The sequence below is a fragment of the Nocardia sp. FBN12 genome (assembly GCF_054031145.1).
Window position 1 is genome coordinate 787196 of the sequence record NZ_CM132926.1, and the last position, 56438, is coordinate 843633.

At 67.0% G+C, this 56438-nt stretch carries 54 protein-coding genes (2 of these 54 running past the window's edge); 25 read left to right on the forward strand and 29 right to left on the reverse strand.

The features are described from left to right. The 7 genes in view from brxC to ACWZHB_RS04080 are tightly spaced (at most 42 nt apart) and all read left to right on the forward strand, a layout consistent with a single transcriptional unit that may run on beyond the window. Window positions 1–270 carry the 3' end of a BREX system P-loop protein BrxC gene (gene brxC / locus ACWZHB_RS04050; RefSeq protein ID WP_427906580.1) on the forward strand. 3243 nt of this gene lie to the left of the window's left edge, so the window shows 270 of its 3513 coding nt (coding positions 3244–3513); its start codon lies off the left edge, out of view; its stop codon occupies window positions 268–270. Between the two features lie 38 nt (window positions 271–308). After that, window positions 309–3848, forward strand: a complete 3540-nt coding sequence (gene pglX, locus ACWZHB_RS04055) for a BREX-1 system adenine-specific DNA-methyltransferase PglX (protein WP_427906581.1) — start codon at window positions 309–311, stop codon at window positions 3846–3848. Continuing rightward, complete coding sequence (rhuM, locus tag ACWZHB_RS04060) at window positions 3841–4680, forward strand: RhuM family protein (protein ID WP_427906582.1); 840 nt, start codon at window positions 3841–3843, stop codon at window positions 4678–4680. The genes pglX and rhuM overlap by 8 nt, the downstream gene beginning before the upstream one ends. Continuing rightward, window positions 4673–7177, forward strand: coding sequence for a BREX-1 system phosphatase PglZ type A (gene pglZ, locus ACWZHB_RS04065; protein ID WP_427906583.1), 2505 nt, complete (start codon window positions 4673–4675; stop codon window positions 7175–7177). The genes rhuM and pglZ overlap by 8 nt, the downstream gene beginning before the upstream one ends. Continuing rightward, on the forward strand, window positions 7177–9324 hold the full coding sequence (gene brxL, locus ACWZHB_RS04070) for a BREX system Lon protease-like protein BrxL (protein ID WP_427906584.1): 2148 nt from the start codon (window positions 7177–7179) through the stop codon (window positions 9322–9324). Before pglZ ends, brxL begins: the two co-directional genes overlap by 1 nt. A gap of 42 nt (window positions 9325–9366) precedes the next feature. Continuing rightward, entirely contained in the window at window positions 9367–9654 is a 288-nt protein-coding gene (locus ACWZHB_RS04075) for a TIGR02679 domain-containing protein (RefSeq protein ID WP_427906585.1), read from the forward strand. Further along, entirely contained in the window at window positions 9654–10103 is a 450-nt protein-coding gene (locus tag ACWZHB_RS04080) for a TIGR02679 domain-containing protein (RefSeq protein WP_427906586.1), read from the forward strand. Before ACWZHB_RS04075 ends, ACWZHB_RS04080 begins: the two co-directional genes overlap by 1 nt. Here the strand turns inward: ACWZHB_RS04080 and ACWZHB_RS04085 are convergent. Genes ACWZHB_RS04085 through ACWZHB_RS04095 form a run of 3 tightly spaced genes read right to left on the reverse strand, consistent with a single transcriptional unit; the run spans window position 10089 to window position 11931 of the window. Then, window positions 10089–10448 carry a hypothetical protein gene (locus ACWZHB_RS04085; RefSeq protein ID WP_427906587.1) on the reverse strand — a complete coding sequence of 120 codons (360 nt, stop codon included), beginning with the start codon at window positions 10446–10448 and terminating at the stop codon, window positions 10089–10091. The genes ACWZHB_RS04080 and ACWZHB_RS04085 overlap by 15 nt on opposite strands. A gap of 29 nt (window positions 10449–10477) precedes the next feature. Then, a complete protein-coding gene (locus tag ACWZHB_RS04090; RefSeq protein ID WP_427906588.1) occupies window positions 10478–11719 on the reverse strand; it encodes a hypothetical protein in 1242 nt (413 codons plus the stop codon). After that, a complete protein-coding gene (locus ACWZHB_RS04095) occupies window positions 11716–11931 on the reverse strand; it encodes a hypothetical protein (protein WP_427906589.1) in 216 nt (71 codons plus the stop codon). Before ACWZHB_RS04095 ends, ACWZHB_RS04090 begins: the two co-directional genes overlap by 4 nt. A 481-nt stretch (window positions 11932–12412) precedes the next feature. On the opposite strand from ACWZHB_RS04095, the gene ACWZHB_RS04100 reads away from it, so the two are divergent. Continuing rightward, a complete protein-coding gene (locus ACWZHB_RS04100) occupies window positions 12413–13039 on the forward strand; it encodes a hypothetical protein (RefSeq protein ID WP_427906590.1) in 627 nt (208 codons plus the stop codon). Here ACWZHB_RS04100 and ACWZHB_RS04105 read toward each other — a convergent pair. Beyond that, window positions 12982–13983 (reverse strand): sigma-70 family RNA polymerase sigma factor, encoded by a 1002-nt coding sequence (locus ACWZHB_RS04105; RefSeq protein WP_427906591.1) that lies wholly within the window; start codon window positions 13981–13983, stop codon window positions 12982–12984. The two genes, ACWZHB_RS04100 and ACWZHB_RS04105, sit on opposite strands and share 58 nt — an antisense overlap. A gap of 144 nt (window positions 13984–14127) precedes the next feature. Here ACWZHB_RS04105 and ACWZHB_RS04110 point away from each other — a divergent pair, with 144 nt between their 5' ends. The 3 genes from ACWZHB_RS04110 to ACWZHB_RS04120 all read left to right on the forward strand — a co-directional run bounded on the left by ACWZHB_RS04110 (window position 14128) and on the right by ACWZHB_RS04120 (window position 17059). Further along, window positions 14128–15555, forward strand: a complete 1428-nt coding sequence (locus tag ACWZHB_RS04110; protein ID WP_427906592.1) for a DHA2 family efflux MFS transporter permease subunit — start codon at window positions 14128–14130, stop codon at window positions 15553–15555. Between the two features lie 156 nt (window positions 15556–15711). Continuing rightward, window positions 15712–16446, forward strand: a complete 735-nt coding sequence (locus tag ACWZHB_RS04115; protein WP_427906593.1) for a glucose 1-dehydrogenase — start codon at window positions 15712–15714, stop codon at window positions 16444–16446. A gap of 79 nt (window positions 16447–16525) precedes the next feature. Next, a complete protein-coding gene (locus ACWZHB_RS04120; protein WP_427906594.1) occupies window positions 16526–17059 on the forward strand; it encodes a hypothetical protein in 534 nt (177 codons plus the stop codon). 47 nt (window positions 17060–17106) lie between these two features. Here the strand turns inward: ACWZHB_RS04120 and ppnP are convergent, their stop codons facing one another. The 6 genes from ppnP to sucB form a co-directional block, all read right to left on the reverse strand. After that, window positions 17107–17418, reverse strand: a complete 312-nt coding sequence (gene ppnP / locus ACWZHB_RS04125) for a pyrimidine/purine nucleoside phosphorylase (protein WP_427906595.1) — start codon at window positions 17416–17418, stop codon at window positions 17107–17109. 38 nt (window positions 17419–17456) lie between these two features. Beyond that, window positions 17457–18479 (reverse strand): lipoyl synthase, encoded by a 1023-nt coding sequence (gene lipA / locus ACWZHB_RS04130; RefSeq protein ID WP_427906596.1) that lies wholly within the window; start codon window positions 18477–18479, stop codon window positions 17457–17459. Then, complete coding sequence (lipB, locus tag ACWZHB_RS04135) at window positions 18476–19225, reverse strand: lipoyl(octanoyl) transferase LipB (RefSeq protein ID WP_427906597.1); 750 nt, start codon at window positions 19223–19225, stop codon at window positions 18476–18478. The genes lipA and lipB overlap by 4 nt, the downstream gene beginning before the upstream one ends. A gap of 113 nt (window positions 19226–19338) precedes the next feature. Beyond that, window positions 19339–19842: a GNAT family N-acetyltransferase gene (locus ACWZHB_RS04140; RefSeq protein ID WP_427906598.1), complete on the reverse strand. Its 504-nt coding sequence runs from the start codon at window positions 19840–19842 to the stop codon at window positions 19339–19341. A gap of 4 nt (window positions 19843–19846) precedes the next feature. Beyond that, window positions 19847–20740, reverse strand: a complete 894-nt coding sequence (locus ACWZHB_RS04145) for a TIGR01777 family oxidoreductase (protein WP_427906599.1) — start codon at window positions 20738–20740, stop codon at window positions 19847–19849. A 12-nt stretch (window positions 20741–20752) separates the two neighbouring features. Further along, complete coding sequence (sucB, locus tag ACWZHB_RS04150) at window positions 20753–22489, reverse strand: 2-oxoglutarate dehydrogenase, E2 component, dihydrolipoamide succinyltransferase (RefSeq protein ID WP_427906600.1); 1737 nt, start codon at window positions 22487–22489, stop codon at window positions 20753–20755. A 233-nt stretch (window positions 22490–22722) separates the two neighbouring features. Between sucB and ACWZHB_RS04155 the strand changes: the two genes are divergently transcribed. Further along, window positions 22723–23073, forward strand: coding sequence for an oxidoreductase (locus ACWZHB_RS04155; RefSeq protein ID WP_427906601.1), 351 nt, complete (start codon window positions 22723–22725; stop codon window positions 23071–23073). Here ACWZHB_RS04155 and ACWZHB_RS04160 read toward each other — a convergent pair whose 3' ends face one another. After that, entirely contained in the window at window positions 23074–24582 is a 1509-nt protein-coding gene (locus ACWZHB_RS04160; RefSeq protein ID WP_427906602.1) for a leucyl aminopeptidase, read from the reverse strand. A gap of 137 nt (window positions 24583–24719) precedes the next feature. On the opposite strand from ACWZHB_RS04160, the gene ACWZHB_RS04165 reads away from it, so the two are divergent. The 6 genes from ACWZHB_RS04165 to ACWZHB_RS04190 all read left to right on the forward strand — a co-directional run bounded on the left by ACWZHB_RS04165 (window position 24720) and on the right by ACWZHB_RS04190 (window position 31905). Next, on the forward strand, window positions 24720–25505 hold the full coding sequence (locus ACWZHB_RS04165; RefSeq protein ID WP_427906603.1) for a hypothetical protein: 786 nt from the start codon (window positions 24720–24722) through the stop codon (window positions 25503–25505). Next, on the forward strand, window positions 25502–26587 hold the full coding sequence (locus ACWZHB_RS04170) for a hypothetical protein (RefSeq protein WP_427906604.1): 1086 nt from the start codon (window positions 25502–25504) through the stop codon (window positions 26585–26587). Before ACWZHB_RS04165 ends, ACWZHB_RS04170 begins: the two co-directional genes overlap by 4 nt. Beyond that, on the forward strand, window positions 26584–28065 hold the full coding sequence (locus tag ACWZHB_RS04175) for a hypothetical protein (protein WP_427906605.1): 1482 nt from the start codon (window positions 26584–26586) through the stop codon (window positions 28063–28065). Before ACWZHB_RS04170 ends, ACWZHB_RS04175 begins: the two co-directional genes overlap by 4 nt. Beyond that, window positions 28062–29372 carry an AAA domain-containing protein gene (locus ACWZHB_RS04180; RefSeq protein WP_427906606.1) on the forward strand — a complete coding sequence of 437 codons (1311 nt, stop codon included), beginning with the start codon at window positions 28062–28064 and terminating at the stop codon, window positions 29370–29372. Before ACWZHB_RS04175 ends, ACWZHB_RS04180 begins: the two co-directional genes overlap by 4 nt. 182 nt (window positions 29373–29554) lie before the next feature. Beyond that, a complete protein-coding gene (locus ACWZHB_RS04185; protein WP_427906607.1) occupies window positions 29555–31534 on the forward strand; it encodes a sensor histidine kinase in 1980 nt (659 codons plus the stop codon). Beyond that, window positions 31531–31905, forward strand: a complete 375-nt coding sequence (locus ACWZHB_RS04190) for a DUF742 domain-containing protein (RefSeq protein ID WP_427906608.1) — start codon at window positions 31531–31533, stop codon at window positions 31903–31905. The genes ACWZHB_RS04185 and ACWZHB_RS04190 overlap by 4 nt, the downstream gene beginning before the upstream one ends. Here ACWZHB_RS04190 and ACWZHB_RS04195 read toward each other — a convergent pair. From ACWZHB_RS04195 to ACWZHB_RS04210, 4 genes are all read right to left on the reverse strand, one after another. Beyond that, the gene (locus ACWZHB_RS04195; protein WP_427906609.1) at window positions 31902–33359 is read right to left on the reverse strand and encodes an MFS transporter; all 1458 of its coding nucleotides are present in this window, start codon (window positions 33357–33359) and stop codon (window positions 31902–31904) included. The genes ACWZHB_RS04190 and ACWZHB_RS04195 overlap by 4 nt on opposite strands. Window positions 33360–33490: 131 nt before the next feature. Continuing rightward, entirely contained in the window at window positions 33491–33958 is a 468-nt protein-coding gene (locus ACWZHB_RS04200; RefSeq protein ID WP_427906610.1) for a MarR family winged helix-turn-helix transcriptional regulator, read from the reverse strand. Between the two features lie 164 nt (window positions 33959–34122). Beyond that, entirely contained in the window at window positions 34123–36078 is a 1956-nt protein-coding gene (locus ACWZHB_RS04205) for a GMC family oxidoreductase (RefSeq protein WP_427906611.1), read from the reverse strand. A gap of 108 nt (window positions 36079–36186) precedes the next feature. Then, window positions 36187–36660, reverse strand: a complete 474-nt coding sequence (locus tag ACWZHB_RS04210; protein WP_427906612.1) for a carboxypeptidase-like regulatory domain-containing protein — start codon at window positions 36658–36660, stop codon at window positions 36187–36189. A gap of 171 nt (window positions 36661–36831) precedes the next feature. Here ACWZHB_RS04210 and msrA point away from each other — a divergent pair, with 171 nt between their 5' ends. Both msrA and ACWZHB_RS04220 read left to right on the forward strand, forming a co-directional pair. After that, entirely contained in the window at window positions 36832–37347 is a 516-nt protein-coding gene (gene msrA, locus ACWZHB_RS04215) for a peptide-methionine (S)-S-oxide reductase MsrA (RefSeq protein ID WP_427906613.1), read from the forward strand. Between the two features lie 134 nt (window positions 37348–37481). Continuing rightward, window positions 37482–38498: a DUF2189 domain-containing protein gene (locus ACWZHB_RS04220; protein WP_427906614.1), complete on the forward strand. Its 1017-nt coding sequence runs from the start codon at window positions 37482–37484 to the stop codon at window positions 38496–38498. Between the two features lie 53 nt (window positions 38499–38551). Here the strand turns inward: ACWZHB_RS04220 and ACWZHB_RS04225 are convergent, their stop codons facing one another. After that, window positions 38552–38800 (reverse strand): hypothetical protein, encoded by a 249-nt coding sequence (locus ACWZHB_RS04225; protein WP_427906615.1) that lies wholly within the window; start codon window positions 38798–38800, stop codon window positions 38552–38554. Window positions 38801–38915: 115 nt separating this feature from the next. Here ACWZHB_RS04225 and ACWZHB_RS04230 point away from each other — a divergent pair, with 115 nt between their 5' ends. Beyond that, a complete protein-coding gene (locus ACWZHB_RS04230; protein ID WP_427906616.1) occupies window positions 38916–39950 on the forward strand; it encodes a glycoside hydrolase family 18 protein in 1035 nt (344 codons plus the stop codon). Between the two features lie 24 nt (window positions 39951–39974). Here ACWZHB_RS04230 and ACWZHB_RS04235 read toward each other — a convergent pair whose 3' ends face one another. Both ACWZHB_RS04235 and ACWZHB_RS04240 read right to left on the reverse strand, forming a co-directional pair. Next, the gene (locus tag ACWZHB_RS04235; protein WP_427906617.1) at window positions 39975–40631 is read right to left on the reverse strand and encodes a nucleotidyltransferase domain-containing protein; all 657 of its coding nucleotides are present in this window, start codon (window positions 40629–40631) and stop codon (window positions 39975–39977) included. 105 nt (window positions 40632–40736) lie between these two features. Further along, window positions 40737–41612 (reverse strand): pentapeptide repeat-containing protein, encoded by an 876-nt coding sequence (locus tag ACWZHB_RS04240; RefSeq protein WP_427906618.1) that lies wholly within the window; start codon window positions 41610–41612, stop codon window positions 40737–40739. Between the two features lie 46 nt (window positions 41613–41658). On the opposite strand from ACWZHB_RS04240, the gene ACWZHB_RS04245 reads away from it, so the two are divergent. Continuing rightward, entirely contained in the window at window positions 41659–43632 is a 1974-nt protein-coding gene (locus tag ACWZHB_RS04245; RefSeq protein ID WP_427906619.1) for a hypothetical protein, read from the forward strand. 24 nt (window positions 43633–43656) lie between these two features. Here the strand turns inward: ACWZHB_RS04245 and ACWZHB_RS04250 are convergent, their stop codons facing one another. The 4 genes from ACWZHB_RS04250 to ACWZHB_RS04265 form a co-directional block, all read right to left on the reverse strand. Beyond that, window positions 43657–44937 (reverse strand): hypothetical protein, encoded by a 1281-nt coding sequence (locus tag ACWZHB_RS04250; protein ID WP_427906620.1) that lies wholly within the window; start codon window positions 44935–44937, stop codon window positions 43657–43659. Then, window positions 44912–45361: a hypothetical protein gene (locus tag ACWZHB_RS04255; RefSeq protein WP_427906621.1), complete on the reverse strand. Its 450-nt coding sequence runs from the start codon at window positions 45359–45361 to the stop codon at window positions 44912–44914. Before ACWZHB_RS04255 ends, ACWZHB_RS04250 begins: the two co-directional genes overlap by 26 nt. 27 nt (window positions 45362–45388) lie before the next feature. Beyond that, on the reverse strand, window positions 45389–47023 hold the full coding sequence (locus tag ACWZHB_RS04260) for a bifunctional phosphatase PAP2/diacylglycerol kinase family protein (RefSeq protein WP_427906622.1): 1635 nt from the start codon (window positions 47021–47023) through the stop codon (window positions 45389–45391). Between the two features lie 139 nt (window positions 47024–47162). Next, complete coding sequence (locus tag ACWZHB_RS04265) at window positions 47163–47381, reverse strand: hypothetical protein (RefSeq protein ID WP_427906623.1); 219 nt, start codon at window positions 47379–47381, stop codon at window positions 47163–47165. A gap of 112 nt (window positions 47382–47493) precedes the next feature. Here ACWZHB_RS04265 and gcvT point away from each other — a divergent pair, with 112 nt between their 5' ends. Together gcvT and ACWZHB_RS04275 are read left to right on the forward strand one after the other, a co-directional pair. Next, entirely contained in the window at window positions 47494–48594 is a 1101-nt protein-coding gene (gene gcvT, locus ACWZHB_RS04270) for a glycine cleavage system aminomethyltransferase GcvT (RefSeq protein ID WP_427906624.1), read from the forward strand. 37 nt (window positions 48595–48631) lie between these two features. After that, window positions 48632–49729: a branched-chain amino acid aminotransferase gene (locus ACWZHB_RS04275; protein WP_427906625.1), complete on the forward strand. Its 1098-nt coding sequence runs from the start codon at window positions 48632–48634 to the stop codon at window positions 49727–49729. A gap of 260 nt (window positions 49730–49989) precedes the next feature. On the opposite strand, the gene ACWZHB_RS04280 is transcribed toward ACWZHB_RS04275, so the two are convergent. The 6 genes from ACWZHB_RS04280 to ACWZHB_RS04305 all read right to left on the reverse strand — a co-directional run bounded on the left by ACWZHB_RS04280 (window position 49990) and on the right by ACWZHB_RS04305 (window position 55528). Further along, complete coding sequence (locus ACWZHB_RS04280) at window positions 49990–50703, reverse strand: MBL fold metallo-hydrolase (protein WP_427906626.1); 714 nt, start codon at window positions 50701–50703, stop codon at window positions 49990–49992. Window positions 50704–50836: 133 nt separating this feature from the next. Beyond that, a complete protein-coding gene (locus ACWZHB_RS04285) occupies window positions 50837–51586 on the reverse strand; it encodes an adenosylcobinamide-GDP ribazoletransferase (RefSeq protein WP_427906627.1) in 750 nt (249 codons plus the stop codon). A 67-nt stretch (window positions 51587–51653) separates the two neighbouring features. After that, a complete protein-coding gene (gene cobT, locus ACWZHB_RS04290) occupies window positions 51654–52727 on the reverse strand; it encodes a nicotinate-nucleotide--dimethylbenzimidazole phosphoribosyltransferase (protein WP_427906628.1) in 1074 nt (357 codons plus the stop codon). A gap of 76 nt (window positions 52728–52803) precedes the next feature. Continuing rightward, the gene (gene cobU / locus ACWZHB_RS04295) at window positions 52804–53331 is read right to left on the reverse strand and encodes a bifunctional adenosylcobinamide kinase/adenosylcobinamide-phosphate guanylyltransferase (protein WP_427906629.1); all 528 of its coding nucleotides are present in this window, start codon (window positions 53329–53331) and stop codon (window positions 52804–52806) included. 85 nt (window positions 53332–53416) lie between these two features. Then, on the reverse strand, window positions 53417–54331 hold the full coding sequence (locus ACWZHB_RS04300; RefSeq protein ID WP_427906630.1) for an alpha/beta hydrolase: 915 nt from the start codon (window positions 54329–54331) through the stop codon (window positions 53417–53419). 246 nt (window positions 54332–54577) lie between these two features. Continuing rightward, complete coding sequence (locus tag ACWZHB_RS04305) at window positions 54578–55528, reverse strand: helix-turn-helix domain-containing protein (protein WP_427906631.1); 951 nt, start codon at window positions 55526–55528, stop codon at window positions 54578–54580. Window positions 55529–55613: 85 nt separating this feature from the next. On the opposite strand from ACWZHB_RS04305, the gene ACWZHB_RS04310 reads away from it, so the two are divergent. After that, window positions 55614–55781 (forward strand): hypothetical protein, encoded by a 168-nt coding sequence (locus tag ACWZHB_RS04310; RefSeq protein WP_427906632.1) that lies wholly within the window; start codon window positions 55614–55616, stop codon window positions 55779–55781. 192 nt (window positions 55782–55973) lie between these two features. Here ACWZHB_RS04310 and ACWZHB_RS04315 read toward each other — a convergent pair whose 3' ends face one another. Beyond that, window positions 55974–56438: the 3' portion of a DUF3043 domain-containing protein gene (locus ACWZHB_RS04315; protein ID WP_427906633.1), read on the reverse strand. The gene runs 192 nt beyond the window's last position; only the last 465 of its 657 coding nucleotides appear in the window; the start codon falls outside the window, past its right edge; its stop codon occupies window positions 55974–55976.

Genomic DNA, 56438 nt, shown 5'->3' on the forward strand with positions numbered 1-56438 from the left:
CTCACCGAACAGTTCACGGACACGATCTACCCGGCGATTCTCGACGAGCTCGAAGCCGCGAAGGCTCCGACACCGAAAAAACCCGTCGATGGCGAATCGACGGTTGTGCCGGTGCCGCCGCCAGCGAAGCAGAGCATCTCGATCAAGAAGATTCAAATGCCAGGAGCCGGTGGGGTTTTGGAGACAGCGGAGCAGGTCGACGCCTACCTCGCTGAGCTGCGCGCGACGCTGCTCGCGACGATCAAGGACAACAAGCGCATCACGCTCTAGTGCCCACGCCCTCGCGGGCACGAGTTCAAGGACGCAGCATGGACACCAAACCGTTGGAGAGCTTCGCGAAGTCCGCCCGGCGCGAACTGATCGTCGCCGTCGAGGCGCGCCTGTCGGCGGTGCTCGGCTCAGGATCCCTCGCGCGTAGCGAGAGCACCGAGACGGTGCGCCTGCTCGAGTCGGCGATCGCCGACCACGGTCGCAAGCACGTGATCGACAAGGTCGCCTACACCTGGTTCAACCGGCTCATCGCGCTGCGCTTCATGGACGCCCACGGCTACACCAACGCCGGGGTCGTCTCGCCGGCCCACGGCCAGGCACACGGCCAGTCGGAGATCCTGGCCGACGCGAAGCGCGGCGACCTCGACACCGAGGTTGTCGCCAATCCTCGCGTCCACGACGCGATCACCGGTCTGCTCGACGGCAGCCGCCGTAGCACCGATGCCGAGGGTGAGGCTTATGCGCTGCTGCTGACCGCGTACTGCCGCTATTGGCACAAGACGATGCCGTTCATGTTCGAGGCCGAGGGCGCCTACACCGAACTGCTGGTGCCCGCAGGACTGCTCGCGGATGGGGCTTTGTTGTCGCGGGCCCGAGAGGTGCTTACCGAAAAGGTCTGTGACGACGTCGAAGTGATCGGCTGGCTTTACCAGTTCTACATCTCGGAACGCAAAGACGAGGTCTTCGCCGGGTTCAGCAAGAACAAGAAGGCCGGTGCCGACGAGATCCCCGCCGCTACCCAACTTTTCACTCCGCACTGGATCGTGAGCTACCTTCTCGAGAACTCGCTGGGGCGTTTGTGGATGCTCAACCGCCCGAAATCCCGTCTGATCGAGCGGATGGACTACTACATCGCGCCGGTGGACGAAGAGAGCGACTTCCTGAAGATTTCGGGGCCGGAGGAGTTGACGGTGATCGACCCTGCGTGCGGGTCGGGCCACATGCTCACCTATGCCTTCGATCTGCTGTATGAGATCTATGACGAGGAGGGCTACGCGCCGTCCGAGATCCCGAGCCTGATCCTCACCCATAACCTCCACGGCACCGAGATCGACCCTCGCGCCGGAGCGCTCGCCGCGTTCGCGCTCACGATGAAGGCGCGGGCGAAAGACCGCCGATTCCTCACTCGTTCGGGAGTTCCGCCACAGGTCTGCGTGATCGAGCCGATTTCCTTCACGCCCGATGAGCTGGATCTGCTCATCACGAAGGATGGGGACCGGGATGCCGAAGCGGCGTTCTGGAATCAGTTCCGCGACGCGGACATATTGGGTTCGCTGATCCGACCGGACGCAGATGTGACCGCGCAGGCGGCTGCGGCCTTGGCACGCCTGAAAGACCAGGAAGCGACGTTCTATTACGACACCTTGGTCCGCGCGCGCAAGGCCGTTTCTCAGGCGCAGATGTTGAGCCGCGAGTACTCGGTGGTCACTGCCAACCCGCCGTACATGGGCAGCAAGAACATGGATGCGCGGCTTGCCGAATTCGCCAAGTCCGAGTTCAAGGATGCGAAGTCGGACCTCTTCGCGATGTTCATCCAGCGATGCCTGGCGCTGACAGTTTCCCACGGTGCCACTGCCATGATCACGATGCAGTCGTGGATGTTCATCTCCTCCTACGAAGTGCTACGTAAGAAGATCGTTCGTCTCAGCCCGCCGGTATCGATGGCCCATCTCGGTGAACGAGCCTTCGATTCGATCGGCGGCTCTGTCGTGTCAACGACCGCCTTTGTGCTCGAACCGGGGCGAGATACCTCTCGCCCCGCAGGATTTGTCCGTGTCGTTGATGGAGAGAACGAAGCTGCGAAACGCACCGCTTTGCTAGACGCCGCACAGCGAACCGAGTGCGAGTGGCGGTTTATGGCCTCATCTGAGGACTTCGCAAAGGTGCCTGGGGCGCCGATCGCATACTGGCTCTCGGACGCCGTGCGTGCCGCCTTTACGCGTGGTCTTCCGCTGAAAAGTCAGGTCGAGCTTAGAGAAGGCCTGACGACCGGCGATAATGCACGGCATCTTAGGTCCTGGTGGGAAGTTTCTATGTCTCGTTCTGAATTTACATGCGCTAGCCGTAGTGAGGCACGCGAACGGGGCGGGCGCTGGTTTCCGCACAAGAAAGGCGGAGAGTTCAGGCGGTGGTACGGAAACCAGCAGTTCGTAATCAACTGGGCTCAAGATGGTGCTGAGATAAAGTCCGAGGTAATTGAGCAGTATGGCGGTTCATACACGAAGTCAATCCGCAGTGAAGACCGGTACTTTAAGTCTTCACTTTCATGGGGGCGAGTAACCTCCGGTGAGTTTTCAATTCGTTGGTATCCGGAGGGGCAATTATTTGACTCAACCGCACCATCGCTGTTCGCTCCGGAATCTGACATGATTCAGTTGCTGTCACTTATGAATAGCTCTGCCCTCCGAGTGGTCCTAGCGGCAACCAGTCCCACTTTGGACTTTCGGCTTGCGGCTGTAGGAAATATGCCAACCCCAAAATTGCGGTCCTCCTTGAATGTGCAAGCCGTGAGCGATGCTTTGGTCGCATCAAAAGGTGATTGGGATAGTTTCGAGACATCGTGGGATTTCACCAGCAATCCGCTTGTGCCCCTAAGATCGGCGAACCTTGTGGATGCAGTTGACGCCTACTCGGCCGAGTCGATGGTTCTTGCCAAACGCCAGCAGGAGTGCGAGGTTGAGAATAATCGCGTCGTCGCGGAAGCATACGGCTTGATCGGTGAGGTGCCGACCGATGTGCCGCTGCATCGGGTCTCGTTAACGCGTAACGTCGAGTTCAGATACGGACCTGGCAAAACAGCTGCCGAGTATGAGGCTCTGGAGCGAGCGGATCTCGCCGCAGAGTTGATTTCCTACGCGCTAGGCTGCATGTTCGGCCGCTACAGTCTTGATGAGCCGGGCCTGATCCTCGCCGATCAGGGCGCAACGCGCCAAGACTATCTCGCGAAGGTTGCGGCAGGCTCAGCCAGTGAAGTCAGGTATATGCCGGATGCCGACAACGTCATTCCCTTCGTAGATGACGGTTGGTTCGAAGATGACGTTGTCGAACAATTCCGGCAGTTCCTGAAGGTTGCGTTCGGTGCGGAGCACTTCGAGGAGAGCCTGCGGTTCGTGGAGGAATCGTTGGGCGTGAAGACGTTGCGCGATTACTTCATCACCAAGGCAGGCAAGTCGAAGTTCTACGACGATCATGTGAAGCGCTACAAGAAGCGCCCCATCTACTGGATGTTCTCCAGCCCCAATGGCTCGTTCAACGCGCTGATCTACCTGCACAGGTACACCCCGTCAACGGTTTCGACCGTCCTCAATGAGTATCTGCGCGAGTACGAGAACAAGCTGCGCAAGGCACTCGAGCGTGCCGAAGCGGCGGCTGCCGGTGGGGCATCGGCGAAGGATCAGAAGGAAGCCGATCGGCTGCGCAAGGTGCTCGCCGAGCTGCGCGACTACGAACACGACGTGCTCTATCCCCTTGCCACACAGCGGGTCGAGATCGATCTCGACGACGGCGTCAAGGTGAACTACCCGAAGTTCTACCCGGCAGTGCGCAAGATCGTCGGCTTGGAGGCGAGCGATGAGTGATGGCGAGATCATCCTCTATCAGTCCGGTGATGGCGCGCGGGTGCAGCTGCGCGCATCCGGTGGCACCGTGTGGCTCACCCAGGCGCAGATCGCCGAGCTGTACGACTCCTCACTCCAGAACGTGCAGCAGATCATCGCGCGCGTATTGGCTGATGGCGAGGTGAGCGAGGCAACAATCAACTCTGAGTTGATTGTTCGCACCGAGGGGACCCGGCCGGTACGCCGCGAGGTGAAGGTGTACAACCTCGACATGGTGCTCGCCGTCGGTTACCGCTCCACGTCACCGCGCGCCGTGCAGTTCCGTCAGTGGGCAACCAGCGTGCTGCGCGAGTATCTCGTCAAGGGCTTCGCTATGGACGACGCCAAGCTGAAGGCCGCTGACGGGTGGGACTACTTCGACGAGTGGTTGGAGCGCATCCGCTCCATCCGGGCCACGACGCCCGACATGGGCCTCACCACCTGGGCAGGCACCGTAGTACGCAAGGGCGACGTCGTCACCGCGAAGAACTATCTCGCCAGCGCGGAGATCAGCGAACTCGACCGCATCGTGACCATGTATCTCGACTATGCCGAAGACCAGGCCGAGCGGCGCACCGCCATGACGATGGCTGATTGGGCGAACAAGCTCGACGCCTTCCTCGCCTTCAACGATCGCGAACTACTCACCCACGCAGGCACTGTGCGAGCGGAGGTGGCTCGCGCACTCGCTGAAAACCGCTACGCAGATTTCGATGCGGCTCGACAACACCAGGCGGCATTGGAGGCCGACATGGCCGACCTCGCGGCACTGCGCGAGCTGGAAGCGAAAACTGAAGGGTCGCAGCATGAGTAGGAGTCCCGCGATCGCCGACCATCTAGTGGCCCGTTTCGAATCACGGCGCATCGTGGTGTGGCACGACGTCGATGGCGATTACGCGGCAGACCTCGACGCACACGCACCGAACGGGGTGACGGTGCTGCGTGTCGCCGACGACGAGTTCGCTATCAAGCATCGTGTGCTGCGCGCGGAACCGACAGCCAAATTCTTGATCTATCGCTGCGGGCGTGTGCCCGAAGGCGTCGGGAACTGGCTGCTCGACGTCGAGCTGGCCTACGGTCCGGTGTTCACCGCCGACCGGGTCGCGTTGATGCGCGTTGACCTCGGGCTGACAGCACCCGGTTCCGACGAGTTGATCGCCCAGCATCCGCTGTTCTTCAACGACGCGAAGCTGGTGGCGAAGCTCACCGCGCTGCCATTGCTCGGCGATGACTTGACGGTGGTGCGGGCGCAGATGTGTGCGGTACTGCTGACCCAGAAAGAGCACAGCTTCTCCGAACTGACCCGCACACTGCTCATGCGCCACGCCGACGACGATTCCGCTGGGTTCGACGCGCTCGCCACCCACGGGCTCGCGGACTTCTACTGGGCAGGAGCCGCTGGCATCTACGGGTACGTGTCACCGGCGCCGACGGTGGCGGGTTTCGTGCTGTGGATGTTCCAGCGCGCCGTTGACAAATTCGGGGTCACCGAGTCGAACAAGGCGCGCAACCTCGCCCTCGACTTCCGCGGCTTCCGCGACTCCAAGCGCAGCAGTGCAGCGATGAAGTCGCTGGCCCGTACCGTTGAGGGCAACCTCGACTACGCCGACCACGTCAGTGAGATCGCGTGGGAGACGCTGAAGGTCACTGACGTGTTCGATGCCAGCGAGCGTGAAGTGATCCGGCGGCTGGTCGAGGGGATCAGCACGCAGACTATGCCGTACCGCGAAATCGACGATGCGATCAGCGCCCGGCGGCGCGACAGCTTCTGGTTCGACGACTACGCAACCCTGTATGAGGGGCTCAGCGCCGCAGCCGAATTGCTTCCGGCGATCCGAAACGCCAGTTACCAGATCTCCAGCTTCGGCGAGGGACTGACACGGTATCGCGACGAGTGGTTCCGCATCGACCAGCGCTATCGACAGTTCACTCAGGCGTATCTGACCGCCGAGTTCAAGCAGCCGATCGAGGTTTTGGCAGATTTGGTTGAGAAGGCGTATGTCACCGATTTCCTCGCCCCGCTAGGGGTGGCGTGGCAGCAGCAGGTCGATGCTGTCACCCAGTGGCGCACCCTCGGCATGACCTCCCAATCTTCGTTCTACGACCACTACGTCGCGCCGATTCTCAAGGGTCGTAAGAAGGCCGTTGTGATCGTCTCCGATGCGCTCCGGTACGAGGTCGCCGACGAACTGAGCAGCAAGATTCGCGGCGAGAATAAATTCTCCGCCGCCATTGACGCCATGCTCGGGGTGCTGCCGTCCTACACCCAACTCGGGATGGCAGCATTGCTTCCGCACACAACGCTGGCGCATTCCGAGGGTGGTGATCCGGTACTGGTCGACGGACAGCGGTCCGACGGCACCACGAACCGCGACAAGATTCTCAATTCTGTCGGCGGTGCGGCGATCCAGGCCAAGGACTTCGTCGAGATGAAGCCGGCCGATCGTCGTGACTTGTATTCGTCGAATCAGGTGGTGTACGTCTACCACGACACGATCGATGCGACAGGTGACAAGGCGGTCTCCGAGCACCGAGCATTCACGGCGGCAGCGGACGCGGTTCGCGAGTTGATCGACATCGTCAAGAAGCTCGCGAGTGCGAACGCTACGAACATCATCGTCACCGCCGATCACGGGTTCCTCTATCAGCGTTCCAAGCTGGCTGCGCAGTTCAACCTGACGGTGAAACCGCAGGGTGAGCAGATCGTGAAGTCGACAAGGCGCTACGTGCTCGGGCGAGGGTTCAAGAAGGACTCCGCGTTCACGACCTTCCAGCCGGACCAGGTTGGACTGTCGAGTGAGCTGGAAATGCAGATTCCGAACTCGATCCAGCGAATCGTGCAGCCTGGAGCCGGATTCCAGTTCGTCCACGGGGGTGCTTCGTTGCAGGAGATCGTGGTGCCGGTGATCCAGATCAACAAACGTCGCAGCGATACCGTGACACCGGTGAACGTCGACGTCCATCCCGAGTCGGATCGGATCACGACCGGGCAGGTCGTCGTCAAGCTGTATCAATCGACCAAGGTGGAGCCGCACAAGCCTGCGCGGCGATTGCGCGTCGGCCTCTACTTCGGCGACACGCTCATCTCGGACGAGAAGGAGATGACCTTCGACTCGAGTAGCGATGCTGGACGCGACCGGTTCCAGAGCGTGACACTGCTGCTCAGTAAAGATGCGGACGAGGCCAATAACCACAGCGTCGAATTCCGGCTCTCCGAGCCGATCGAAGGCACGGACCAGTGGAAGAAATACAAGAGCGCGCCGTACACGATCAAACGGGCCTTCGCCGGTGACGACGGATGGGATTTCTGATGAGCGACCACATCGACCTGACCGAAGCGGCCCTCGACGAGCAGGCGCTCGACGACGATCCCGCGGACGCTGTCACCGAGCCGACGGCGCTGGATCGCAAGATCAACGCGCACTTCCCCGGAGCGGTCGTACGCAAGGACCTCGTCAAGGCCGTCAAAGGCAATGCGATCGTCCCGTCCTACGTGCTGGAGTATTTGCTCGGGCAGTTCGCCGCGACCGACGACGAGGCGACGATCCAGGAGGGCATCGAGAAGGTGCGCCGGATCCTCGCTGAGCACTACGTGCACCGCAACGAGTCGGAGCTGGTGAAGTCGAAGATCCGTGAGAAGGGCCGCTTCCGGATCATCGACCGGGTCAGTGTGACGCTCAACGAGAAGGACGACGTCTATCAGGCGTCGTTCGCGAACCTCGGCATCAGCGGGGTGGTCGTGGACCCGAGCACGGTGAACGCGAACCAGAAACTGCTGGTGGGAGGAGTGTGGTGCCTGTGCGACATCGAATACTTCCACAGCGACGACGCCCGCCTGGTGCCCTGGATTCTGGGTCGATTGCAGCCGATCCAGATGTCGAGTTTCGACTATGCCGGTTACCTCGCCGCTCGCGCCGAGTTCACCACGGATGAGTGGATCGAGCTGCTGATCCAGTCGATCGGCTTCAACCCCGAGATGTTCGGGCGACGTGCGAAGATGCTGCAGTTGATCCGGCTGATCCCGTTTGTTGAACGTAACTACAACCTCGTCGAACTGGGCCCGAAGGGTACTGGTAAATCGCACATCTACTCCGAGTTCTCGCCCCACGGCATGCTGATCTCCGGCGGCGAGATCACCGTGCCGAAACTGTTCGTGAACAATGCCAACGGCAAGATCGGCCTGCTCGGCTATTGGGACGTCGTCGCGTTCGACGAGTTCGCGGGCAAGAAGAAGCGCGCCGACAAAGCGCTGGTTGACATCATGAAGAACTACATGGCGAACAAGTCGTTCTCCCGTGGTGTCGAGACTCTGGGCGCGGAGGCGTCGATGGTATTCGTCGGCAACACCTCGCACACAGTGCCATACATGCTCAAGCACTCAGACCTCTTCGACGAGCTCCCCGAGAGCTATCACGACTCGGCCTACCTCGACCGGCTGCACTTCTACATTCCCGGCTGGGAGATCGACACGATCCGCAGCGAGATGTTCTGCGGCGGTTACGGCTTTGTCGTCGACTACATCGCCGAAGTTCTCAAGTCGATGCGCGACCTCGACTACTCCGACCGCTACCAGCGGTACTTCACCCTCGGCTCGGACATCTCCACCCGTGACCGTGACGGCATCCACAAGACCTTCTCCGGTCTGATGAAGCTGCTCTACCCGCATGAGCAGGCCACCGCCGAGGAGATCGAGGAGATTCTGCACTTCGCGGTCGAGGGCCGCAAGCGCGTCAAGGATCAGATCCTGCGGATAGACGACACCATGGCTGCGGTGAAGTTCGGGTACAAGCCGCTCGCGGGAGAATGGACGGCGGTCACCACCCTGGAGGAGGACGAGTACCCCCGGCACTATCACCGAGGCGGCCCCGACGCGGTGGACGATGGTGGGGATCTCACCGATCCGATTGGCCGCGCACCAGGCGCGGTTGGCGCGGAGGCAGTGGCCCTGCCCGGCGCGATCACAGCGGAGTTATTCCAGGGTCAGCGCGACTTCGTCGAGAATCAACGCGGCCTCTCCTATGAGTCTCTGCTCATGCCGTACCTGCGTGGCGCGTCCGAGATCGAGCTGCACGACCCGTACATCCGAATGAGCCACCAGGGCCGCAACCTCGTCGAGTTGCTTGCCTTGATAGCCTCGGCCAAAGACCCGGCCGATGAGGTGAAATTCAAACTGTTCACTGTGCTCGAAGCCGCCCCGGAGTACCAGAAGAAGCAGTTGCAGATGCTCAATCAGATCATGGAGGGATCTGCCAAACAGGGCATCGAGATGGAGGTGGCCAAAGATCCCGGCGGGCACGATCGCTGGATCCGTACAGACAACGGATGGCGTATCAACCTCGGCCGTGGCCTCGACATCTTTCAGAAGCAAGACGGCGGCTGGCTCGAATTCGGAAGTACCCGCCAGGAGTTCCGCCAAGTCAGGGCATTCGGAGTGACGTACATTCGAGAAGTGAAGTGACAGTTGACATTGCGCACTTTCGAGTAGCAGTAGCATCTCGATATGCCGAAGGTTCCCATCGCAGCGTTGTCAGCGGACTTGATGCCGTTGTGGCACGCGTTGCACCACCGGCTCGGCAGTGGGCGGGCGGTGGCTTCGGTGAAGGTCGCGATGTCGGGTACCGAGCAGCGGACGGCGTTGGCCGATCTGTTCGGGATGGCCGCGTTGCCCGGTGCCGAATATACCGTCAACTGCGCGCGGCTCGACGCTGTGTTGGTCGAGCTGACGGGGCTGACCGGTCGGGACGTGGTGGAGCGGATGGTCGGTCCGATCGAGGACAGGGCTGCTTGATGGCAGCACGGTCGTTGGACCGGCGGGAGTTGTGGGAGTGGCTCGGCGCCCATTCGGTGGTTGCCGCGCAGCCGGTGCGCGCGGGGTGGGTGGCGGCGATGGAGCGGGCGGGGCTGGTCGAGCAGTCCATTCCACGAACGCGGACATTGTTGGAGTCGGCGCTGCGGGTTCTGGGGGCGATTCCGGCGCAGGGGCAGCCGTTGCCGGTTTTCGCGGATGAAACGGTAGATGATCCGCATGCGCTGGATGATGGAACTCGCTTGCAGGCGATGGTGATTCGAGCATTGGCGGTGATTCACGACCGTCCGGTACCGACCGATGCGGGTGAGTTGCGGCGGTTGTGGGCGCTGGCGGGTGTCGTCCTTGAATGCGCATGCCGATTCGGCCACGCGCGAGACCCTCCGATACCGGCATGCAGTGCGGATCGGTTCGGATTATTGGCCGAATGAGCGGCGGAGGTTGGCGTTGATCAGGGTGTTGATGCGGTGGCGAAGGTGGCCGAGGGTGGAGGTGTCGAGGTCGGGGGAGGCGACGTAAAGGGTCCAGCGGAGGTTGGTGCCGCCGTGGTTGTCGGGCGGGAGGTCGAAATGTAGGCGGGCGGAGGGGTGTTTGGGCCAGAGGGTGGACCAGATGACGAGGGTGGGGTGTTCGCTGTCGAGGACGGTGGGGCGTTGTTCGTCTTTGAGTAATTTCAGCCAGGGGCGGGTGGGGTCGCGATCGGGGTTGGTGAGGGCGGCGAAGATCGCGTGGGGTGGGGCGGGTTGGTTTCGCCGGCGGGTGCCGATTGCGTGCATGGGCGGAGAGTAATTGGGGCGGTCGGCGGTTAGGTCGAGGCTGGGTTCGGTTGACCGCATCGAGTCGCCTGCGTAGCCAGGAGGGTGCGGAGGGGTTCGGGGGTTTCGTCGCGGGCTTCGTAGATGGCTTGCCAGGTTGTGGGGTCCTGGGTGGTGATGGTGGCGACGAGGGAATCCAGGTCGGGGGACTCGTTGAGGAGGGTGAGGGTGCGGGCTCGAGCGGGGGCGGCTTGATGGAGTGCGATGTGGAGCAGGGTGGGCCAGTGGTTTTCGGTGTGGACTTGTTCTATGAGAGTGGTCAGGGAGGCGTCGGGTTCGGTGGCTACCCGGTCGGCGACGGTGTGGAGTTGAGTCGGGGAGAGGTGGGTGGTCAGGGGGAGTAAGGAGAGCCAGAGGTTTTGGGTGATGGCCAGGTCGGTGATTTCGGTCAGGAGGGTGGGGTTTTGCATGGTGGGGCGTTGGGCTAGGCGTTGGAGGGGGTTCGGGCTCATGCCTGCGGCTACGGGGAGGAAGGTGTCCCAGGCGTCGAGGTCTGCTACCGCGGTGAGGAGGCCGTCGATGACTTCGTCTTCTTGGGCGGCGGCGACGTCGGCGAGTTTGGAGCGTTCGGTGGGGCCGAGGAGGTCGAACAGGGTGATGGCCTTGGGCCATTCGCCTGCGTTGTGGGCTGCGCGGATGGTGCCGGGGACGCGGTCGGCGACCAGGGTGAGGAGGCGGTCGGCGGCTGAGGTTTCCTCGAGGTAGTAGCCGACGTGGAGGATGTCGAGGTCGGAGGCGTGTGGGAGGGCTGCGCGCAGGACCGAGTCGGGGACCGAGCCTGCGAGGCGGCCCATCGTCAGATAGTCGCCGCGGCGGATCAATTCGCTGGCGACGGCCGCGGCCATCGGGGCGGGGACCTCGGCGATCACTTCCGCGGCTCGGCGTGGGTCGAGGGTGCGGGTGGCGTCGGCGAGGAACTGGGGAGAGAGGGCACCGGCGATCGATACCGCGCGAGAAGGGTCGACTGAGCCGGCGACCGCGGCCGCGAGGACGGGGCCAAAGGCGGCTTCGGTGATCTTGGCGGCGATGGGGGCGGGGACGAGTTTGGCGGCGGCGCCGATGCGCTGCATGCGGCGGGCTTCGCGGCCGGCGATGAGATCGGTGATCTGGTCGCGGAATTCGCGCAGGGCCTCGGGTGGGAGGGTGGCGAGGAAGTCCAGGTCGGCGGGGTCGCGGTCGAGGACGCGGGCCAGTTTGGCGAGCTCGGCGGCGGTGTGGTGGGTGGCGGTCATAGTCCGAGTACCTTCTTGACGGCGGGGCGGGCCAGGCGGGGGATCAGGCGCATGCCGGAGTCGAGGGCGCCGTCGAGGGCGGCCTTGCGGTGATCGAGGGCGGTGCGGACGTAGTCGTCGAGGCGGGTCAGCTCGTCGGGGGTGAGGGTGGCGAAGTCGGGTGGTGGTGAGACGCCGAGTGTTGCGGTGAGTTGATCCAGGGCATCCGGCACAACCGTCTCCTTTGACGTGGTGTCCAGCAGTCTGTACCGCTGGTGGTTGTTAACGATACTGCCGGTACCGGGTTCTTGATGTGATCGTCGGGGTGTGGATCGTGGGGGTGGATCGGTGGATGGTGCCGACGAATCGGTGGATGATGCCGAGCGGTTCATGCTCGAATTCAATTGCCATAAGCCAGAATTGGAGTCATGGAGGTCGGTCGGCGCTACGCGGGTGCCGACGGATGGGGCGCGCGGTGGTGCCGATAATCGCCATCCCGGCGACGATGACGCCAGGTGCGGGAGGAATTCGAATTCACGTGCGGTCGACAGGGCCGTGCCGCCCACGCCCGCGACACGCGGGGGAAGGATTGCGCGATCGTTGTCGGTGATAGATGCTGGTCCAACTGTTGGTATGTGTCTGGGCGTGACTTTTCCGCGACCATTTCGTAATCTGACAGTGACCTGTTCTCGACAATGACTGGTGATAGACAACGTGACTGCTTCGCATCGCAAACCGTCGGCTCCCAAGAGTCGCCTGCCGCTGGCCGTATGCAGTCTCGCGGCGACCGTTCCCGGCATGTTGATGATGGTGATGCGGCCGGGTGCGGACGTCGAGGCAGTGGCTTCGGTCGAACCGCTGTCGACTTCGGCGATCGAACCCGATCCGATCGCCGCCGCGCCGACGAACGATCAGCCGCAGCCGGGCCCGATCGTCCGGGCCGATGACGAGATGGCGGCGCTGTCGGCGCTGAAGGTGAAGGTGTTGTGCGGGACGGAGTTCAACGGGACTCTGCCGCATGTGGCGCAGGTCGGTAACCTGCTGCAGAAGATGTTCGGAGTCGCCGACATCGGTGGTGCGCACGGTCGCTACGACGGCGACCACGGCGCGGGGCAGGCACTCGACGTGATGACATCGAATGCCGCGCTGGGCAATACGATCGCCGATTTCGTGCTGGCCAACAAGGCGCGCTTCGGCGTCACCTATGTGATCTGGCAGCAGCGCTACAACGACGGCAACGGCTGGTCCTACATGGAGGATCGCGGCAGCCCGACGCAGAATCACTATGACCACGTGCACATTTCGTTCGAGTCGTCGGGCGCGACGAATATCGCCTGCTGAAGCCGTTCGGGGAGGCCGAAGGGGGCGAAACGCTCGGGTCCGTGGAAGGCCACGACTCGGGTGACGCCCGTCGGGGTCGCGGTGAGGATCTGGAGGGAGTGGGCCTCGCCGTTGATGTACAGGGCGAAGGCGGGTTGGCCGTTGGCCGCAACGGGGATCATGCGCGCCGTGCCTGATCGGGCGGGGCACTGCGTGGTGATCAGGCGAATGATCTGGTCGCGGCCGGCGAACCAGTCGGGCACAGGCGGCATTTCCCAGGTGGCGTCGGTTATGAGCAGGGTGGCGAGTGCTGTCATATCGGCGGATTCGAACGCGGCCGCCCAGCGATCGACGACCGATCTGACCGCGGGATCGTCGGGTTCGGTGATGTGGTCGGCGTCGGCGGTGTGATCGGCGAGGGTGGCGTGGGCGCGTTGCAGGGCGCTGTTGATCGCGGTGGGGGTGGTTTCGAGTAGGTCCGCGACCTCGGTTGCCTTCCAGCGCAACACATCTCGCAGGATCAGGACGGCTCGCTGGCGGGGCGGGAGGGTCTGCCAGACGGCGATCAGGGCAAGGCGGGTGCCGTGGCGGGTGGCGAAGATCGCGGCGGGGTCGGTGGTTTCGGGGTCGATCACGATGTTCGGAATGGGCTGCAGCCAGGGGATCGAGTCGGCGGCGCTGCGCAGGTTTTCGGGGTGTTCGGCCGGTCCGTCGAGGCCGGAGGGGAGGACGCGGCGACTGCTGTGCTCCAGGGCGTTGAGGCAGGCGTTGGTGGCGATGCGGTACAGCCAGGTGCGCATCGAGGCGCGACCTTCGAAGTCGGCGTATCCGCGCCAGGCACGCAGCATGGTCTCCTGGACGAGGTCCTCGGCGTCGTCGAGGGAACCGAGCATGCGGTAGCAGTGGGCGAGCAGTTCGCGTCGATACGGCTGCGTGCGTAACGCGAATTCGTCGGTGTCGATCATCCGAAATCCCTTTCTGCCTGGGCGTATGGCGGCCCGCTAATACAGACCGGGCAGGTGGTGTGAAGTCATCGGTGCGCGCGCGATGAGTTTTCCCGGGTGGTCGGTCTGTATGTGTGCAGGCTCGATCTATCGGAAGGAAGCCTCGTGGATACACCGACAGTTTCGAAAGGTACGCGGCGCTGGGTGCTCGCCCTGGCCGCGGTCGCCTCGATGATGGCGGCGCTGGACACCCTGGTTGTCTCGACCGCCCTCGGCACGATTCGCGACGATCTCGGGGCGTCGCTGGAAATGCTGGAATGGACGGTGAACGGCTACAACTTGAGCTTCGCGGTGCTGCTGATCCCGGCGGCGGTGCTCGGTGACCGGTTCGGTCGGCAGCGGATGTTCGCGCTCGGGCTCGCGATCTTCGTCGCGGGCTCGGCCGCATGCGCGATGGCGGGCTCGGTCGAGGCGCTGATCGCGGCCAGGGTCGTGCAGGGTGTGGGCGCGGCGTTGATCATGAGTTTGGCGTTGGCGCTGGTTTCGGCCGCCTATCCGGCGGCGCGGCGCGGGGTGGCGATCGGGGTGCTCGAGGGTGTGACCGGGTTGGCGGTCGCGTGTGGGCCGCTGGTGGGCGGGGCGATCGCGGAGGGGCTGTCGTGGCACTGGATCTTCTGGGTGAACGTGCCGATCGGGCTGGTGGCGATTCCGCTGGTGCTGGCTCGGATTCCGGAGAGCTTCGGCTCGGACACGGCGTTCGACGGGATCGGGCTGGCGTTGGTGACCGGTGGTGCGCTGGGTGTGGTGTGGGGGCTGGTGCGCGGCAATATCGCGGGGTGGCCGGATCCGGAGATCGTGGTGACGCTCGGCGGCGGGATCCTGGCGCTGATTCTGTTCGCGGTGTGGGAATCCCGCACGCGCACACCGATGTTCCCGGTTCGCATGTTCACCTCGCGGGGGTTCGCGGCGGGGAATGTCGCGATCTTCCTGACCTTCGCGGCGTTGTTCGGCGCGGTGTTCTTCTTCGCGCAGTTCATGCAGCTGGTATTCCACTACGGGCCGCTGGGCGCGGGGCTGCGGCTGCTGCCGTGGACGCTGACGCTGTTCTTCTGCGCGCCGCTGGCCGGAGCGCTGGCGGATCGGGTGGGGGAGCGGCCGTTGATGACCGTGGGGCTGACGCTGCAGGCGGTGGGTTTGGGCTGGATCGCGCTCATCGTGGAACCTGGAATGTCCTATCCCGCGATGATTGTGCCGCTGGTGGTGGCGGGAGTGGGTGTGTCGATGGCGATTCCGACCGCGCAGAGTGCGGTAGTGGGTGCGGTCGAGCACGGGGCGATCGGTAAGGCGGCGGGAGCCAACAGCATGATGCGCGAACTCGGCGGGGTGTTCGGGATCGCCGTCGTGGTCGCGATCTTCGCTGGGTTCGGTGGGTACGGGTCGATCTCGGAGTTCGTGGACGGGTTCGTGCCCGCGGTCGCGGCGGGGGCGGTGCTGTCGTTCCTCGGGGCGGTGGTGGCGCTCGCATTGCCCGGTCGGGACGTGAAACCCAGCGAGGGCGTCGCGGACGAACCGGGTGTCCGGGTCTTGTCCTGAGTGATCGGATTCGACGGCTATCGCATCTCGAAGGGCGCCCAAGCGTCCACGCCCGTTCTCACCACAAGTGGAACCTGTTCTAGAAAGTGGCCCGCCGGGATGGCTCGTGCTCGTACGGTGTGAGGGGGTTCGGTTTCTACGAAGGAGTATGCGGACATGGGACGGTTGGCCGGCAAGGTCGCGGTGATCAGTGGTGGTGCGCGCGGGATGGGAGCGGCGCATGCTCGGCGGTTTGTCGCCGAGGGTGCGTCGGTGGTGATCGGGGATGTGCTCGATGACGAAGGTGCCACGGTGGCAACCGAACTCGGGGATGCGGTGGTGTATCGGCATCTCGATGTCCGGGAGCCGGCGCAGTGGGCGGAGATCGTGGAGGCGGCGGTCGAGGAGTTCGGTGGGCTGCATGTGCTGGTGAACAATGCGGGGATCGTCAACGGGAATCTGTTGGTGGACTTCGCGTTGGACGAGTGGCAGCGGATCATCGATATCAATTTGACCGGGACGTTTCTCGGGATGCAGGCCGCCGTGCCCGCGATGAAGAGCGGCGGGTCGATCGTGAACATCTCCTCGGTCGAGGGGATGCGGGGGAGTCCCGGTTTGCACGGGTACACGGCGACGAAATTCGCGGTGCGTGGGCTCACCAAGTCGGCGGCGTTGGAGCTCGCGCCGCAGGGGATTCGGGTGAATTCGGTACACCCGGGGCTGATTTCCACGCCGATGACCGAGGGGATTCCGGCGGACTTCTTGCAGATTCCGCTCGCGCGGGCGGCCGAGCCGGATGAGGTGTCGGCGTTGGTGGCGTATCTGGCGTCCGACGAGTCCTCGTATTCGACCGGCGCGGAGTTCGTGGTGGACGGTGGTCTGACCGTCGGTGTACCGCACAAAAGCTTTTGACCTGGCGTGCAGCGCGCGGTGGGCGATCGGCTCACCCGAACGGGTGATCTCGGCGCGCGAAAGCGAGGAAGATGGAGTTATGGCCCCCAACAGTGCGAAATATCTGATCAGCAACGGCACCGACGACCGGGTGTCGCTTTTCGATGACGGGCGCGTGAAGGTTTGGTCGACCACCCACCTGTGGACCGAAGAAGGTTGCGAGCGGCACAATGCCCTCGGCGAGACTGTGTTGCTCGGGATCGGGCGCACGCTCGGGACGGCCGGGCCCGTGGATCGGCGTCAGCAGTGCGATGCGGAATTCGAACTCGACCCGGAGAAGGGTCACACGATCGCCGCGACCGTTGGTGCGGATAACGGGACGTTCGTGCAGTTCTTCCATGACGGCCAGATCGCGGTCGGCAACGACGGGCGCGATGTGGCGACGGTGTTCAACGCGGGCCGGGAGACGGTCTCGGCGCGGGGCACCAACAGTGTCGGCGGTTCGGTGATGGTCACCTTCGGTGGCAGCTACCGGCCGAGGAACAAGCGCGAGAGCGACTTTCAGGTGGAATTGAGCGAGGCCACGGCCCCGCGGCCCAACCGGCTGTACAAGGACGAGTTCCTGGTGAAGTAGATCCGGCGAACCGGGGCGACCGCGCTGGTCGCCCCGGCTCCGGTTCGTCAGCCGTAGTAGCAGACGTAGTGCATGGTGTCGACGACCTCGATGTCGAAGGCGCTGTCGCCGGGGACCTTGAACGACTCGCCCGCACGGTAGGTGATGGCCTCGGTCATCCCGGCCAACGTCACGTTGGCCTCACCCGCGACCAGCTCCATGATCTCCGGCGCGCTGGTGGTGAAGCGCAGCGACGACGGCTGGATCACGCCGACCGACACCGCGGCGCCATCGGGCATCTCGAGGCTGTAGCTGACGCACTTGCCGTCGAAGTAGACGTTGGCCTTCTTGCTGACGGAGACGTTCTCGAACTTCGACATGGGTCCTTCCGAGGGGATGAGGGGACCCTTAGTCTAGGTCAGCTGCCGAAGCGGGCCAGGACCGAGCTGGCTTCCTGGGAGGCGGTGCCTTCCTTGGCCAGGTGGGCCATGGCTTCGGGGATCTCACGGCCGTGGTGGGCCATCGCCTGGGCGTAGAGGCGGCCTGCCCGGTACGAGGAGCGAACCAGTGGGCCTGCCATGACGCCGGCGAAGCCGAGCTCTTCGGCGACCCGGGAATGCTCGACGAATTCCTCCGGCTTCACCCAGCGGTCGACCGGGTGGTGGCGCGGGCTGGGGCGCAGGTACTGGGTGATGGTGAGGATGTCGCAGCCTGCCTCGTGGAGGTCGCGCATCGCCTCGGTGACCTCTTCGGGGGTTTCGCCCATGCCGAGGATGAGGTTGGACTTGGTGACCAGACCCGCCTCGCGGGCGGCGGTGATCACGGCGAGGGAACGCTCGTAGCGGAAGGCGGGGCGGATGCGCTTGAAGATGCGCGGCACCGTTTCCAGGTTGTGTGCGAGGACCTCGGGGCGCGACGAGAAGACCTCGGCGAGCTGGGCGGGGTCGGCGTTGAAGTCGGGGATGAGCAGTTCGACGCCGGTGGCGGGGTTGATCGCCTTGATGGCGCGCACGGTTTCGGCGTAGAGCCAGGCGCCGCCGTCGTCGAGGTCGTCGCGGGCGACGCCGGTGATCGTCGAGTAGCGCAGGCCCATCGACTGGACGCTCTCGGCGACGCGGCGCGGCTCGTCGCGGTCGAGGGCGGCGGGCTTGCCGGTGTCGATCTGGCAGAAATCGCAGCGGCGGGTGCACTGCTCGCCGCCGATGAGAAATGTGGCTTCGCGGTCTTCCCAGCACTCGAAGATGTTGGGGCAACCCGCTTCTTCACAGACGGTGTGCAGGCCTTCGGATTTCACCAGGCTCTTGAGCTCGGTGTATTCGGGGCCCATCGTGGCGCGCGTGCGAATCCACTTGGGTTTGCGCTCGATCGGTGTCTCCGCGTTGCGCGCTTCGATGCGCAGCAGTTTGCGTCCGGCGGGGGCAGAGGCGTCGACGGAAGTCACCGGACCGACTCTACGCTCGGGGCCTGCGCGTTCGCAGCCGCGGTGGTGCGATCAATGTCATGGGGCGAAACGGGAATTTCGCCGTCGAGCGCGGCAACAATCGCGGCGGCGACGAGGGGCTCGAGTTCGGCGACGGTGACTTCGCGGCCGAGTTCGCGGGTCAGGGTGGTGACACCGGCGTCCTTGATGCCGCAGGGCACTATCGCCTGGAAGCCGTCGAGGGCGGAATTGCAGTTCAGGGAGATGCCGTGCAAGGCGACGCCGCGCTGCACACGCACGCCGATCGCGGCGACCTTGCGCTCGGCGAGCAGTTCGGTGGCGGGCAGCCACACACCGGAGCGGCCTTCGATGCGACCGCACTCGATCCCCAGGCCGGACACGACGTGGATGAGAGCTTCCTCCAGGCGCCGGACGTAGTGGACGACGTCGACGGGCTCGGCGAGGCGGATGATCGGATAGCCGACCAGCTGGCCGGGACCGTGCCAGGTGATCTTGCCGCCACGGTCGACCTGCACCACCGGGCTGCCATCGATCGGCAGGTCCTCGGACTCGGTGCGGCGACCCGCGGTGTAGACCGACGGGTGCTCGAGCAGGAGCAGCCGATCGGTGCCTTCGCCCGCGGCGCGCTCATCGGCGATCTGCCGTTGTAGCTCCCAGGCGGCGTTGTATTCGATGAGTCCGAGATTCTCGACCACGATCGGGGTCGTATCGAATCGAGCGGACGCGGTGGGGCGCGTGTCGTTCACAGCTCTGACGTTACGCCCCGGGGTGCCGGTCGGTCAGCCCGGCCACAGCGTCTGGTTCGGTGCGAGCACAGGCCGATCGGCGCGCACCGCGAATTCCCAGCGACCGGGCCGATTCACGGTTCGATGGGGAAGTTTCGCTGCATGAGGGTCAGGTCCATCCAGCGGCCGAATTTGTGGCCGACCTCGGGGAGCTCGCCGACGGTGTGGAAGCCGAAGCGCTCGTGCAGGACGATCGAGGCGCTGTTGCCGGCTTCGATGGCGGCGATCATCGCGTGAACGCGGCCGGAATCTGTTGCGCGAGTGATCAATGCGGTGAGCAGGGTGGTGGCCACGCCGCGGCGCTGGAAACGGCTGTCGACGTAGACGGAGTTCTCGACGGTGAAGCGGTAGCCGGATTTGGGCCGCCACTGGCCGTAGGAGGCGTAGCCGGCGACCTCGCCGTCGATCTCGGCGATCAGGATCGGCATCCCGGCGTCGGTGCGGGTGGCGAACCAGGTGAGGCGGTCGTCGAGGTCGACTTCGTCGGTGTCCCAGATCGCGGTCGACTCGGCGATGTTGGTGTTGTGGATGGCCAGGACGGCGGGGAGGTCGGCCTTGTCGGCGTCGCGGATCAGCATCGGCTCAGCCTCGGCCGACGGCGGCGGCCAGCGCGGCGCCGATCGTCGGGTGCTGGTAGGTGTACCCGGATTCCTCGAGTACGGCGGGAATGGCGCGTGGTCCGTGCAGGATCGAGTCGGCCAGCTCGCCGACCAGGGCTTGCAGGGCGAAACCGGGGACGATAAAGGGGGTCGGCCGGTGCAGGGCTCGGCCGAGGGCGCGGTTGAACTCCGCGTTGGTGACGGGGGCGGGGCCGACCGCGTTGAGCGGGCCGGAGATCTCGGGGTGGGTGAGCGCGAAGACGATGGCGCCGACCTCGTCGTCGAGGGAGATCCACGGGAAGTACTGGCGGCCGCTACCGAGGCGCCCGCCGAGGCCGAGCCAGTACAGCGGGTGCAGCTTGCTGAGCATGCCGCCGTTGCGAGCCAGCACCACGGCGCTGCGGATCAGCACGGTGCGCACGCCCGCTTCGGTGGCCGGTTCGGTGGCGGCTTCCCAGTCGCGGCACAGCGTGGCGAGGAAACCTGTTCCGGCAGGTGCTGTTTCGTCGACGACGGCGTCACCGGTGCCGACGCCGTAATAGTGCGCGCCGCTGGCGTTGACCAGCGTCGGCACACCCGCGGCGGCGACCGCGGTGGCCAGGACGTCGGTGGGGGTGATGCGGCTGTCGCGCAGCAACTGCTTGTAGCTGCCGTTCCAGCGATGATCGCCGATGCCGGCACCACAGAGGTTCACGACCGCGTCGGTCCCGCGCAACGCCCGCTCGTCGAGCTGGGCGCGCGCGGGTTCCCACGTGAACTCGTCCGGTGCCGCGGCCGGGCGCCGCACGAGACGGGAGACCTGGTGCCCGTCGCGGCGCAGTGCCGCGACGAGCGCCGTCCCGATCAAGCCGGACGAACCGGCGATGACCACCTTCATCGAATTCCTCGGCTACAGGCCGAGATCGGCCTCGAACGCCGAATCCTCGAGCCGGTGCTTGATGGTGGAGACGAACCGGCCCGCGTCGGCACCGTCGATGAGACGGTGATCGTAGGTGAGCGGCAGGTACACCATCGAGCGCACGCCGATGGACTCGCCACCGTTCTCGTCGGTCACCACCACCGGGCGCTTGATGATCGCGCCGGTGCCGAGCATGCCCGCTTGCGGCGGGAGCAGGATCGGGGTGTCGAAGAGCGCGCCCTCGCTACCGATATTGGTGATGGTGAAGGTGCCACCGGACAGCTCGTCGGGCTTGAGTCCACCGTTGCGCGCGCGGTTGGCGATGTCGGCGATCGCGCGGGCCAGGCCGGCCAGCGACAGGTCGCTGGCGTTGTGGATGACCGGCGAGAGCAGACCCTGTTCGGTGTCGACCGCGATACCGAGGTGCACCGACGCGTGGTAGGTGATCTCCTTGGTGTCCTCGTTGTAGGACGCGTTCACGTTCGGGTGCACACCGAGTGCCTCGACGACGGCCTTCGCGAAGAACGGCAGGTACGTCAGGTTGACGCCCTCGCGCGACTTGAACGAGGCCTTCGCGAGCTGACGCAGATGCGCGATCTTGGTGACGTCGGCCTCGTGGACCTGGGTCAGCTGCGCGGTGCTCTGCAGCGATTCGCGCGTCTTGGTCGCGGTGATCTGGCGAATCCGGCTGGCCTTCTGCGTGGTGCCGACGAGCGCGGCCAGCTTCGGGGCGGCGGACTGCTTGGCCGCGGGCGCAGGTGCGGCAGCGGCCGGAGCCGGTGCGGCGGCGGGCGCCTTCTTGGCTTCGGCGGCGGCGAGCACGTCCTGCTTGCGGATGCGGCCGCCGACACCGGAACCGGTGAGGGACGACAGGTCGACGTTGTTCTCGTCGGCCAGCTTGCGGACCAGCGGAGTCACGTACGGGGTGCTGCCGTTGGCCGAAGTCGAAGCCGGGGCAGGAGCGGACGCGGCAGGCGCGGGAGCGGGCTTGGGTGCCGGCGCCGGCGCGGGCTTCGGCGCGGGTGCCGGTGCGGGAGCAGCGGCGGCCGGTGCGGGAGCCGGTGCCGGGGCGGGCTCGGGCTCGGGCTCAGGCGCGGCAGCCGCGGGCTGACCGCTACCGATCACACCCAGCTGGCCACCCACATCGATGACGTCGTCTTCCTGCGCCGTGATCTCGAGCAGCGTGCCCGCGACCGGCGAGGGGATCTCGGTGTCGACCTTGTCGGTGGACACCTCGAGCAGCGGCTCGTCGACGGCGACGGTGTCACCCACGGCCTTGAGCCAGCGGGTAACGGTGCCCTCGGTGACCGACTCGCCCAGTTCGGGCATCTTCACGGGCGTGCCGGAAGCGGCGGACGCGGCAGGCGCGGCGGCCGGGGCAGGTGCCTCGGCGGCGGGGGCCTGGGCGGCGGGTTCGGGCTCGGGCGCGGGGGCCGGCTCGGCGGCGGCCGGTGCGGCAGCCGGTTCAGGTGCGGTGGCGGGGGCCTCGCCGGCGTCGCTGATCACGCCGAGTTCACCGCCGACCTCGACGATGTCGTCTTGCTGGGCGACGATCTTGGAAAGCACGCCCGCGGTCGGCGACGGGATCTCGGTATCGACTTTGTCGGTGGAGACTTCGAGCAGCGGTTCGTCGACCTCGACCGTGTCCCCTTCCTGCTTCAGCCACCTGGTCACCGTGCCCTCGGTGACGCTCTCACCAAGGGCTGGCATCTGGACGGAGAAGGCCATGTCCTCTGACTCCTCTGCAGTGTGTACCCGGCGGACATTCGTCGCGGGTCGCGGCTTTCGTCCACTCCGCCGGTCTCGGCGAAGCACCCGGGAAACGTTGGTTCTTGTTCCGGCAACCATCCTTGCACTCGTCCGTCGCGGGTGTGGCGCAGGGCGGCGATCCGGGCGAAGCTGGCACCATGGAATGTACGGCGGTGAGCAGAATTCCGCCGGAATGTAGGAGGTCGAGCCTGATGGGTTTGCTGGATCGTTTCCGTGGTGGGCGCGGTGCGAGCAGGTCAGTCGCTCGCGAGAGCGCGTCGGAGGTGAGCGCCCTGGCGGACTGGGCGCGGACGCGGCGCGGCGTCGAAGCGTTCATCGAACCCAAAACAACTGTGACCGATGTCACAGCAGTGCTGGTGGCCGTGGACGGCGAATGGACCCGCCGCATCGTCGGTGAGAAGGGTGCGCGCCGGTTGGCGGGTGCGCTGAAGATTCCGGTCTACGACGTCAACCGCACCGGCTATCCGCAACGCATGCGCGACTTCGATGCCCGCCGCCGCATCGAGCAGCGGCGGGCCCGCGAAGCCGAACTGGAGGAGTGACTACTCCGCGCCGATCTCCTCGATCACGGTGATCAGCGTGCGCACCGGAACGCCCGTGCCACCCTTGCCGATGTAGCCGAACGGTCCACCGGTGTTGTAGGCCGGACCTGCGACGTCGAGGTGTGCCCACTGCACACCCTCCGGCACGAAGTCTTTGAGGAAGAGCGCGGCCGAGAGCATGCCGCCCCAGCGGTGCGGCGCCACATTGGCCAGGTCGGCGACCTTGGAATTGAGATCGGCGCGCAGCTCGGCGGGTAGTGGCATGGCCCAGCCGTTCTCGCCGACCGACCGCGAGATCGCGGCGACACGGTCGCGGAATTCGTCGGTGCCCATCACGCCAGGGGTGCGGGTGCCGAGCGCGACCATCTGCGCGCCGGTGAGGGTCGCGACGTCGATCAGGTAGTCGGGCTCGTCCTCGACCGCGCGCACGATGGCGTCGGCCAGGATGAGGCGACCCTCGGCGTCGGTGTTGATGACCTCGACGGTGGTGCCGCCGTACTGGGTGAGCACGTCGCCGGGCCGCTGGGCGGTAGCCGACGGCATGTTCTCGGCCATCGGGACGGTCGCGGTGACGGTGACCGGCAGGCCGAGGCGCCCGGCCAGCAGCACGGTCGCGATGACCGCCGCGGCGCCCGCCATGTCCGAGGTCATGTTCTCCATGTTGGCCGCGGGCTTGATCGAGATACCGCCGGTGTCGAAGGTGATGCCCTTGCCGACGAGCGCGATCTTCTTCGGGCCGCCCGCGTAGCTGATCCGGATCAGCCGCGGCGGCCGCGAGGAACCCTGGCCGACGCCGATGATGCCGCCGTACCCGGCCGCGGCGAGGGCGTTCTCGTCGAGCACCTCGACCTCGAGGCCCGCGCCCTCGGCGAGTACCCGGGCCCGGTCGGCGAACTCGGCGGGGTAGAGCGCGCTGGGCGGGGTGTTGACGAAATCGCGGGCGGTGGCGATGGCTTCGGCCACCAGCTGTGCGCGCAGTAGTTCCAGGGTGCCGAACTCCGGTTCGGGCACCAGCAATTCGAGGCGGACCACGGGACGCTCGTCCGGCTTGGGCGCGCTCTTGGACTTGAAGGTGGAGAAGGTGTACGCGCCGAGGTAGAAGCCTTCGGCCGCGGCACCGAGGTCGATGCCGGACAGGGTGGTGGCGACGAGTTCGGTGCCACTGAGCGCGCGCCCGGCGACGCCGGCGCTGCGGCGCACCTGTTCGGCGTCGACCTTCTCGGCCGCGCCGAGTCCGACGGCGAGCACGCTGGTGACGTCGGCCAGGGCGGACGGCGCGGGCACCCTGGTGAGTTCCTCGGCCTTGCCCTTGGCGCCGACCGAGCCGAGAGCGTCCAGCAGTTCCGCGCGAACCTCGGCGGTGAGCACGTCGCCGAACAGGTCGGCGGGGACGATGGCGGGGCCGTTCTCCGACGACGTCAACCCGATCACCAGCACGTCGGTGTCGGGGGCGATGGTTTCGGTACGCGCCAATTCTGGTCCGAGGGAACGATCTGCGACTGCGGTCATTGCCCCAGGTTATTCGGTCGCTATCGGTGCTCGCATCATGAGTCCGGGTGTACGGGTGTGCGGGGTTACCGTTCGGCGCTGCCGGAAATACTGGGATTTACTGGACAATACTGGTAGCTGTGGATACGCTCCGACTCGTGACGGACTCGGCCGAGGAGCTGGAGGTGCGCATCTCCGGTTTGCGGGCCGAGGTGCGACGGGCGGCCGCCGGTGGGGATCGGGCGGGGGCCCGGCAATTGCGGGCGCAGTTGCGTCAGGCCGAATCGGCGTGGGACGCGGCGGTTCTCGGGTCGATTCCGGATGAGGCCGCGGAGGCGCCAGGGGTGCCGGTGCGTGAGCATGTGCATCGCGCGTTGACGTTGTTGTCGGTGCCGTCGTCGCCGAAATTGGTGCTCGCGACACATGACGCGTTCTTCTCCGGGGAGCTGCTGCCCGCCCGGCTGACCAGTCTGCGGCGCGACGAGGAACGCTCCTTCCGGGCGGCGCCGTACGCGCGCCCGTACTACCTGTGCGCGGCGCTCACCACGGATCTGCTCGCACCCGCGCGCGGGTTGATGGCCGTGAGTTCGTGGCCACTGGAAAGGCGGATGGTCGGCCCGTTGAGCCCGCGGGTGGGGCTGCTGGTGTCGGCTATTCGCTTGGCGGAACATCTTTCGGCGCAGCCTGCCCGGGAAACGTCCGGTGTGCGCGTACTGTGGCGGCTCGCCGTGTCGATTCCCGGGATCTCCACCGCCCCGGATTCGCTCGACCCGGCGCAGGTGATCGAGGCCGCCCGGCGGGAGCTGGCGGTGCACGAAGACGAGGACGCGTCCCAGCGTGCGTCGGCCGCGCGCCGGGCCGCGGATCAGCTGGCGGATCCGGCCGCACAACTATTCGGTGTTCGGCTCGGCGTAGCCGATCGGCGACGAATCGAGGTGAAATGAGCACTCTCGCAACACAGTTGGACGAATTGCGGGGCGAAGTCCCCGCCACCAGACACAATGCCCGCACCATCGCCGCGCTGACGGCCAATCCCGGATGTGCCCGCCGCGCCCTGCTCGACGCGGCCGCGGTGGACAAAACCGTGATCGCCCAATCGCTCGGATTTCCACCGCAATTCGGTCAGTCCCAATTCGCCATCACCCGCGGCAACGCTTTCGAGGCGATGGTCAAGGCGAATGGTTGCGCGGAATTGCTCGCCCTGTTGCGCGAAAAGCTGGGCCTCACCATTCCCGAAGTCGCCTACCACGACCTCAATTCGGTGGGGGAGAACACCGGCAACGCGGTGCGCTATCAACGCACCAGGCAATTGCTGAAGAGCACGATCACGGCGGGCGACGGCACGCTGTTCGATCACCCCATGCTGCGGCTCGATATCGCCGGTGCCACCGCCTATCTCGAACCCGATGTGGTGGCCGTGCAAGTGGACGGCAAGTTCCATGTGGTGGAGGTCAAGGCGTTCCCGGTGATCGACGGGCAGGCCGATCCGGCGCAGGTGGCGGCCGCCGCGCGCCAGTCCGCGGTGTATGTGATCGCGTTGCGCGAGTTGATGGCCGAGATCGGCGAGTCGCCGGAGATCGTGTCGCACAACGCGATTCTGGTCTGCGCGAAGGACTTCTCGAACCGGCCGACCGCCGAACTGGTGGATCTGCGCAAACAACTCGCCACGGTCTCGCGTCAATTGACCAGGCTCACCGCGATTCCCGATCTGCTCGATCTGCTGCCACCCGAGGCGACCTTCGCGCCGGGGGAGAACCTCGAGAAGACGATCGCCGCCATCCCGGCTCGCTACGCGCCCGAGTGCATGTCGAGTTGTGAGCTCGCGTTCGCCTGCCGCGACGAGGCCCGCACCTGTGGTTCGGTGGACGCGCTCGGGCGCGGGGTGTGCGATGTGGTCGGCGGCATCGACAACATCCACACCGTCCTCGGCCTGGCCGACGGGACACTGGAACCCGGCCCCGAACACGCCGACATCACCGCCATGCTGCGGACCGCCCACCGGCTGCGATGGGAGATCGCCGGATGAGCGTGCTGGCGGCCCTGGCCAAGGCCGAGGCCGTGCGGGCCGGGCGTGCGCAGGCGACCGCGGCGGTGCGCCACCTCCACCTCGCCGAGCGGCCGCTGGTCGCCGTGCCGTTGCGGCTGGCGGGGGAGGCGGCGGCGCCGGTGGCGATCATGATCGGCACCTCGGTCGGCGACCAGAACGTGTTGACGGTGCCCCAGCCGCGCGACCGAGTGCTGCGGTTGCGGTTCATCGAACAGCTGGCTGATGTTGTGCTGCCCTATCTTTCGATGTTTCTCGTCGAGACCGAGGAGCTCACCAGCAAAGCGGGCGAGACCTACACCCGGTGCCTCGACGCGCCGCAGATGTGGACACCCAATCCCGGCGGCGTGAATTTCCTGAAACTGCTGGGACGTTCGGTGCGATTTCATCGTGTGGACGGCGACAACCCGGTGCCCGAGTCGATTCCGCTGCTCGGGCGGTGGCTCACCTGGTTCGGTGATCGGGCCGAACACCCCGGGTCGGCGGTGCTGCCCGCGATGACGTCGGTGCTGTCGTCGCATTGGGCATCGGGTCAGTCCACCCTCGAAGACGGCAATCTCACCGCGCTGCTCGGTTGGATCGATCCGCCACCCGGGCTGACCGGCGCGGAAGCCGCTGCCCTGGCGGAAGATCCGCTGCTGTCACCGCCCGCAGGCCCGGCCACCGATCCCGGATTCGACAACGAAGAACTGGCGCCGCTGATCGCCGCCTACAACGCCGCACCCGACGACTCGGCCAGATCTGTCGCGGCCGAACGGCTGGAGCGTTCGCTGCGCGGTCAGCTCGAACCCACCTGGCAGCTGATGTGGCGCTCGATCGAGCTGCTGCGCGCACTGCCGGAAGGTGCCAGCGTCGAGAATCGATGGACCGACGATCGCGGTGCGTTCTCCCGCTTCGCCGCCGATGTCGCGGAGGGGATTCCGCAGGCCCGCCGCGATTCCGCCGTTCCGGCGGTGCGCAGGCTGCTCGAGCGCGAACGCGCTCTGGAGGCATTGCAGGCGCAGTGTGCTTTCGATGATCCGCTGCGCATGCTCGAACACCGCGTCAGCGGTGCGGCCTTCCGTGGCACCGTCGTACACGCCGAGCCGGAGCGTCTCGACCGGTCGGGTTCGCGGCCGAAACTGCGCCCGCACATCCACATTCGAACAACCGATCCGTTTGTCGCGGTGGTCGGTGAAGAACTGACCTGCGTCGAACGGCCGAAGCAGACCGGGCTGGTAGTCGACATCGACGGTGACAGCGTGGTTCTCGAACTGTCCGGCGGTATGGGGCGCAAACTCGTCGCCGAGCCGGGCAGTGTTCCCGAGGAAGGCGAGGACCTCGGTTTCGCCCGCTTCAAACCGACACCGTTCAACGGAATGCTGAATCTGCCCGCGCGCGAGGAAACTCCGTGGACCCACGGTGGTCCGCCGCCGGAATGGACGCCGCCCACCGACGACGAGGGGGAAGAACTCCAGTGACCACCCCGGACGCGGCAGTCGCCGGAATCCTCACCGACCTACGTGACGAAAGCCATCGCGCGATCGTCGTCGACTCACCACCAGGCGCGGGCAAGTCCACCCTCGTCGTCCGTGCGGCCCGCCAGCTCGCCGAGGACGGCGACCAGCGGATGATCGTCGCCCAGACCAACGAGCAGGTCGACGACCTCATCGACCGCCTTGCCGTCGCCGACCCCGCGCTGCGGATCGGACGGCTCTCCAGCGCGGCCTACGTGGTGAGCGACCGGGTGGACCGGCACAGCACTGTGCGCGTCGCCAAGCAGCCGGGTGACCTCGAGGATCGCGCCATCGTGATCGGCACCGCCGCCAAATGGGCCACCATCACCGAGGGCACCTGGACGCACGCGATTATCGACGAGGCGTACCAGATGCGCTCGGACATGTTGTTGCGCATCGCGAATCGGTTCGATCGGGGGCTGTTCGTGGGCGACCCGGGGCAACTCGACCCGTTCGCGACCGTCGAAACCGCGCGCTGGGCCGGACTCACCTGGGACCCGACGATGAGCGCCGTCAGCGTGATGCTGGCCAACAACGACAACATCCCCACCCACCGCCTGCCCGTGTCCTGGCGACTGCCCGCCACCGCGGCACCGGTGGTCTCGGCAGCGTTCTACCCCTTCACCGAATTCCAGTCCGGCACCGGATTCGGTGACCGGCGAATGGATTTCACGACCCGTGGCATGGGCGGCCCGATCGACGAGGTGCTGGAGGAGGCGGCCGAATCCGGTTGGGGCTGGTACGAATTGCCCGCCCGGCACACCCTGCGCACCGACCGTGAAGCCGTGGCCGCGATCGCCGCGATCGCCGCGCGGCTGATCGAACGCGGCGCCACCGCGCATTCCGAATCCGGCAGTCACCCCGTGACCACCGACCGGGTCGCGATCGGCACCGCGCACCGCGACCAGGCCGACGCCATCCGCACCGCGCTGCGCGGCACCTGCGCCGAACCGGTCACCGTCGACACCGCCAACCGGCTCCAGGGCCGCGAATACGACGTCACCCTGGTGCTGCACCCGCTCTCGGGCCGTCGCGACGCCAGCGCCTTCCATCTGGAGGCAGGCCGGCTGTGCGTGCTGGCCTCCCGGCACCGCCACGCCTGCATCCTGGTCGGCCGCGCGGGCATCCCCGAACTCCTCGACGCCCACCCCTCCGCCGACCCGGTCCATCTCGGGGTTCCGGTGAAGTTCCCCGACGGGTGGGAGGCGAATCAGGCGGTGCTGAGTCATCTGTCGAACCATCGCGTGCGGGCAGCGGCACCGCACTCCTAGCGCGGCTCACCGAACGCTGCGAGTTTGCCTGATACACCGTCTGTTTCGACATTCGGCTACAGCACGCGCCCGGTCAAGCAGTCGGTTAGTCTCACGGCGAGACACGCGTGGTGGGTGGCCCATTACCGGCACCTGCGCGCAGCGGGGCGCCGGGGCGTTCCGGGGAGTGGAAAGATTCAGAATTGAAGATCAGGCGTACCGGTGTTCGTGGCCGGGTCAGTGTCCGTATCCGATTGCTGTCGATGGTGCTCATCTCCAGCGTCATGCTTGTGGTGGTCGGTGGTGGCGGCGCTGTTTACCTGGTGAATTCGGCCAGGGATTCCACCGAATGGGCCGACTTGGCGAGCAGCACCACCGCGCCCGCGATTCTCATGGTTTCGGCATTCCAGGAAGAGCGCAGGTTGTCGCTGCTGCGATTGGCCGGTGACGTGTCGTCAGCACCCGCGTTGGTCACTGCCAAGCAGCGCTCCGATGAGGCGCTCGCCGCGGTGATCGCGAAAGGCGACGCGGCTCGCGCGCTGAATCCCGACGGTTCCCGGGAGGATATCGAGGGGTACAACAAACTCTTCGCCATGGTGCCGGTCGTCCGCAATGGCGTCGAAGCCACCCAGATTCCCGCCGGTGAGGTTTTCGAGTTCTACACCGGGGTGATCGGCACGATCATCGCCGCGTCGATGCTGGCGGCCCGGGTCGCGCCGGAGGCGAAGGTCGGTATCGAATTGGGTTATGCCGTCGACCAATTGCGGGCGGCCGAGGCGCTGTCGCAGGCCGATACCCTCGGTTCGGTCGCGTTGACCACGGGTCGGATGACCAGTGCCGAGGTGGTCGATTTCGGCCGTCGGGTCGGCGAGTTCCGGGGTGAGGCCGCCTATTCCGCGACGGTGCTGAAAGGTCACCGCCTGGCACAGCTTTCGGAGATCACCGCGAGTCCGCAGTGGCAGCAGGTGATCGCGATGCAGGACGCGATGCTCCTGCGCGGACCGGTATCGGAAAAGGACGGGGAGACAGAACTTCCGATCAGTCTGGCGGCCTGGCAGGACGCGTCGAGATCTGTCGGCCTTGCGTTGCAGAAACTGTGGGAAGACCAGAGCGGTGACGCTCATCTGATCGCCAGGCAACAGGGCGAACGCGACACCGAAAGCGCGCTGCTCGGCGGCGCGCTGATCGCGTTCGCCGCGGTGGCCGCGTTCCTCGTCGCGTTGGTGATGGCGAATCGGTTCATCGCGCGGATGCACCGCCTGCGCCACGACACCCTCGAACTGGCCGACGAGCGTCTGCCCGACGTGATGCGCCGGGTCGCGGCCGGTGCGGTCGTCGATACCACGACCGAGGCCTCGCGCCTCGACTTCGGCACCGACGAGCTCGGCCAGGTGGCCGCGGCGTTCAACCGCGCCCACGTCGCCGCGATGTCGGCCGCCGTCGCAGAGGCCGAGACCAAGGCCGGGATCAACACCGTCTTCGTCGATATCGCGCACCGCAGCCAGGTGGTGGTACACCGCCAGCTCGCGCTGCTCGACCGCGCCGAGCGCGACGAGAGCAATGCCGATCAGCTCGAGCTGCTCTTCCAGCTCGACCATCTGGCCACCCGGGCCCGGCGCAATGCCGAGAACCTCATCATCCTCGGCGGCGAACAGCCGGGTCGACGGTGGCGCAAGCCGGTCCCGCTGCTCGAACTGGTGCGCGGCGCGATCGCGGAAAGCCTGGACTACACCAGGATCGTGGCCAAGCAGATGCCGCAGGTGCGGATCGCTGGGCACGCGGTCGCCGACGTGATCCACCTGCTCGCCGAGCTGATGGACAACGCCACCGCCTTCTCCCCACCCGAAACCCAGGTCGTGGTGTCCGGGATCGTGGTCGGGCGTGGGGTCGCGGTGGAGATCACCGACCAGGGTCTGGGTATGTCGGAGACCGATACGGCCGAGCGCAACGCGATGCTGGCCGACCCGCCTGCGTTCAGCGTCGGCGCGCTGTCGGGTACCTCACGGCTCGGCCTGTTCGTCGTCGCCACGCTGGCGGGCAGGCACGGCATCGTGGTGCGGCTCTCGGAATCGGTCTACGGCGGTGTCCGGGTCGTGGTGCTGATCCCGACCGCGCTGGCCGAGGCGGCCGACCCCGAGTCGGCGATCTCCGGCCAGTTCCCGGCCGTCGCGCCGCGGCCATGAGCGACGAACGCGAACACTGGTACGAGGACGAGGCGGGCCCGCTGGTCCGCCTCTACGCCGTCACCGGCGGGCGCGCCACACCGCAGCGCCACGACCTCGAGCTCACCACCTTGCTCGTCGCCGCGCGCTCCGGTGTCCGATCCCGCCTGCTCGGGCCCGAATACGACGCGATCGTCGACCTGTGCCGTTCCCCGCTGTCGGTCGCGGAGGTCTCCGCCCATCTCCACCTACCACTGACCTCGACGAAGGTTCTCGTCGGCGACCTCATCGACGAGGGCGCACTCCTCGCCAGGGCACCCCGAAACCAGCTGAGCACCGCCCCGGACGTGAATGTCCTGCGGGCGGTGCTCGCCGGGATCAAACGGTCCTAGGCCTTCGCCACCGACTGCGTCGGCAGGGTCGCGAGTTCGGCATCGAGATCGATGGGCTCGGCCGATCGGCGCGGAATGGCCAACGCGATCCCGGCCGCCACGAGCGCCACCGCGGCACCGATCAGCAGCCCGACATGGAAACCGGTCTCCGAGGGCACGGCATGCCCGGCGAAGTCGGTCGTCATATTGGCCAGCACCACTCCGACGACGGCGGCCGACACCGAGGTACCGAGCGAGCGCATCAGCGTGTTGATGCTGTTGGCGGAGGCGGTTTCCGACAGCGGCACCGCTCCCATGATCAGGGCGGGCATGGCGCCGTAGGCCAGGCCGACGCCGACATTGGTGATGCAGACCATCGTCATCAGGCCCCAGGTCGAACCCATCAGCACGGCCGAAGAGCCGTAGCCGATGGCGATGACGAGCGCCCCGACCGCGAGGGTGACCTTGGGTCCGCGCGCGGCTGAGAGTTTCGCGCCCGCAGGCGACAACGCCATCATCATCAGGCCGCCCGGCGCCATCCACAGGCCCATGCTCAACATGGTTTGTCCCATGCCGTGGCCGGTGGCGGTCGGCAGCTGCATCAGCTGCGGCACGATCAGCGCCTGGCCGTACATGGCGAAGCCGACCAGGACGGATGCGGCATTGGTCAGCAGTACCTGCGGTCGCGCCGTGGTGCGCAGATCGACGAGCGGGTCGGCGGTGCGCAGTTCCCACCATCCCCATGCGACCAGCGTTATCGCCGACGCGGCGAACAGGCCGAGCGTGGTGGCGCTGGTCCAGCCCCACCCGGCGCCCTTCGACACCGGCAGAAGCAGGAATACCAGCCCCGCGCCGAGTCCCACCGCGCCGACGAAATCGAATCGTCCGCCCGCGTCACCGCGCTTCGCCTCGGCCGGGACCAGAGTCACGATGAGCACCATCACCAGCGCGCTGAGCGCCGCCGCGGCCCAGAACAGCACCCGCCAGCTCGCGTATTGCGCGACCGCGGCCGACACCGGTAGACCCAACGCGCCACCGACGCCGAGCGAGGCGCTCATGAGCGCGATCGAGGAACCCAGCCGCTCCGCGGGCAGCACATCGCGCATCAGGCTGATTCCCAGCGGAATCAAGCCGACACCCATGCCCTGGATTCCGCGGCCGATCAGCATGGGTACCAGCGAGCTGGACATGGCGGCCACCGCGGCGCCCACGATCAGGAATCCGCCGGAGACCAGCAGCATGCGGTGTTTGCCGTACAGGTCACCGAGCTTGCCCGCGACCGGGGTGAACACCGCTCCCACGAGCAGCGTCACCGTGATCACCCAGGAGGCATTGGCGGCGCTGGTGTCGAGCAGTCCCGGAAGTTCCCCGATGATCGGCACGACCGCCGTCTGCGTGATCGCGGCGACAGTGCCGCCGAAGGCGAGGACGCCCACGACCACTCCGGGTCGGCCCCTCTCAGCTGAGATCCCCACGTACCGCTCCTCTCGACAATCAGAAAGTTATGTACAGAGCACAAGATATGCATGCTGCATTTCATGTGTACAGTACACATCGCTGCGCGCGCAGAGTTCAGCGCGCAATCGTGATGTAGGTCGCAGTGCCGCTAGTGATCCGCGGGCATCGTCGCCAGCGGCCGTGGCCAGTACTCGCCGGACCGGCGTTCGATATCGGTGTTGAATCGTCGCAGGTAGCCGACGAATGCGGCGACATCCTCGGCAGGCCAGTCCGCGAGGATCGAATCCAGTGCGTTGACGATCAGCGCCCGTTCGGCATTCAACCGGCGCTCACCTTTGACGGTGACCCGAAACTTCCGCGCCATCCCGCCCTCGGGATCCGGAATGCGCTCGACCACGCCGGCCCGCATCATGGCCGCGGTCTGCCGATTGAGGGTCGAGGCATCCAAACCCAGTGCGGCACTGAGCTCCCCGATCGACATCAGGCCACCCATCCGCAGCCGGCTGAGCAAGATGTAGGCACTGCGGTCCATGGCGTCGGCGCCACGGCGCGATCGCAGGCTGTGGCGGCCGAGGAGCATGGTCTCGAATTCGACCAACTGCGTCGCCTTGTCCATCTCAGCCCTTTCCGCGAATTCGCGCTGGTCCGGCCGTTGGCGGACCTACCGCATGTGTAGCAACCATATTACGTGTCCGCTACATATCGGGGACCGCATCACCCAGTCGCCCAGCGTAGCGGCGCACCCGTTGCGGCCATCCGGGTGCGCCGACGACATCGGTCTCAACTCAGCCGGGCCGCGAGTCGTTTCGCGTTCATATAGCCGATGGCCTCGATGGTGACCATCGGGTTGACACCCGGCGCGGTGGGGAACGTGGAGCCGTCGGCGACCACGATGTTGGGGACGTCCCAGGTGGCGCCGTCGGGATCGGTGGCCGAGACGTCCGCCGAGCCGCCCATGCGGGCCGAGCCCATGATGTGCAGGGCGCCCAGCGAGCAGTGGCCGGGGCCGTAGCCCGCCTTCTTGGCTGCCGCGTCGAATTCGGCGAGCGAGCCGCGGGTGCCGGGTTCGAAGGAGATGCCCGCCTGGTGCCCGGAGTAGATCCGTTGCGCGCCCGCGGCTTCCAGGATGGAGGCGGCGCCGACGATGCCGGTGTGCAGGTGCGCGGCGTCGTAGGCCGACAGCTGGTATTTCACCACCGGTTCGCCGGACTTGTCGATCGAGACGCTGCCGGGGTCGCGGTCGCGGGTGATGATGCCGATCGAGTTCGTGCGGGCGAAATCGAGCATGGTGGCGCGATGTTGCGCCGCGCCGCGCCAGCTCATGAAGCCGGTGGCCAGGCCGGGGTGGATCGGGCCGGTCTCGTAGATCACGCCGTAGCCGTTACCGTCGAGATCGGCGTGGTGCCTGCTGATGCGCCCCTGCAACGCGCCTTCCCATGGCCGGATCTCGTCTTCGAACACACCGAAGACCGCCGCGGCGGGATGCAGGCGCAGATGCTGTCCGATGTTCTTGTTCCGCAGGCCGGATCGGCGCAACAGCGCCGGCGTCTGGATCGCGCCCGCGGCGACCACGACCGCTTTGGCGCGCACCGTGATCTCCACTCCGTCGGCCGTGACGGCCGAAACCGATTCGGCGCGACCGGATTTCACGGTGATCGCGCGAACGTCGGCGTCGACCACCAGGCGGGCGCCGTGCTCGGCCGCGTCGGCGAGCCAGGTCTTGGTCGCCGACTGCTTGGCGCCGAGACGGCAGCCGTAACCGCATCGCCCGCACTCCACCCCGGCATCGCAGGCGTCGCTGACATTGCGCGGCAGGGTGTCCACATCCCAGCCCAGCGCCCGCGCGCCGCGTTCGAGAATGCCGTCGCGCGCCGACAGCGGCGATTTTCCGTCGGTGACGCCGATCCGTTTCCCGACCGCGGCCAGCGCGTCGCTGAACTCGTCCTCGGCGAACTGCGGCACGCCGGTCTCGGCCCATTCGGCGCGAACCGGGTCGGGGGTCGGCAGCGAGGTGCTCCAGTTCACCACCGTGCCGCCGCCGAGGCAGGTACCGGCGACGAGGGTGATCTGGCCCTCCGCCGATGCCGCGGGGCCGGGTGCGTACAGGCTGGTCAGCGCGTCGAGTTCGCCGCCGCCGAAATCCTGGTCGTCGTAATAGTTCCCGCGTTCGAGCACGATCACGTCGAGGCCTGCTTCGGCCAGCACCGCCGCCGCCGCGCCACCACCGGCGCCGGAGCCGACCACCACGACATCGCAGTCGAGCGCCGTGGATTCGGTGAACCGCAGCGGCGACAGCGGCGGCTTCGGGGCGGTCTCGAGACGGCCGGCCGGCGCCGGGTAGCCGATCGTCGTCCACAGCGGATTCGTTCCGGTGGGACCGGGGCTCACGTTGTAGGCGAGTAGTGACGCCTGCTTGAGTGCCTGGAAGATCGCCCGCACGGGGGTGAGGCCCGAATCGCCGAGGCGGAGCAGGGCGGCTTCGCGCTGCTCCTGCGAGAGCGTGGAGAACCGGCGCAGGCCGCTGCCGGTGAGCAGGCCGAACGCGCGAGAATCCCACAGCCCCAACAGCATCGCCAGCTGTTTCTGTTCGGCCTCGCGTGGATTGCGGCCCAGGATCCGGAAGATCGTATCGACCGCGCCGATCTCGGTCGCGGCGGGCAGGTCGAGCCCGTCGCCAGGGAGAAACGTATCGCAGATCATGCCCAGCGCGGCTCGCTGTTCGGCTGTCGGTTCCATACGGAAACCACCCCTCTTCACTCTGGGGTGAGTTCTATCACGCGACACGCGGCCGCGCTGGGGGTCAACAGGTTTCGGGCCGGGCGGTGACGCCCGGCCCGAGGCGGATCAGTCGGCCGAATCCACGGTGAACTGGATCGTTTTGAGCGACGGTGTCGACAGATCGACATCGGCCTTGGTCACCGACTTCGTCGCCGAGTCGTTGCGGTAGGCGGTGAGCTGGTAGCGGCCGGGTTGCAGTCCGCGAAAACTCACCTGGCCGTTCGCGCCGGTGGACATGTGCCGGTGGATGTTGTCGCCGCACGCGTCGATGCCGGTGAGGACGACTTTCCCGCCCGCGATCGGGGTGCGGTTCGTCGCGGTGATCAGCACCGCGTCGATCTGACCCGCAGCCGCCGGGGTGGCCGCGCGGATGCCCCGGTCGTTCTGTCGTGCCTGTCGTACTTCTTCGCAGGGCGCCGCGTCCTGCGCGATCGTGTCGTCGGCGCCGGGGTGCGCCCACGCGCCGCCCACCGCCGACCCGACCAGAGCTGTTGCCGCCAATCCGATCGCCAAACACTGGGTAATGACAAACCGTGGCATCGCGCCGTGTTCCTCCTGCTGCTAGCCGGACATGAAAGTGCATGTGGACATTGCTGAGGTAACGCTCGGGCGGCAACAATACTGACGGGAATTCCGGCGCTGAATCCGGTGTTCCATAGAGGCGGTTGTGGCCGATTTGTGCGACCGTTGAGCCCTCATGAAGGAGGACGTGTGAGCGACACTCGTAAGGCGATTCTGGCCGGTGGATGCTTCTGGGGTATGCAGGATCTGATCCGTCGTCAGCCGGGCGTGCTGGCCACCAGGGTCGGGTACACCGGCGGGACCAACGACAACCCGACCTACCGGAATCATCCGGGCCACGCCGAGGCCGTCGAGATCGAATACGACCCGGCGCAGACCGACTACCGCGCGCTGCTCGAGTTCCTGTTCCAGATCCACGATCCGACCACCAAGGATCGCCAGGGCAACGATCTCGGTGACAGTTATCGTTCGGCGATCTTCTATCTCGACGACGATCAGCGCCGCATCGCGCTCGACACCATCGCCGATGTGGACGCCTCCGGGCTGTGGCCGGGCAAGGTCGTCACCGAGGTGACCCCGGCGAGCACGTTCTGGGATGCCGAGCCCGAGCACCAGGATTATCTGATTCGCTACCCCGATGGCTACACCTGCCATTTTCCACGCCCGGGGTGGAAACTCCCGAAGCGCGACACCATCGGCGGGTAACTGTTTCGTACTCCGTCCGCCGCACTGTCGATATGCCATGATCGGCAGTGTCGGCGTGTGCGCAGTGACGTCGGATCGAAATAACTCACGACGGCGGCCCCGGTCGCCGCAGACGATGAGGGGACGCGATTCGAATGACGTATGGACAGCAGCAACCCGGATATCCCGCTCCGGGACCGCAACTCGGCGTCGGTGACGCCCTCGGCTACGGCTGGGAAAAATTCAAGAACAACGCGGTGGTGTGGGTCGGCATCATCCTGATCGCCGCGATCATCCAGGTGGCGATCAGTTTCGTATTCGGATCGTCGGGCTCCGTCGACACCGACGCCGACGGTGCGCTGAGCTTCGGGTTCAGCCTCTGGGGATTCATCGGCAGTGTGGTGAGCACCGTGATCGGGTATCTGATCTCGGCGGCACTCGTGCGCGGCTCCCTTCACGAAGCCGACGGTCGCAAACCAGGATTCGGTGACTTCTTCAAGTTCACCAATGTGGGAGCGGTCATTCTGGCGTGCTTCCTGGTGGGTATCGCCACCGGCATCGGCTTCGTGTTGTGCATTCTGCCGGGCATCATCATCGCCTTCTTCACCTGGTTCACGATGAACTTCGTGCTCGACCGCGATCAGGACGCGATCACCGCGATCAAGTCGAGTTTCTCGGCGATTTCGAGTAATGCCGGGCCGTTGCTGTTGCTGGCACTGGCGCTGTTCGGCATCAATATCGTCGGTGCGCTGCTGTGCGGGCTCGGACTGCTGGTGACGATCCCGGTGTCGGTCATCGCCTCCACCTACGCCTACCGGGTGATCGTCGGTGGACCGGTGGTCGGGGCCGCACCCGTCGCTGATCCGGGGTACCCGCAGCAATACGGCGGGCCCGCAGAGGGATTCGGTGGTCAGCCGGGCTACGGCGGTCAGCCGGGATACGGTCAGCCGGGATACGGCCAGCCGGGTTACGGCGGCCCGGAAGGCGGACAGGGCTACGGCGGACCCGGTTACGGTGGGCCCGGTTACGGTGGGCCCGGCTATGGCGGTCCCGAAGGTGGACAGGGCTACGGCGGGCCGGGTTCCCCCGGTCAGGGCGGCCCGGGCAACCCCGACGGTCCCGATCTGGGCAAGCCCGGCGATCAGGGCTGGGGGCCCGAAGGTAATCGCTGAGCGTTGACCACGAAGGGCGTGCGATGTCGTTCATCGCACGCCCTTCGCGCTGTTCACTCGCAGCCGATGCCGTCCCCGTCGCGGTCGAGGCCGTAGTCGTCGGGTCCGATCACCCGTACCCGGCCGGTGTAGACCGGCCCGTTGCCGCTGCCGCCCTCGCAGTCGACGTCACTGACGATGGGTAGGCAGGGGGAGTAGGAGTCGTGGCAGTCCGATGACTGCGCTCCTGCTACGGCGGGGGTCGCGATCGCCATCGCGAAGACCGCGACGGCAGCGGAACCGAGGGTGAGGACGTATTTCATTGTTCTCCGATCAATCATCTAGCGGCGCACAGTGTTTCATGGGTGGGCGATTTGCCGGAAATCAGCTTGTCGGTACCTGCCGGTAGGATCGGGATTCTTCGAACAAGGGGGATTCATGCGGGGGAAATGGCGGGCGTGGTCGTGGTGGAGGCGGGGTGCGGTGATCGCGCTCGCGCTGGTTGTCGTGGTGTCGCTGCCGGTGGCCGGAGTGGTCACGGCGTTGCTGGTGTACAACGTCGGCGAGCAGTCTGAACAGGCGCGGACCAGGGGTAAGGACGCGGTGTGGCTCGGGCATGCCTGGGTGGACGGGCGTAAGACCGATGCCGATATCGACGGGTTGGCGCGGTTGCTGGCGGGTACCGGGGTGCGGGATCTGTATGTGCACACGGGGCCGCTGGAGCACGACGGGAGTCTGCGCGACGAGCTGGCGCCGCGCGCGCAATGGTTCGTCGACGCGGTGCACGCGCGATTGCCGGGGATCCGGGTGCAGTCGTGGCTGGGTGACATCGTGCAGCCCGAATTCGACGGGCTGGATGTGGAATCGGCGGCCTCGCGCGAGCGAGTGGTGGCGTCGGCGCGGCGGGTGCTGGCCTATGGGTTCGACGGGGTGCACTACGACCTCGAACCGATTCGATCGGGGTCGCCGGGATTTCTCGCGCTGCTCGACGCCACCCGTGCGGTGACCTCGGCGGCGCGCGTCCCGTTGTCGGTGTCGGCACCGGTGATCGATCCGCTGCCGGGTTTGCATTCGGTGGGGTTGGCGATCGCCGATCACGGAAAGTGGTGGAGTCAGGCCTATTTCGCCGAGGTGGCTCGTCGAGTCGATCAGGTGGCGGTGATGTCCTATGACACCGCGATGCCGACACGGGCGCTGTACAGCGGGTATGTGGCGCAGCAGACCGAACTGGCCGCCGAGGTGACGCCGGACGACGTCGACCTGCTGATGGGGGCGCCCGCGTTCTGGGCCGACGATCCGGGTCATCACGGTGCCGCCGAGACGGTGGCCGCCGCGGTGCGGGGGATTCGGCTCGGGCTGACCGAAACCGCGGTGGGCCGGGCGAACTTCGGCGTGGCGTTGTATGTGGATTTCGCTGCGACACCGCAGGATTGGGCCGACTATCGCGGGGATTGGTGTCGGATGGCTGGGTGAGTTCGGCTCATCGGTGGAGGCGAGCTATTCCGTCGGTGGTGAGCCGATCGCGGGCACGCAGATCTCGGTCGACCACGGGTGGCCCGGATGGAGCTGGGTCAGCCACGAGTTCAGGCGGGCAAGTCGGTGCGCCGGAAGCAGCGCGACGATGCGGCGGAAGTCGGCCTCGTCCTTGGGACGGTTGGCTTTTGCCTTGAACAGCAGGACGACCTCGGGAATCAGATAGGGGATGCCGTTGGCCGTGGTGCGGATGAGTTCGGTGTAGGGGAGGGTGATCGTGGGGTCGCGGCGACAGATCCAGGTATCGCCGTCGTGCGGCTCGCGGAAGACGTCGAGATGGAAGGCGCCGGTGAAGGGATCACGCAGCCAGGTCTGGTGGAGTTCTGGGTGATTCGCAGCTCGGGAGTACGGCCAGAGCTTGCCGTCGCCGACGACGTCCCATTCGTATTCGGGGAAGGCATCGGCGATCTGGGGGAAATCTGTTCGGGGGACGGTGATTTCGATGTCATCGTGCGCCCGCGAGATCGCGCCAGCGAACAGATCGAGGGCCCAACCGCCCGCGACAGCCCACGGTGCGCGACAGGTCGCGAGACGGGCGGCCACCACACTCGGGGTCCACGGGTCCCAGCGGCGGGCAGCTTCGGTTGCGGTGATCGGACGTCCCCCGTCCGGCGAGCTCATCTGTCCATCCTCGGTACCCATCGCTCGCGGCGCAAGGCTGTTGTGGGCGATGGTGATCGAGGTGAGACGCGTTTGTGAAGAAGCAGCCGCCGGGTGTTGCTCAGGTCACGCGTCGGGTAGCGCGGCGGCCGGGGTCTGCGTGTCCGCGGGGGAGGACCCGAGCCCGATCGCCTCGCCGGCAGCTAGACCGCGGCGTGCGGCCGCGGGTAGATCGGCGCCGGTGAAGACCGCGCCGGTCACGTCGGCGCCCGCGAGCCGTGCGCCGGACAGCTGGGCGTCGTTGAGGCGGGCGCCGCGCAGTGACGCCCCGGTGAGGTCGCAGTCGCGCAGGTCCGCGCCGGTGAGATTGGCCGCGGACAGGTCGGCCTCGCGTAGGTCGCCGCCGCGGAGTCGCGCTCCGGTCAGGTCGGCCCGGGACAGCAGTGCTCCGGGGAGCCGAGCGTCACCGAAGTCGGCGGCGGGGAGTCGAACGGCCGTCAGGTCGAGGCCGAGCGTGCGGTGACGGCTGGTGAGCTGACTGCGCAGCACAGCCACGGCATCGACCAGATCGCCTGGAGCGCTGGTGAATTCACCGTTCGCGGTCCGCTGCTGGAGATAGCGGGCCAGTAGTCGACGGCCGCGTTCTCGTTCGCGTGGGGCGTCCTCCATGAGCCGCTGGAGCGCGAAGATGCCGCCGGATCGGGTGACCGGGTCGTCGGCCGCGAGATGGGCGACGGCGGTACTGAATCGATCGATGTCCTGTTTGTCTCTGTCCAGCAGGAACTTTCGGGCCGTATAGAGCAGCGCTACCAGGGCGATCGGGGTCCCGATCAACGCGGCGAACTGGGTGCGCAGCGCGGCGGTGGCGTCGAGGCGGTCCTTGGGTCCCAGTTCGCGGAACCTGTCCTCGGCAAGCAGGTTCGGTAACCGGTAGATCAGGTACAGGAGTACGGCCGCACCGGCGATGACACCGATGGCCAGGAGGACGGCGCGTATTCTCATCGATTCGCACTGTACTATCCAGACACGTCGCTGGGGGTGGGAGAGAATGTCGAATTTCGTACTGCCGGAACGTGTTCGCCCCTTCGTCAACCATGAACGACTGATGGCGACGGTGACCGAGTCGGTGCTCGCGGGCGGTCCGGGGAATCGGACGGTGGTACTGGCGGGCGAACCCGGCATCGGGAAGACCGCGTTCGGTATCGAACTGGCCCACCGGATGCGCCAGTACTACGCGGACGGCGAGCTCTACCTGGCTTTCGGCGGGACCGAACAGCCCGACCACCCCGACGACGTACTCGGCCTCGCGTTGCGCGGACTCGGTGAGTCGGCAGACGACATTCCCACCCGGCGTGGTGCGCGCGAGGCGCGCTACCGTGCGCTGACCCGGAATCGGTCGATGGTGGTGTTCCTGGACGGGGTGGTCACCGAGCAGCAGGTCAGGGCCTTGCTGCCGGGCGAGGGATCGTCGCTGGTGGTGGTGACCGAAGCACGTCCCGCTGCGCCGGTCGACGCGACGGGAATGGAACTGTTCGTGGTCGAGCGAATGGACGAGATCGCCGCGCGGCAATTGCTCGAATCGATCGCTGATTCGGCACGGTGCGCCGCCGAACCCGACGCGGTGACCGCACTGATCGCGCTGTGTGACCGGCTGCCGCAGGCACTTCGGATCGTCGCCACGATGGTGTGCCGCGCCGCGAGTCATCGGATCGATCGACCGCTGGCAGACACCGTCGACCGGCTGCGTGACGAGACGCGCAGACGCACCGCCCTGTCGTTGGAGCGGGTGTACGGCGCTGCCTATCGATCACTGCCGGAGCCGACCCGCCGGTGCTACCGCGCGCTCGGTCTGCGCGCGCACGGTGGCAGTGTCAGTGCCGTCTCCTTGGCAGCGGTGCTCGACCTGCCGGAACCCGTGGTGGCCGAACTGTTGATCGAGCTCACCGACATGTACTTGGTCGAGCCGCAATCCGATCGGCGATACCGGGTTCGCGAACTGGTGCGCCGGCACGCGGCCGAGGTCGACGATCGCGCGGCGCCCGACCGCCTTGCCGACGAATATCGGCTCGTCGAGTTCTACGACCGCCAGATCCTCGCCGCCGACACCCTCATCGCGCCCGCCCGGCCGTGGCGCGGCCTGCTACTGGGGGAAAGTGGCGCGGCCAGTGCGCAATTCGACAGTGCCGACCGAGCGCGGGCGTGGTTGTGGCGCGAACGCAACGCGATTCTCGCCGCGGCGGAATTTCTCGAGGACCACGGCGATCAGCACTTTCCGCAGCGGTGGGCGGTGCTGCTGTGGGCGTTCTACGAGAAGGAGAAAATCCTCGACGACCTGCGCGTTCTGCACCGGTGGGGCTTGGCCGCGGCGGCGCGGGCAGGGAGACCGGATGTGGTGAGTCTGCTGCACACCCAGCTCGGTTTCGGCCACGTGTGGGCGGGCGATCTCGAGCTCGCCGCCGCCGAATTCGCCGCGGGGGCCCAGGAAGTGCCGAGGCCGGATCTGGAAGCCAGTGCGGTGGAAGGACTCGGACTGGTCCGGCTCGAGCAGGGACGAGTTACCGAGGCTCGAGATCTGTTGCGTCGCAATGCCGAGCTCGCGGAGCAGATCGCGGATCGGCGCCGGATCCTGCTGGCCACCTTCCATCTGGCGAAAGCCGAGTCACCGCAGGCCGCGCTGGCGCTGCTCGACATCGCCGGGCCTGGCTTCGCCGCGGAGCCCGCGGACGAGGCCGACAACGAGGCCAAGGTGAAGTACTGGCGCGGGCGAAAGCTGGCCGAGCTCGGCGAACTCGACGCCGCGGCAACAGAATTGGAACTGGCGCTGTCGATGATGGTGGCCCGCGGGCGGGGGTTCGATCAGGCCGAGATCGCGGTCGCGCTGGCCGGAATCGCCCTGCGTCGCGGGGAATCGGTCCCGGCTCGTGCGCACCTCGAGCGGGCAGTGGCCGCCTACGACCGGCTCGGGCTCACCTCGTCGGCGCAGCGGGCCCGGGTACTGCTCGATGAGGCGTCCGGTCAGTAGTCGCCGCAGTGCTGGCCCCGCGGATCATGCACCCGACGAGCTATCCGGCCGCGGAACCTCTGATACGTGCACCGTGTGCTCGACGCCGCCGCAGTTGATCTTCCACTCGCCGCTCAGATCCGCCAGTGCGTCGCCGCCGCTGATCCGGCGCTGAGCGACGGACGCGAACACCCGGCAGACTTCGTCGGAGCCGGTGACCGAGAGGAGCGTGCTTCCGTCGCCGAGCAGCCACCCACCGGATTCGTCCGGCGCCGTCGCGAGACGGCAGCCGGGAAGCCCGAGCAGTGTGTCGGCGATCCAGCCCGCGGTGTTCGCTCCGGGCAGCCCGATCATGATGTCGGCCAGGCGAAGCCAGCGGTGGCTGGGCTCGACGACACTCACCGCGAGATGCGCGCCGCGGGGGAGATCCGTCCCGGTGCGCAGGCGCTCGGCGGGGTAGCGCACGACGTCGGCGGCACCACGCCGGGGCGAATTCACCTGTACCAGATGTGATTCGGTGTCGGATAAGGGCGCCGTCGGCAGCGAGACCGCGCACAATTCGGCGGGGATCGTCGGCTCGGATAGCCCCATCGCCTCGTACATCACGGTGCGCAGGATCGACGCGCTCGCATCGGGTCGGGAGGTGGTCAGGTCGGTGATCGCGGTGTAGCGGTCCGCCGTGTGCGCGGCTATCGCTGTGCGAATTTGCTGTGCGAGGTCGCCGTCATGCTCCAATGCCGGTGCGGCGGCGAGGAATCCGGCGATCGGCGAGCCGGGGTCGACGGTGTGGTCGGCTACCGTCGCGAGGAGGGGCGCGATGCCGATCGCGGTGGCGTAGAACGGCACCGAGCCGTGATCACCGACGACAAGATCGGCGGCGAGCACGGCGGCCTTCCATTCGTCGACGTCGTCGAGCACGTGGACACCGGCCCGTGTCGCCGCGGCCTGGTATCTACCGAATTGCCAGGAGGAATGCTCGGCGACGATATTCGGGTGCGGGGCGAGCACGATGCGAAATTCGTCGACCGGGAGGGACTCGGCGATTCTTCGCGGCAAGTCGGGGTGCTTTTCCAGGAGTGAACTCTCGCCCCAAGTGGACGAGATCACTACCAGTTTGCGATGGCTGGGCAGACCGTACGCGCGTCGATAACTCGCGCGCAACGGCAGGCTCGCCGAGAGTTGGTCGAAGCAGATGTCGCCGGCGACGATGATGTTCGACGCCGCGGCGGGGAGGGCGCTGATCAGGCGGTTGCGCTGCTCGATGTGCGACAGGACGATCGCGGTGGGGACGAGTGCGCCGTCACGCGTGAGCCACTCCGCCGACAAACCGAATACCGAATTGTTTCTTTGTTTCTTTGTTTCTTTGTTTCTTTGTTTCTTTGTTCAGATATTTATTGTATCCCATTCCATGGGGGACGACAAAGAGCGGAGCTTCTATTTCGTGGAGCTTTCCGCCATAACTCGCGGAAAGTGCCAAATCGAAAGAGAACCGCCGAGCGTCCCGCCAGCTGATGCAGAACACGCCACGCTGTTCGAGGAATTCCACCGTGCCGCGATCGAAGGCCGATGATCCGGTGCAGGTGAAGGCGATACGCAGCCGGGGGTCCTCGGCGAGGATCGGCAGCGTGTCGAACAGTCGCGTCGCGGCGGTGACGTTGTGCACGACTGCCAGCACCGCCCGTTCGTGGCGAAAAGTGGACCACCGAGCATTGCGTTGCGCGGCGAACTTGGGTCTGACGCTGGGTGACACGCGAGGTGATGCTACTGCCGGTCGCGGTCAGCGACGGCGGTCGGTGAGCCAGGCCAGCGGGCGGCGGTGGTGCGGGCGGGGGCGGTTTTCCCAGCGGGGGTTGTCTTCGTCGCGGCGATAGACCGGGACCCGGCCCGCTACGCCGAAGCGGAAAGTGGTGGCGATGCCTACTACCTCGCCGTCGGCGGCCACGGCGACGGGGGTTTTCGACGTGACGGTGAGTTCGTGCATCTGGCGTTCCCCGTAGACGCGGCTGTGGCCGATAGCGGCGAGCATCAGCGCGATGACGGCGCGAGTGCGGGAGAAACGGACGTCGGCACGCAGCCAGCGCACGTCGAGCAGGCCCTCGTCGAGGCGGGAGCGGAAGGCGGGCACAGCGCCGTGCGGGTGGTAGGGGCCGTTGCCGATGAACAGGAACCACATGTCGTGCCAGCGGTCGTCGATGCGGATGTGGATCGGTTCGGCGCGGCGCAGCGTCACGACGAGGGCCGCGGCGAACGCGGGCCACTTACCCCAGCGGTCCTCCCACTGCTCGCGCAGGCGCACCAGCTCGGGATAGGCGCCGATGCTGGCGGTGTTGATCAGGTGGTGGGTGTGCGGGCCGTCGGAGGTCTCGAATTCGACTGCGGCGATGTCGACTTCGACAGCCTCGCCCGCGCCGGTGGCATCGGCCACTTCGCGCAGGTCGTAGACACCGAGGTCGCGAGCGAAGTGGTTCAGGGTGCCGGCCGGGATGACGACCAGGGGCAACTTGCTGCGGATCGCGACGGCCGCGGCCGCGGCGATCGTGCCGTCGCCGCCTGCCGCGCCGACGGCGAGGACCGAGGTGCGGGCATTCGCCGAACGGGCCGCGCCGGCGCTGCCTGTCGCGCGGTCCGCGACACCGAGCTCCTCGGTCGGGTTGGCCCCGGCGTCAACGGCTTCTTGCAGCAGCTCGGCGGCGTCACGGCCGGGTTCGGTGCGTACCAGGGTGGCCGCGGGCAGAGCTTCGGCGATGTCGGCAGTGGGGTCGTAGGAAGAATCGCCCGAGCGCGGATTCACCAGCAGCACAAGGCCTTTGCCGTCGGCGAGGATCGGGGCGCCGTGCACCACGTGCGCGTCGGCCTCGTCGGATTCGCGGATCGGCCACCAGCGTCGGGTAGTGAGGGCGACAGCGGTGCCGACGCCGGCGCCGACCAGGACATCGGACGGCCAGTGCGCGCCGGTGTGGATGCGCGAATAGGCGACGGCGGCGGCCACCGGCGCCACCGCGAGTGCGGTGCGCGGGCTCTCCAGGGCGATGGCCGTGGCGAAGGCGGCGGCATTGGCGCTGTGGCCGGACGGGAAGGACGACGACACCGGTGCGGCGACCAGCCTGCGGCCGAGCGGCATCAGTTCGGCCGGTGGCCTGCGGCGCGGGATCAGCGTCTTGAGCACGAGGTTCACCAGGAAACTGCTGCCGCCGAGCGCGATCACACCGCGCAGCGCGGCCCGCCGTGGCGGGCCCGGCTGCAGCGCGAGCGCCGCCGCGACGGCCAGCCACAGACCGCCGGTATTGGCCGACCGGGTCAGATGCAGCATCCCGCGATCGACCGCCGATTCCGGGATCCGGGACACCGCTCGGCTCATCGTGTCGTCCATCGTGGCGACGTGACCGAATCGGGCGCGGGGTAGCTCACTCACACAGAGAACCCTACCGTCGTTGTCCGTCAGTCTCTTTCGATGCGGACCGCGCCACCCGTACACCCCTCGTCGGCAGGGGTGGCGCTGTGCCCGATCGGCCGCCCGCTGGAACGCAGGCCGCACGATGCCGGGTCGCGGACTATGGCGTCGGGATCTGGACCGGATTGCAGTCGGCGGTGGCCGGTCCGCCCGAGAGCGACTCGAGAATGCAGCCGAGGTTGATTCCGCCGCCCGAACCGGAGGGGCCGAGGAATGCCAAGGGGTCGGCGCTGCCGGTATCGGCGAGGGCCGTGGGACTGCCGAGCAGCATTGCCGCGGTGGCGAGCACAATGGCGGCGCCGAGCTTTCGTGTGTTCATACCGGCAGATCCTTGCACTCGCCGGGCATCGAGCGCGGCCCCCAATTGCTGGGGCTCCGGGCGGTGATCGGGGGCTTCGCGCGGCGCGGCGACGGCCCGATAAGCTCTGCCCATGACCGACGACGCGCTGCTCGAGGGCCCCATCCACGCTGTTCATGTCGAGCTCGGAGCCACCTTCGCTCCGTTCGGCGGGTGGGAGATGCCCGTGCAGTACGGCGGCACGGTCGGCGAGCACACCGCGGTGCGCACCACCGTCGGGCTGTTCGACGTGAGCCACCTCGGCAAAGCGACGGTCGCCGGGCCGGGCGCCGCGGCGTTCGTGAACTCGGCGCTCACCAACGACCTCGGCCGGATCCGGCCGGGTAAGGCCCAGTACACGCTGTGCTGCGCCGAAGACGGCGGCGTGATCGACGACCTGATCGCCTACTACGTCAGCGACGACGAGCTGTTCCTGGTGCCGAACGCGGCGAACACCGCGGCGGTGGTCGCGGAGCTGCGGAAGGTGGCGCCCACGGGCATCACCGTGACCGACCAGCATCGTGACTACGCGGTGTTCGCGGTGCAGGGTCCCAAGGCCACCGAGGTGCTGACGGCGCTCGGCCTGCCCACCGAGATGGAGTACATGGCCTACGCCGACGCCGAGTGGGAGGGTCGCCCGGTGCGCGTGTGCCGGACCGGCTACACCGGCGAGCACGGCTACGAGCTGCTGCCGAAATGGGCGGACGCGAAGCCGGTGTTCCGTGCGCTGATCGCGCAGGTCGAGGCGGCGGGCGGCCAGGCGGCCGGACTCGGCGCGCGCGACACCCTGCGCACCGAGATGGGCTATCCCCTGCACGGGCACGAACTGTCCCTCGACATCACCCCGAACCAGGCCCGCACCGGCTGGGCGGTGGGCTGGCAGAAGCCGGAATTCTGGGGTAAGGCCGCGCTCGCGCAGGAGAAGGCCGACGGCCCGCGCCGTACGCTGATGGGGCTGGAGGCGCTGGATCGTGGCGTGCTGCGGCAGGGCCAGACCGTGCTGCGGGACGGCGCGCCGGTCGGCGAGACCACCTCGGGGACGTTCTCACCGTCGCTCAAGGTCGGCATCGCGCTGGCGCTGCTCGACACCGACGCGAAGCTGGAACCCGGCGACGAGGTGGAGGTCGACGTGCGCGGGCGCAAGCTGCGCGCGAAGGTCGTCAAGCCGCCGTTCGTCGACACCAAAACCAAGTAGTTTCAGTACCAGAAACCGGCCCGGATAGGATCGCATCATGACAGTCGCCGCACAGTTCACCCGTATTCCGCACCCCGCGCCCACTCCGGCGCAGCAGCGGGACCAGGTACTGGCGGCCCCGGGTTTCGGGCGGTTCTTCACCGATCACATGGTGTCGATCGACTACGCCGACGGCCAGTGGGGTAACGCACGCGTCGAACCATACGGCCCGCTCTCGATGGACCCGGCGACCATGGTGTTCCACTACGGTCAGGCGATCTTCGAAGGGCTCAAGGCCTACCGTCAGCCGAACGGCGAGATCGCGACCTTCCGCATCGATGCCAACGCCGCGCGGTTCCGTCGCTCGGCCGCGCGCATGGCGATGGCGGAGCTGCCCGAGGAGCTGTTCGTCGAATCCGTGCGCCAGCTGCTCGATGTCGACGCGGACTGGGTGCCCGCGGCCGGTGGCGAGGATTCGCTGTACCTGCGGCCGTTCATGTTCTCCACCGAGGCTGGGCTCGGCGTGAAGCCTGCTTCGGCGTACAAGTACCTGCTGCTCGGGTCGCCCGCCGGGGCATACTTCCCGCGTGGGGTGAAGCCGGTGCGGGTGTGGTTGTCGAACGAATACGTCCGCGCGGCGCCCGGTGGCACCGGCGAGGCGAAGGTGGCGGGCAACTACGCGTCGTCGCTGCTCGCGCAGGCGCAGGCTACCGACGAAGGCTGTGACCAGGTTGTCTGGCTGGATGCCTGTGAGCGTCGCTATGTCGAGGAGATGGGCACCAACAACCTGTTCTTCGTGTTCGGTACCGGCTCGGCGGCGCGACTGGTGACGCCGGAACTGTCGGGTTCGCTGCTGCCCGGTATCACTCGCGACTCGTTGCTCACGCTGGCTGCCGACTCCGGCTACCCGGTGGAGGAACGCAAGATCTCGGTGGAGGAATGGCGCAAGGGTGCCGAAACCGGGGAGATCAGTGAGGTTTTCGCGTGTGGGACGGCTGCGGTGATCACGCCGGTCGGCTGGGTGAAGTCCGCTGAGGGTGAATTCGCTATCGGCGGTGGGGAACCCGGTGAGGTGACGATGGCGCTGCGGGATACGTTGACCGGGATTCAGCGGGGTACTTTTGCTGATACGCACGGGTGGATGCGGGCTCTGTAGGCGGGGACGGGTTTGGCAGTGCTCTGGGGTTTGAGTAGTCCTAGAGGCGCTGGCTGTGTTTGTTGGAGCGCTGGCGCGCTCGAGTCGCGGCCCCGAGGGGCCGCCGGTTAGGCACCGGGGCTTGCTCCTTCGTCGCCTACGCCCCGGCGCCTAACCGGCGACCCGGCCGCGACCGGCCACTTCGTGGCCGCCGCTCCCTATGGGTCGCGGGTGGGGGGCTGGGAGTGCGGTCATGGCGGATCTGGGGTTTTTCGGGGGTGTTATCCCGGCATCAGGGCTTGCCATTCGGCGAGGGACTTCGGGCGTAGGACGTAGTTGGTGTTGCGGAGGGAAGCCAGTGCGCTGCTTGGGGCTTCGGAGTACCAGTGGCCGGGGTAGACGACGGGGTTGCCGTCGAGGGCGGCTAGTTGGCGGAGGCTGCGGAACATTTCGTCGGAGTCGCCGCCGGGGAAGTCGGTGCGGCCGCAGCCGTCGATGAAGAGGGTGTCGCCGGAGATCAGGCGGCCGTCGAACAGGAAGCACTGGCTGCCCGGGGTGTGGCCGGGGGTGTGGAGTAACTCGATGTCGAAGGCGCCGACGGTGACCTTGTCGCCGTGGTCGTGGCCGGTCAGTTCGCTGGGGGCGATGCCGGTGGTCTGGGCTACCCAGTCGAGTTCGAGCTTGTTGACGTGTACGGGGACGCTGGTCTTCTCGAGCAGTTCGGCCACGCCGCCGAGGGTGAAACCGAGCATGGTGCCGCCGACGTGGTCGGGATGGTGATGGGTGGCCAGCACGCCGGATACGCGCATGCCGTCGGCTGCCGCGACGTCGACCAGGTCGGCCGCCTGATAGGCGGGGTCGACCAGCAGGGTCTCGCCGGTCTCCCGATCGCCGATCAGGTACGCGAAATTGCGCATCTGTGTCGCGATCGGATCGCCGACGGCGTAATCCCGGCCGGACAGCAGCTGGCGGAAGTAGAGGCGCTCGGATGACATGTGCTCCACCTTATTGCCACCGGTGTGCTGGGGGCGCACCCGAGTACCGATGACCGGACGGTCTGTGGGAGCGCACAATTCCCGATATCTTGGACTTGTGACCAGTCCGAGTTTGCTGTGACCGGTCGTTCGGCTATAACGCCAGCGAGAACCCCACTGCGCCAAACGAAACCGTGATTTCGACGACTGTTCCGAGAATATCGCCGGAAAGACCCTCGAAACGGCGGACGCAATGGCGGGTGATCGCGACGGTCAGCGCGAGGGCGGCGAGCACGACAACCGGGCCGAGCCAGAGGTTGTCTGGGATGGCCGCGGCGGCGGTGACGACCGCGAGCGCCGGCCAGATCAGCGCGACAGCACGCGGCTGGGTGCCTGCGACCAACGCGCCGAAACCGGCGTCGGGGGCGGCGCGGATGCCGGTGCGGCAAGCCAGGACGACGGCGACTCGGCCCATGGCGACGGCGAGGACGATCGCGAGCCAGCGGTGCTGTTCGGCCAGCGCCGCGAAGGCCACCGATTGGATGGCGATGGCGAAAATGAGGGCAGCGACCCCGAATGGGCCCGCCCCGCCGGACTTCATGATCTCGCGGGCGCGCTGCGGCGGGCCGTAGCTACCGAGCCCGTCGACGGTGTCGGCCAGGCCGTCGAGGTGCATCCCGCGGGTGAGTAGCGCGAGGAGCCCGACGGTGAGCAGGCCGGCGAGGAGGGGGGTCGATCCGGCGCTGATCAGCAGCCAGGAAGCGCCCGCGACTACCGCCCCGAGAGCGAGGCCGATGAGGGGGGCGAGAGTGATCGCGTGGCCTGCGATGCCACGGTCTACCTTCGCTGGTCCCGGCACGGGGATGACCGTGAGCCAGGAGACGGCCAGTCTCATGGCGTTCATGACGAGGTCGCCGCGGCGTCCGGGTGGTGAATCCGAGCGGGCGACTCGGCGACGGAACGCGACGTGTTCACTTGGCCAGGTCGACGGTGTCCGATTCCGCGGCGGCGGTGCTCACGCCCGCGTCGGCGAAGGTCGACATCTCGGCGAGGGTGGCGACGGCGGCGCGCAGGATCGGCAGGGCGATCAGCGCGCCGGAGCCTTCGCCGAGGCGCATCTCGAGGTCGATCAGCGGGGTCAGGCGCAGGTGCTTCAAGGCCAGGTCGTGGGCCGGTTCGGTGGAGCGGTGGGCGGGGAGCCACCAGGCTTTCGCGCCCGCGGCGAGGTCTTCGGCGACCAGGGCGGCGGCGGTGACCACGACGCCGTCGAGCAGGACGGGGGTGCGGCGGACGGCGGCCTGGGCGAGGAAACCGGTCATGGCGGCGAAGTCGGCGCCCGCGGCGACCCGCAGCAGGTCGACGGGGTCGGTGGCGACGGGCCGGGCGCGGCGCATGCCGTCGCGGATGGCGGCGACCTTGCGGATCCAGCCCTGGTCGTCGACGCCGGTGCCGCGGCCAACGGCGGAAACAGGTTCGGTGCCGGTGAGGATGGCGATGAGAACGGTGGCGGGGGTGGTGTTGCCGATGCCCATGTCACCCGCGATCAGCAGGTCGGCGCCGGAGTCGATCTCCTCGTCGGCGATCGCCCGGCCCGCGGCGAGTGCGGCGGTGACCTCGGCGTCGGAGAGGGCGTCCTCGCGGTCGATCGAACCGCTCGAGCGGCGCACCTTGTGCTGGGAAACCGACGGATCGGTATCTCCGTCGACGGAGATATCGACGACTCGCACGGTCGCGCCCGCCACCGCGGCGAGTGCGTTCACGGCAGCGCCGCCGGCCAGGAAATTGGCGACCATCTGGGCGGTGACCTCACTCGGGTACGCCGAGACGCCGTGCTTGGCCACACCGTGATCGCCCGCGAACACCACCACGCGGGCCCGTTCGAACTGTTCGGGTGGGCACGTGCCCTGGCAGGCCGCGACCCAGTTGCCGAGTTCCTCGAGCCGCCCCAGCGATCCGGCCGGCTTCGTGAGCTGCGTCTGACGCTGCTCGGCCGCCACGCGCACCTGTGCGTCCGGGGCCACGACCGGGTCGAATCCGTGAGTCACTGGCGAGCCTTTCGAAAGTCGGGTGTTCGGCACTCATCTTGCCCGGATCACCGCGCGCGGCGCCGACCGACCCGCCTCATTTCAATCGAAGTGGCAGCCCGGCCACGATGAGATACGCCTCGTCGCACACCCGCGCGAGTTGCTGATTCAGCGTGCCGATCTCGTCACGGAACAGCCGTCCCGACCGGGTTGCCGGGATGATCCCCATCCCCACCTCGGGCGACACGATCACCAACCGCTCCCGGTAGGCGTCGACGGCCTCGACGAGCGCGGCGCAATCGGGGGCGACGGTGCCGCGCGGTGCGTCCCACGCGTTGCGCGTGTCGAGGCGCGCGGTGAGCCAGGTACCGATGTCGTCGAGCAGCGTCGCAGCCGACGCGGTGGCGAGAACCGTTGCGGGCTCGGTGTTCTCGACGGTCGTCCAGTGCGCGGGGCGTCGGTCGCGGTGGAGGGCGATCCGGTCGGCGAAGTCGTGATCGGCGGGATCGTGGACGGCGGTCGCCAGGTAGCGAACGGTCGGCGCGTCGGTCAGCAGGTTCTCGGCGAAGGCCGACTTGCCCGAGCGCGCGCCGCCGAGAACTAGGGTGCGGGTCGGCGCTGGCATGCCCGCACGGTAGCAATCACCGCGCGGAGATCACCACGCTGGGCACATGGTTTCGTGGTCGAATCGGCCATGGAGGAGTGTCCGCTCAGCGCACGCCGAGCGCGTCCAGCACCATCGGGCGCGCGTTCGTCAGGGCCTGCTGCCAGTACGGCCAGGTGTGGGTGCCGTTGACGACGTCGACGCGCGCAGAGACGCCGAGGGCGGTGGCGCGGTCGCGGAAAATACCGGCCGCGACCACGGTCATCGCCTCGAGGCTCATCGCGTTGAGGGTGTTGCCGATGCCGAAGGGGACGTCGGCGGCGCCGGGGATGCCGTTGCCGGTGGTGACGTAGAGGGGCAGGCCGCGCAGCCGTTCGAGCTGGTTGGTGGCGTCGTTGCGGGCCCACGCGGGGTCGCTCGCCGGGCCCCACATGTCGTCGACGTTGAAATTGCCCTCGTCGCGCATGGCGACGCGCATGGCTTCGTTCCACATCGGGTAGGTCGGGTTGACGAAACCGGAGAACGAGCCGGCGAAGCGGAACTGGTCGCGGTGGTGGGCCGCGAGGGTCAGTGCGGCGTTACCGCCCATGGACGCGCCGATGATGGCGTTGTTCGTGCGCGAAACCCCGTACCCTGCAAGGAAATCGGGGAGTTCGCGAGTGAGGAACGTTTCCCATTTGTAGGTCGACTTCTGACCGTTGGTGCTGCTCGGCCGGTACCAGTCGGTGTAGAAACTGGAGTGCCCGCCGACCGGGAACACCAAAGTGACGTTGTCACCGGCGAATTGACGCAGCGCGTCGGTGTCGGTGGTCCACTGGCTGTGGTCCGCGGGGGCGCGCAGGCCGTCGAGCAGGTACAGCGCGGCGCTGCCGCCTCGCGCTGCCCACTGCACCTGGACCTTGATCGGGCCCATGCTGGACGGCACGATCAGTTCCTCGAAACCGCCTGCGGGCGTGCGTGATACCGGTGCCGCGTCGGCCGGACTCACCCCGATCGACAGGACGGTCGCCGTAGCGACCACCGTGAGAGCTTTTTTCAACCAGCCAGAACGTCCCCGCGTGTAGAACACGCAGTCAGCTGACCAGCAGCGGATGGCCCAGTCAAGCTGACGCGGACACTCTACAACCCGGCACGTGGGGAACTGTGCTGTTCACCAATGGTTTTCGCGATGTGAAAAGAAGAGTGCAATCTCGAGAGGTAGCCATGCGCAACCGCATCCACCTCATCGCTGGCGCGATCGGCCTCGGCTTGCGCGCGAGCAGCTGACTCAGGCGCCGCCGAAGCGGCGGCGGTATTCGGTGGGGGCGATGCCGACCTGGCGCTGGAAGTGGTGACGTAGTAGCGCACCGGAGCCGAAGCCGGACTCGTCGGCGATCCGTTCCAAGGCGATGTCGGTGGTTTCGAGCAGGTGCTTGGCGAACAGGACGCGCTGGGTGGTGAGCCATTTGACGGGCGTGGTGCCGGTTTCGGCGGCGAAGCGGCGGGCGAATGTGCGGGTGGACATGCTCGAGCGGGCCGCGAGTTCGTCGACGGTGTGCGGGTGGGCGAGGTTCTCGGTGAGCCAGGCCAGGGTGGTGGACAGGCCGGCGGAGCTGCACTCCGGGACCGGCTGCTCGATGAACTGGCGCTGGCCGCCGTCGCGTTGCGGGGGGACGACCATCCGGCGGGCGATGCCGTTGGCGGCGGCGGTGCCGATCTCGCGGCGGACCAGGTGCAGGCAGGCGTCGATGCCCGCGGCGGTGCCCGCGCTCGTGATCAGGTTGCCCTCGTCGACGAACAGGACGTCGGGGTCGACGGTGGCCTCGGGGAACATCGCGGCGAGTTGGTCGACATAGCGCCAGTGGGTGGTGCACTTGCGGTTGTCGAGCAGGCCCGCCGCGCCGGCCAGGAAGGCACCCGAGCAGACGGTGAGCACCGTCGCGCCCGCGTCGGCGGCGTCGCGCACCGCCTCGAGCACTCGATCGTCGTATCGGCCGATCGGGGAGGCCGGGATGGCGACCAGGTCGGCGTCGGCGAGCTGGTCGAGGCCGAAGTCGGGGGTGACGGAGATGCCGGGGGTGGTGGAGCGCAATGGCTTGCCTGGCTCGGCGCCGCAGACCCGGAAGTCGAAGCCGGGCAGGCCGTCGGCGGTGCGGTCGAGGCCGAAAACCTCACAGACCACACCGAATTCGAACATGGCGAGCCGGTCGTTGAGTACTACGGCAACCGTCGAGAGCATGACTCATCGTAGCTGGCTGAATCTTTACGCACAATGACAGGGCTGCCACTTTTGGCTGAAAATCATCGAGCGCAAAATTACTGCCATGCTTACTTTTCTGATCGTCATCACCGTCATCATCGGACTCGCCGTACTGATCGGCCGCGGCACCGCCGGCTCCACCGGAATCATCGACCGCGACGCCCAGCGCATGGACACCGAACTCAAAGCCATCGCCGGCTACGCCGGTTACATCCGCCCTAGTCACCACTGAACGTGAATGGTGAGAGCGACCACCCTCACGAGCGAATCGCCGAGCCTTCCGCAACCACCTACGGACTCCCGATCCGACCACCACGTTTTCGGCCGCCCCGGATCCGAGGGGCGAGACGTAACGGCGAAGCCGGAGTATCGCCCCTCGGATCCGGGGTTACGAGGCCGAAAACTCGCGGCGCCAGCCGCAAAATTACACCGCGTCGCCGGGGCCGACTCGCGGCTTCGGGGCGCGCATCTTGCGGATCTGGGAGGCGCGGACGAAGGCGTACCAGCCGAGCTTGAAGCCGGTATCGGTGGTGTCGGGGAACCGCTCGATCACCCGGTTGTTCACGATCTTGCCGAGGACGAAGCCCTCGATGATCATGAAGACCATCATCACCAGCATGGCCAGCGTGACGATCGTCTGCAGGCCGGGGGCCACGAACATCGACAGGATCAGCACCAGTGCCATCGGCATGAACAGGCCGACCAGGTTGCGGCGCGCGTCCACCAGGTCGCGCACGTAGGCGCGGAGCGGGCCCTGATCGCGGGGCAGCAGGTACTTGTCCTCGCCGGCCAGCATGCGGGCGCGGCGGTCCTGCACGGCGGCGCGGCGGTCGGCAGCGGCGGCCTTGCGATCCTGTTTGGTGCCCTTGACGGCCTTGCGGCGGGCGCG

Excerpts from the sequence above, each read along its gene's own strand:
- ppnP (WP_427906595.1), bottom strand. The coding sequence starts at position 17,418 with ATGTCGAAGTTCGAGAACGTCTCCGTCAGCAAGAAGGCCAACGTCTAC.
- ACWZHB_RS04080 (WP_427906586.1), top strand. The coding sequence starts at position 9,654 with ATGGCAGCACGGTCGTTGGACCGGCGGGAGTTGTGGGAGTGGCTCGGC.
- ACWZHB_RS04120 (WP_427906594.1), top strand. The coding sequence starts at position 16,526 with ATGGCCCCCAACAGTGCGAAATATCTGATCAGCAACGGCACCGACGAC.
- ACWZHB_RS04115 (WP_427906593.1), top strand. The coding sequence starts at position 15,712 with ATGGGACGGTTGGCCGGCAAGGTCGCGGTGATCAGTGGTGGTGCGCGC.
- pglX (WP_427906581.1), top strand. The coding sequence starts at position 309 with ATGGACACCAAACCGTTGGAGAGCTTCGCGAAGTCCGCCCGGCGCGAA.
- ACWZHB_RS04280 (WP_427906626.1), bottom strand. The coding sequence starts at position 50,703 with ATGTCATCCGAGCGCCTCTACTTCCGCCAGCTGCTGTCCGGCCGGGAT.
- ACWZHB_RS04175 (WP_427906605.1), top strand. The coding sequence starts at position 26,584 with ATGAGCGTGCTGGCGGCCCTGGCCAAGGCCGAGGCCGTGCGGGCCGGG.
- ACWZHB_RS04155 (WP_427906601.1), top strand. The coding sequence starts at position 22,723 with ATGGGTTTGCTGGATCGTTTCCGTGGTGGGCGCGGTGCGAGCAGGTCA.
- ACWZHB_RS04140 (WP_427906598.1), bottom strand. The coding sequence starts at position 19,842 with ATGCTGATCCGCGACGCCGACAAGGCCGACCTCCCCGCCGTCCTGGCC.
- ACWZHB_RS04145 (WP_427906599.1), bottom strand. The coding sequence starts at position 20,740 with ATGAAGGTGGTCATCGCCGGTTCGTCCGGCTTGATCGGGACGGCGCTC.
- ACWZHB_RS04305 (WP_427906631.1), bottom strand. The coding sequence starts at position 55,528 with ATGCTCTCGACGGTTGCCGTAGTACTCAACGACCGGCTCGCCATGTTC.
- ACWZHB_RS04310 (WP_427906632.1), top strand. The coding sequence starts at position 55,614 with ATGCTTACTTTTCTGATCGTCATCACCGTCATCATCGGACTCGCCGTA.
- ACWZHB_RS04170 (WP_427906604.1), top strand. The coding sequence starts at position 25,502 with ATGAGCACTCTCGCAACACAGTTGGACGAATTGCGGGGCGAAGTCCCC.
- rhuM (WP_427906582.1), top strand. The coding sequence starts at position 3,841 with ATGAGTGATGGCGAGATCATCCTCTATCAGTCCGGTGATGGCGCGCGG.
- brxL (WP_427906584.1), top strand. The coding sequence starts at position 7,177 with ATGAGCGACCACATCGACCTGACCGAAGCGGCCCTCGACGAGCAGGCG.
- ACWZHB_RS04220 (WP_427906614.1), top strand. The coding sequence starts at position 37,482 with ATGACGTATGGACAGCAGCAACCCGGATATCCCGCTCCGGGACCGCAA.
- ACWZHB_RS04245 (WP_427906619.1), top strand. The coding sequence starts at position 41,659 with ATGTCGAATTTCGTACTGCCGGAACGTGTTCGCCCCTTCGTCAACCAT.
- sucB (WP_427906600.1), bottom strand. The coding sequence starts at position 22,489 with ATGGCCTTCTCCGTCCAGATGCCAGCCCTTGGTGAGAGCGTCACCGAG.
- ACWZHB_RS04190 (WP_427906608.1), top strand. The coding sequence starts at position 31,531 with ATGAGCGACGAACGCGAACACTGGTACGAGGACGAGGCGGGCCCGCTG.
- ACWZHB_RS04105 (WP_427906591.1), bottom strand. The coding sequence starts at position 13,983 with ATGATCGACACCGACGAATTCGCGTTACGCACGCAGCCGTATCGACGC.
- ACWZHB_RS04075 (WP_427906585.1), top strand. The coding sequence starts at position 9,367 with ATGCCGAAGGTTCCCATCGCAGCGTTGTCAGCGGACTTGATGCCGTTG.
- pglZ (WP_427906583.1), top strand. The coding sequence starts at position 4,673 with ATGAGTAGGAGTCCCGCGATCGCCGACCATCTAGTGGCCCGTTTCGAA.
- ACWZHB_RS04240 (WP_427906618.1), bottom strand. The coding sequence starts at position 41,612 with ATGAGAATACGCGCCGTCCTCCTGGCCATCGGTGTCATCGCCGGTGCG.
- ACWZHB_RS04085 (WP_427906587.1), bottom strand. The coding sequence starts at position 10,448 with ATGCACGCAATCGGCACCCGCCGGCGAAACCAACCCGCCCCACCCCAC.
- ACWZHB_RS04275 (WP_427906625.1), top strand. The coding sequence starts at position 48,632 with ATGACAGTCGCCGCACAGTTCACCCGTATTCCGCACCCCGCGCCCACT.
- ACWZHB_RS04210 (WP_427906612.1), bottom strand. The coding sequence starts at position 36,660 with ATGCCACGGTTTGTCATTACCCAGTGTTTGGCGATCGGATTGGCGGCA.
- ACWZHB_RS04285 (WP_427906627.1), bottom strand. The coding sequence starts at position 51,586 with ATGAACGCCATGAGACTGGCCGTCTCCTGGCTCACGGTCATCCCCGTG.
- cobU (WP_427906629.1), bottom strand. The coding sequence starts at position 53,331 with ATGCCAGCGCCGACCCGCACCCTAGTTCTCGGCGGCGCGCGCTCGGGC.
- gcvT (WP_427906624.1), top strand. The coding sequence starts at position 47,494 with ATGACCGACGACGCGCTGCTCGAGGGCCCCATCCACGCTGTTCATGTC.
- ACWZHB_RS04235 (WP_427906617.1), bottom strand. The coding sequence starts at position 40,631 with ATGAGCTCGCCGGACGGGGGACGTCCGATCACCGCAACCGAAGCTGCC.
- ACWZHB_RS04265 (WP_427906623.1), bottom strand. The coding sequence starts at position 47,381 with ATGAACACACGAAAGCTCGGCGCCGCCATTGTGCTCGCCACCGCGGCA.
- ACWZHB_RS04090 (WP_427906588.1), bottom strand. The coding sequence starts at position 11,719 with ATGACCGCCACCCACCACACCGCCGCCGAGCTCGCCAAACTGGCCCGC.
- ACWZHB_RS04160 (WP_427906602.1), bottom strand. The coding sequence starts at position 24,582 with ATGACCGCAGTCGCAGATCGTTCCCTCGGACCAGAATTGGCGCGTACC.
- ACWZHB_RS04200 (WP_427906610.1), bottom strand. The coding sequence starts at position 33,958 with ATGGACAAGGCGACGCAGTTGGTCGAATTCGAGACCATGCTCCTCGGC.
- ACWZHB_RS04225 (WP_427906615.1), bottom strand. The coding sequence starts at position 38,800 with ATGAAATACGTCCTCACCCTCGGTTCCGCTGCCGTCGCGGTCTTCGCG.
- ACWZHB_RS04205 (WP_427906611.1), bottom strand. The coding sequence starts at position 36,078 with ATGGAACCGACAGCCGAACAGCGAGCCGCGCTGGGCATGATCTGCGAT.
- ACWZHB_RS04230 (WP_427906616.1), top strand. The coding sequence starts at position 38,916 with ATGCGGGGGAAATGGCGGGCGTGGTCGTGGTGGAGGCGGGGTGCGGTG.